Source organism: Oryzomonas sagensis (assembly GCF_008802355.1).
GTDB classification, from domain to species: domain Bacteria; phylum Desulfobacterota; class Desulfuromonadia; order Geobacterales; family Pseudopelobacteraceae; genus Oryzomonas; species Oryzomonas sagensis.
The window spans coordinates 1-42,696 of the sequence record NZ_VZRA01000008.1; the positions used below are offsets into that span (position 1 = coordinate 1).

The following is a 42,696-nucleotide window of genomic DNA, read 5'->3' on the forward strand; positions in this document are numbered from 1 at the left end:
CGCAGAGCAATGCTGGGCGCGACTACAAACCGAAGAGCCACCGGAGCGGCTGGCTGCAGATTCACCCGATCAAGGCTCAGGACAACCAGCAGCAATGCTATCGCTGCCATGACCAGAAATACTGCACGGCGTGCCACAGCAAACTTCCCCAGGCCGGCCTGAAATCGCTGGGCTTCAAATCCCACAACAGCCAGGCGGTGAACGGGAACAGATGGGGCATGGAGCATGCCACCGAAGCGCGGCGCAACCTGCAGGCATGCCAGACGTGCCATGCCGACGGCGACACCTGCAAGAAATGCCACAGCGCGACGACAGGCGGTGTGAACCCCCATCCGCGCGGCTTCAAGGGCGGCAACTACAAAGACAGAAGCGGCGGCAAGGTTTGCTTGCAGTGCCACCTGTCGGGAACCTTTTAGGTAATTACCAACCAGAGGGAGGAAAACTATGCAGATCAATAAGTTAAGCATGATGTTGCTGGGCGCGTTGTCTTGTGCCGTATTATTGAACGGCTGCGGCGCCAGCAGCAAAGAAGCGGGCGTGCTCCCAAGCGATGTGCCCAAGGTCGACGAAGCATTTTGTCTCGGGTGCCATAGCACCTGGATTGATAAAGTTGACGGTACGTCGATCGTTCAGGCGTATTTGGCTTCAAAGCATTTTGCAACCGGAGAGGTCGGTTGCCAGGATTGCCATGGCGGCGGTTCCCAGCATAACGGTGTCGGCCCCATGCCCTTTCCGAGTCCCGACTCCGCCGGAATATGCTATGCCTGCCACAACCAGCCAATTCCCGGCAATGCATTTAAAGATCCGTTTCTTTCCTTTGCCCCCGGCCATTTTTTCAATTATACCGCGGCGAACAACAGTTCTCCCACCACCACCAAGCAGGCTGAGTACGTAAGCAAAAACTACACGAATGCCTGCACAAGTTGCCATAAGCCGCACAATCCGGCACCCGGTGTGGAACACTTCGACTGGGCAGGGTCCGGTCATGGCGACGTTCAGGCTGAAGCGGCACGACACTATGATTTCAAAAATGTGTTTGCTGGTTGCGCCGTCCGCTGCCATACGGCAACCGGTTATATCAACTATGTAACGTCCTCAGACACAAACACCGCAATTTGGGCGGCTAGCGGCGACAAGACCCGTGAACCGGTCACGACCTGCAAATCATGTCACTCCAGCTACAATTTCAAAGGCAGTGTCCGCCAATTGAAGGCTTTTACTGCACCTTACACGGTTCCGGTGACATATCCGGACCACAACGCCTCCAACCTCTGCATGCGCTGCCATACGGGGACAACATCCGGCGCTTCGGTCGCGGCGCTGAGCAGCTACTCCGCAGCGGGCCAGACCTCGCACCATGCTCCGGCCGCCCAGGTCTTTTACGGCTTTGCCTTCCATTTCTATACTTCTCACGTTAAGTACAATACCGGTTACAACAGGGGCAAATCCTTTGGTAACTGGAATCATGGCCGGCTGGGGGTAACTAATCCGGCAACGGGTAGCAATTTTATTGCAACCGAGGGCGCAGTGGGTACTGCGACGGATTCTGGTTCGAACGGTCCTTGCGTTGCCTGCCATTATGGCAATGCAAGTGCAGTGGGCGCTTTCCCCAATAGAAGTTCTCATACCCTGGATCCTTTCGTAACAGCCAAATCGACGACGTTGACCAATGTCGGTTGTTACGGCTGCCATGGTGGTGATGGGAACCTGAGCGTACATGCTGATAATGAAAAGGCGAAGTTCGCTACCTACATGGATTTTGTCAACTTCACCCTGCAGCAGAACAATATCTTCGCAGACGTCAACAATCGCACCTTCTCGAGGGATGTCACCGTTAGCGGAACATTGCCGGTTACCCCTGCAAGCACCGGCTTCGGCAGCGGTACGCAGATCAAGTCATGGAATAGAGTCGGTCCTGTTTCAGGGACGCCATCGGCCAAATTCAACATGGGAGCGGCGTACAACTACTACCTGTTCGCCTCGGACGCTGGCCTGCATGTCCATAACCGCGGTTATGTGCGCACGGTTATGTTCGATATAGTCCAGTACCTGCAGACCGGCACCTTGAATCCAAATGTCGGCATCAGTTTTACCGCCTATTCGACAGCCCACCCTAATCCTTCGGTCACCGTCAACGGTGTTGCTTACCCGGTAAGTATTAGCTCGGTGAAGTCGGCACTGCAGTCGGGCGGTAAACGTCGGGTGCCAAGCGTAGATAATGTTAATGGTTTTTACTAAAATTGGATTTTAGTCCATGATGTAATCCGACCCCGCCTCGAAAGAGGCGGGGTTTTTCTTGTTTTAGCTGGTGTGGCGTTATCATTTTCCGCGGCATCGAGATGAGACGTCTGGTGGAACGATTTTGCACTGCCACGCCGGGAATGTTCCGTATACATTATGTGCAATTTGTCTGCATCGGATTATAGTATTTAGAGTGAGAAGAGGCGTATCGGGCGGGGAGGTGCTACATCATGCAGGTACTTGAGGAATACAGTACCGTCAGCATCGTACTCAAGTTCACGCATATCATTTCATCCTGCATCTGGTTTGGGACCGTCGTCTGTATCGGGGTTCTGCTCTATCTCAACCATGAATCCGGCAGCACCGCGGAGTTGAACGCCTTCAACCTGGGAATCCACTATCTGGACAACTATCTGATCGGTCCGTCGGTGATCATCAGTATATTGAGCGGAGTATTTCTCTGCTTCTGCAAAAAACTGCAATTATTTGCCTGCCGGTGGGTGATCAAAAAATGGCTGGGCAGCCTGATTGCCGTGGCATTCGGCCTGATATGGCTTGCCCCGTGGTTGCGGGAGTTGGAGATCATCTGTAAGATCAACCAGTTCATGGTCTTTACCATACCCGGCTACTATCGCACCTATTACCTGAACCATATCAGTCTCGTGGTCCAGGAAATCATGTTGCTCTACCTGATTCTCATCTCCCTCTTGAAACCATGTGCCGACCATAAGAATTGCATCCACTGCCGGGAGCGCTTCGGTTACAGAAAAGATGAGTGACAAGCCGCTTTCGGCGCCTCTGCCGTTCCCTGACCCGGTGGGTCAGGGGGCTGTAATGACCAGACGGAATCCCACGTCATAGGTATGCACCTCCGGCGCCAGAGAACTGCGCACCGAAGCCCTGACACTCTTGGGGAGCATGAACCAGCCGCCGCCACGGATGACGCGGTTCGAGCCGGTTGAAGGCCCCTGGGGATTGTCCTTGATGCTGGAAAATTTTTCGTCATACCAATCGCTGACCCATTCCCAGACATTGCCGCTCATGTCGTAGATGCCCAGACCGTTGGGCCGCTTCCTCGCCACACGTTGGGTGCGGTCGCCCGAGGTGCTGAAGTACCATGCCACGGCCTCCGCATCGTTGCCGCCGCAGAATTTTTCGCTCTTGCCGCCGCTACGGCAGGCGTACTCCCATTCTGCCTCGGTAGGCAGGCGGTACTCCTTACCGCTTAGTTTGTTAAGCTTGCTGATGAACTCCTGCACGTCATTCCAGCTTACGTTCTCCGCCGGGCAATCGTCGCCGCAGCTCTTGAAAAACGACGGATTGTTCCCCATCACCACTTTCCATTGGTTCTGGGTCGTTTCCTGCTTTGCCATGCTGAAGTCGGAGACGCAGACATCGTGAGGCGGTTTTTCGTTGCTGGCGCCGTCGCCAAAGGTGTCGCCCATCTTGAAACAGCCGCCGGTGACGCGGGCAAACCGGATGCCGGTAGTGGCATCGGTATAATCCTTGGCAGCCTCTCCAAAGGACGGCGCTGCTGCAAGCAGGGGCATGAACCCAATGCAGGCCGCAACAAACAACAATTTTTTCATGACAATGCCTCCCTCCATTTCTTCTCAGCATCGATAGCTGCTCACGGCCCCAAGGGCGCGAATGCCGCAGCCGTATCCAGGGGGATGCGCCGCCGATGCCGCGCAGTTTACAATATGCCTTATTTTTGTCCTTTTTACATTATCAAAACTAGGGTTGAAAGTGCTATGGGAAATTGATATAGTTTCTAGACAAATTATTACGATGACATTGTCATGGCATCATTTCCGGAGGCGCTTCATGGATATTTCAGTACTACCGTTGTCCGCTGATAAGATGAAGGCAAAATTCAAGGACGAATCGCATCTCGGCTTTGGCAAGATATTTACCGATCGGATGTTTCTGGCCGAATGGAGTGCCGGTAAAGGGTGGCACGATGCCCGCGTCAAACCTTACGAGCCGTTCGTGCTCGACCCGGCTTGCCTGGTGTTTCACTATGCCCAGGAAATTTTCGAAGGACTCAAGGCCTACAAGTGGGATGACGGCAGGGTTGCCCTGTTTCGCCCCGAGATGAACGCCCGGCGTTTTCAAACCTCGGCGGAACGTCTCTGCATGCCCGAGGTCCCCGAAGATCTCTTTTTGAACGGCATCGAGAAGCTGGTTTCGCTGGAGCGCGACTGGATTCCCACCGCCCCCGGAACCTCCCTCTATATCCGGCCCGCCATGATCGCCGTTGAGCCGGTATTGGGGGTGAAAACCTCCGATCATTACTATTTCTATGTCATCGCCTCACCGGTGGGCGCCTATTATGCCGCCGGATTCAATCCGGTCAGCATCCTGGTGGAAGACAAGTATGTGCGCGCCACGCCGGGCGGCACCGGCGAAGCCAAGACCGGCGGTAATTATGCCAGCTCGATGAAGGCCGGCCAGGATGCCAAGAAAAGGGGATTCGATCAAGTGCTCTGGCTGGACGGCCGTGAACGGCGCTACATCGAAGAGGTCGGGGCCATGAATATGTTCTTCGTCTACGGCAACCACATCGTCACCGCCCCCTTGGCCGGTTCGATCCTTGCCGGTGTTACCCGCGACTCGGTGCTCAAGCTGGCCACGACCCTGGGATGCACGGTGGAGGAACGCCCCATCGATGTCAACGAACTGATGGCCGACTTCAAGAGCGGCAAGGTCACCGAGGCCTTCGGCAGCGGTACGGCAGCGGTGATTACGCCGGTCGGCAAACTCTGCTACAAGGACGAGTGCGTCTCGGTGGGGCAAGGGGTGGGGCGCCTGACCCAACGGCTGTACGATACCCTGACCGGCATCCAGACCGGCAAGATCGCCGATACGTTCGACTGGGTGCGTTTTGTAGCCTGAAAATGACTGAATCGGGGGAGCGGCACGTCAACCGCTCCCCCGGCCTATGAGGGTAACCATGTCCCCCAGGAACAAGGAAATGAAGCAGGCCTCCCCCAACCGGTTGTGCGGTTCGTGTCGCCGCACGTGCAAACAGGCGGCAAATGCCGTCGTTGCCAAGTGCCCCCGTTACTACCCCTTCAGCCGTACCACCCAGAAACCTGAATTTACATGGAAACAGCTCGACCTGGGCCTCTTTTAGGCTCCTCTCCGTCGGTACCCCGCGTGGCCGTCGGTCGCTGCTCCGGTTGCGGCCGGTGCGTGGCCGCCTGTCTGCTGCATGTGGTAACGCTTGAACAACAGGGATACCGCAAGGCGGCCCGCATCGTGTCCGCGGAGCGCTGCACCCGCTGCGGCGCCTGTGTCGCGAGTTGCCCCATCGGCGCACTCATTACGGACACCCCCTAGAACTTCACCAGCGGCCACAGGCTGGCGTAGTCGTCCGTCCAGGGCCGGGCCGCCGCCGGCGGTAGCGGCGCGAGCCTGCCCCGCAGTGCGGCATCGTTCATGAATTCCGCGTTCTTGGTGAGCAGTATCCAGTCGGCCTTGAAGATACCGTTTGGGCTATCGGCCGGCGAACTGACGGACGCCACGCGAAAGCCTTCCCGTTCTCCCTCGGTTCTGATGAGGGGGGGGAGGTCGAGGAAACGGTTGGTGACATTGATGGCGATGATGCCGTCAGGGCGCAGATGGCGGCCGTACACGGCGAAACATTCCCTGGTCAGGAGGTGGATCGGGATGGCGTCGCTGCTGAAGGCATCCACCACCATGATGTCGAATTGCTGCGGCCGCCCCGCTGCAAGTTCCGCTTCCAGCAGCAAACGCGCGTCGCCGGTAGCCGTCTCGATCCGGGCGGCGGAATCGGCAAGGTAGGAAAAACGTTCCCGGGCAATGGCGATGACCGCCGGGTTGATCTCATAAAAGCGGAACAGATCGTCCGGATGTCCGTACACCGCGATGGAACCGGTCCCGAGACCGATAACGCCGACCCGTAACGGCAGGCGGAGCGCGCGGCGCGGGTGGAGGAGCAGGGCAAGCCCGGCGCCGCTCCGGGGGCCATAGTACGACGTGGCGAGGCGGCGTCTCCCCGGTTCCACGAACTGGATGCCGTGGGTGATGGCACCATGCATCAAGGTCCGCATTTCGCCGGAGTTTTCCTGGTGCTTTACCACCCGCAGGACCCCGTAAAAATTGCGGGTGACCGTGTCGGTATAGGGCGTATAACTCAGCAGCGGGCGTGCCGTAGTCATGACGAGCAGAGCGATGCCGCAGCCGGCAAGCGGCAATAGCCAGCGCGGGGCGCGGCTGAAGAAGCCGCTTCGGCGCCAAGCGGCAACAACGGTGAGACAGATGGCCCACCACGTGACCGGATACTCCCAGAAGTTGGTGAAAAGGGCCGGCGCGGCCAGCGCGACGAACATGCCGCCCAGCGCCCCGCCTGCCGCTAGCGCCAGGTAAAAGGTCGTCAGGCGGGTGGGGTGGGGGCGGGAGCGCACCAGTTCGCCGTGGCAGACCATGCAGCCGGCGAACAGTGCGGCGAGGTAGACGACGACCTGCAGCGGCAATGACACCCTGGCGCCCAAAGCGAAGGCCGAGCAGGCGGGGACCAGAAAGCCGGGCAGAAGGATGCCCCACAGAACCCGGTTATAACTCTGGTCGTTGCGGAAACAGATAACGAAGCTGAGCAGGTAGAGGGCGAGGGGGGCCACCCAGAGAAAAGGGATCACCGCCACCTCCTGGCAGAGCTGGTTCGTTGTCGCCAGCAGCAGGGCGGAACCGCATGCCGAGAGCAGCAGCCAGAATAACAGGTCTACGGCTGAGATCGCCGGCCCGGTCGCATCCTCTCTCCGTTCAGGTTGACCGCCATTTGTGGCTATGGCGCCGCGAAATGTGCCGGAGAGAACCGGCCGCAGGACGCAGGCGGCACAGGCCAAGCTGTAGAGGCCGAACCCCCAGCTCCAGACAATGGCCTGATGCCGGAGGGAGAGCAGGGGCTCGACGATGAACGGGTAGCTTGCAAGGGCCAACAGCGAGGCGACGTTGGAGAGGGAGTAGAGCCGGTAGGGCGAATGCTTCGGAAAATCGTGCTGGAACCAGTGTTGAACAAGGGGAGCTGAGGCGCAGAGCGTGAGGTACGGCAATCCGACGGTGGCCGCCAGGAGCGCAAGGATCGTCGGTGCGGGGGGGCTCCCCGAAGCGGGTTTCCAGATATCCGCGGCGGGAGCGACCGGCAACAGGATGAGGGACGCGATCAGGAGCACGCCATGGAGGCAGGCCTGCCGCGTCCGGCTCAGGGTCGAGACGCCATGGGCATAGGAGTAGCCGGCCAAAAGCCCGACCTGGAAGAAAACCATGCAGGTCGCCCAGACGGCAGGCCCGCCGCCGAACCAGGGAAGGATGGAACGGCCGACAAGCGGCTGGAGTTGGAACAGGAGGAACGAACCGAGGAAGATCGTGATGGTATGCAGGGGCATCGCTTCCTCCCGAGGCTGTACCTCTTTCTGGGGTTCCTCTATCTCGAGCCAAACGCACGGAACGTTAGCGCATGCCAAGTCTCGTGAGCAGGATGCCGAGGAATTTGTTGATGGGATTGTTGCGATGCAAAAATGACATGACCGGCGGTTTCCGCACGCCGACCACGGCAAGCAGCGCAGCAAGTTCCGGATCAGGGGCGTGCTGGATCCCCTCCCTGAGAACCTTGAGGGCATCCTCTTTGTTTGGCCCCAACAGGTGGATGCGGGCAAGGTTCAGATAATGAACCGGATTGCCCGGCTCCTGTGCCAACGCCTCGCGGCACAGGGCCACCCCCTTTGTGACATGGCCCCGCTCCTTTGCCATGCAATAGGCGTAATAGGAGGCGCAGAGGGGGGTTGGCCGGGCCTCCATGGATTTTTCGAAATGCCCCAATGCCCTCAGGATACTGCCGGCCTCAAACAGGATCAGGCCGTTATCGAACTCCTTGCGCGCATCATTAGCGGCCATGCATAACTCCCGGTGGATGTTTGATGAAGATGTGGTCCGACCTTCCGGTTCTCACCCCTTGAAAGCCCTCATCATCAATTCAAAATCCTCCAGAAGCGCCTGCAGGTCTTCCTCATGCTCGATTTCCTGCTGGAGGATCTGCAGCACCATGTTGTGGGTGATGGGGTCCTTGTCCTTGGTCACCTCCAGAAGCCGGCTATAGACGCCGATGGCGCACTGCTCTCCCTTGATGTTCTGGTCGATGATGACCTTGACAAACGGATCGTCCGGGGCGTCGTAGCCGCAGTTGGTCAATTTGTACCAATCTTCCGGCTTGGTGACCGGGGTCCCGCCGAGTTGGATGATCCGCAGGGCGACCATATCGGCGTGCAGCAACTCCTCGGTGGCATGCTGGAGCAGTTCGGCCCCGACCGCATCCTTCATGGGGCCTTTCACCAGCTTGGCGCCCAGCCAGTACTGATAATAGGCAAACCACTCATCGCAAAAGGCCCGTCGTAACAGATCGATGAGTTCATCCACATCCATGCCGATGATTTCACGTGCTCTTGACCCCATGATGTCCTCCCTGCCATTAAGTATGTTGCAACGAAGCAGCCGCTATGATTGAAACGTGATCGTGTAGGGCAAACCTCCGTTCCATTGTATTGGAATGGCAGGTGGTTACGACCGGAAACCTCGTGCCGCCGTTCAGGGGATGGCGTGCATCGTACCGGTAAAGCTGCTTTCATCCGGTACGATGGCTCTGCTCAGCGGGTGTACAACGGCGGGACCGGGCGGGCGAGCCGGGCCAGCAGCAGCGACAGGGCAACCAGTACCAGGTTCTGTCCCACCGTCATCCAGGAAAGGGGGCGGGCAAGGTAGGAGCCGAAACAGCCGCAGTTGAGAATCGGTACGTTGCGCAGGAGCATGAAGGCGGCAAAACAGGCATAGACGCTATGCAGCACCAACGAGGTCCAGGCCGCCTGCCGCAGATGGCGCCCCCAAAAAAGCCATGAACCGACCACCAGTTCGACCCCGCTGATCATGATCGCCGCCGGCCAGTGCAGCCCCTGGGGAAAGATGTGATACGAATGCAGTACCGCTACGAAGCCCGACATGTTGCTCAGTTTGGCGATTGAGGCCGCCAGCAGGATCAGTCCGAGCACTATGCGCAATGCTGTTTTCATGATGGCTCCTTTTGGGGGCTCATAACATATTGTAAAATGGACATGTAGCACGATTTTGCGCCAATGTAAATCCGCCATTCTGCGAACTGTCGCATGGCAGGGGGCGGGGGCCTGTTTGACAATGTCGTCCGCCATCCCTATACTGGCCCCACAAAAATGTGCAGGAGCAACCATGAACAAACAGATATATGTCATCGGGCACAAAAATCCCGATACCGACTCCATAGCGGCGGCCATCGGCTACGCGGAGTTGAAGAAGCAACTCGGCCATGCCAACGTCAAGGCTGCCATGGCGGGCTCGCCCAATCCCCAAACCCTGTATATCCTTGGCCGCCTCGGCATTGAGCTGCCGGTTTACCTGGCCGATATTCACCCCAAGGTGCGCGACGTCATCAAACGCCAACCGGTCACCGCCGGGGCGGAGATGCCGCTCAGGGAGGCCTTGGCGCTGTTCCATCGCCATAGCATCAGGGTGCTGCCGGTGGTGGATGGGGCGAATGCTCCCATCGGTATTGTCTCCCTTCTCAAGTTGTCGGAAAAATATCTGGTGGCGGGCTCCGACCGCAAACGGGGGGTGGACAGCTCGCTCTCCGCTCTGGCCGGCAGCCTGGATGCAACCTTTCTGTCCGGTGCCGCGTCGGACGAACTGGAACACCTCCACCTCTTCATCGGCGCCATGGAAGAGAAATCCTTCCTCTCCAGAATTGCCGGTTATGACCCGGCGACCATGCTGGTCATGACCGGGGATCGCCCCTCCATCCAGCAGGCGGCCATCGACAAAGGGGTGCGGATTTTGGTGGTGACCGGTGGTTTGGCGGTCGGGGACGATCTGGTCGCCAAGGGGAGGGAGGCCGGCGTCGCAATCCTTTCGACGCCCCACGACACCGCCACGGCCGCCTGGCTGGCCCGCCTCTCCACGCCTCTGGCCTGCTTCATCGAACCGGGATTTGAGCGGGTCGGCGTCGGCGAACCGCTGGAACACCTGCGCCTCAAGCTGCTCCACTCGGGCGAGCCTGCGGTGGTGGCCGTGGAAGAGGACGGTTCCATCGCCGGGGTCGCCACCAAGTCGTCGCTTCTCGCCTCTTGCCCCTATGCCCTGATCCTGGTGGATCACAACGAACTGGGACAGGCCGTGCCGGGGGCGGAGACGGTGGAGATTCTGGAGGTGATCGACCACCACAAGCTGGGCAATCCCCCCAGCAATCAACCGATTACGTTCATGACGGCCCCGGTGGGGAGCACCTGCACGGTGGTTGCGACCCTCTACCGGGAACGGGGACGGGAGCCGGAAAAACCGATCGCCGCCCTGCTCTTGGCCGGTATCATGTCCGACACAGTCATACTCAAGTCTCCCACCACCACCGAACGGGACCGGGAGATGGTGGCCTGGCTGGAAGAACGGGCCGGCCTGGACCACGTGGCTTTCGGCAGGGACATCTTTTCCTCGTGCAGCGGTTTCAAGGCCTATGGATCGTTGGAAAAGGCCGTACGCTCCGACTTCAAACACTTCACGGCCCACGATACCCTTTTCGGCGTCGGTCAGGTCGAGGTGGTCGGTTTCGACGAGTTCTACGAGATCAAGGACGATCTGCGCCAGGTGCTCAAACAGGTCAAGGAAGAGGAAGGGCTGCATATGGCGGGCCTGATGGTGACCGACATCTACACCGAAAGCACGCTTTTCCTGGTGGAGGGGAAAAACGAACTGGCCCATGTCATGGGGTATCCCCAGTTGGAACCCCGCCTGTATGAACTGAAAGGGGTCATGTCCCGCAAGAAACAGATGGTGCCCCACCTGTTGAAGGTGCTGGGGGCGCTCTGACCACCAGCCGTCGCGTAACAGAAACAGGCACTAAAATTACCTCTGGAGTTACCATAATGACGCAAAAGGCAATGCTCTGTCCCCGCTGCCGTCAACTGATCGGCAGCGAAGAATCCGTCTGTTCCTGGTGCGGGGCGCAACGTTCCAGTGCCTGGTGGCGTCCCACGGCCTGGGTGCAGGGCGGGGTCGATGGGGTCTGGCTGGTCAAGGCCATCGTCACCGTCAATATCATCATCTATGCATTCTCCATCATCCTCAGCATGGGGCGCGGAAATGCCGCCGGCCTGTTGAGCATGCTCAGCCCGGACCAGATGAGCCTTATGCTGCTGGGGGCGACCGGAACGGTGCCTATCGACGGGTACAGCGGATACTGGACGGTGATCACCGCCAACTACCTGCATGGCGGCATTCTGCACCTTATCTTCAACCTGATGGCGCTGCGCCAGATAGCCCCCTGGGTCACCCAGGAGTACGGGCCTGGCCGCATGTTCGTCATCTATACCCTGGGGGGCGTCTGCGGCTACCTTGTTTCTTACTTGGCGGGGGTTCCCTTTACCATCGGCGCCTCGGGGGCCATTTGCAGCCTCATCGGTTCGCTGCTCTACTATGGCCGCAGCCGTGGCGGCGTCTACGGGGCCACGGTCTTCCGGGAGGTTAGCGGCTGGGTGTTCGGCTTGGCGCTGTTCGGCTTCATCATGCCGGGCATCAACAACTGGGCCCATGGCGGCGGTATTATCGGCGGGATCGTACTGGGGCTGCTTTTGGGGTATGATGAGCGCAATAGGGAGAACGCCTTGCATAGGCTCCTGGCACTACTGTGTGCCGCTACCACGGTGGGGTTGCTTGGGTGGAGGATTTTGGTGCTCGTCGCCCTCGGGGGCGGTCATTGATGTTGGATGTTGGTGCATCGAGAGGGACAACAGAGAGGGAGTAGACCATGAAACGATTGCTGGTGGTCATGGCGCTGATGCTGGCATCCAGCGCCCAGGCCGATGTCTATAAGTGGATCGATGGGCGGGGGGTGGCCCACTATACCAACAAGGAGTACGAGATTCCCGCGCGTTACAAGGCCCGGGCAAAGCCTCTGCACATCGAGGCGGTCCAGGCCGGAGCACCGGCCACATCCCCGGCACCTCCCCAGCAGGCCGCGCCCGCGCAACCTCCGGCCCAACCACCGGACAAGCAACCGGTGTCCTCCCCCCCTGTCGCCCCGTCGTCCCCTGCGCCACAGCCGGTCGTCACCCCGGCCGGAACGCCGCCGGCGCAGAGCGTCCCGATCCAGCCGAGAGTGAGGCGCAGGATTCATTCAGGGGAGGAGTAACCCGGTTACTGGTGAGAAGATGTATGGATGGATGCGCCCGGACACACCAAAGGGTTAGCCTGACGGCTAACCCTTTGGTGTGTCCGGAGAGGGAATATATGGAAATTACTTGAGGTTGCCCAGATAGTCGACAATAGCCTTGAGGTCGTCGGCCGGCAGGTCGGCGAAGGACGGCATGGCGGTTGAGGGGTTTTGCTTTTTGGGATCCTTGATGAAATCCTGGAGGCCGGCAGCATCTTTCCGGGAGGCGATGGCTGTCAGATCGGGGCCGACCACGCCGCCCTGATCCTTGATCTTGTGGCATTGGGCGCATTTGGCTTTGAAAAGTTGTTCTCCGGTCAGTTTTTGTGCCGGGGCTGACGCCGTCTGTTCGGAGGGCTTTTCCACCGGTCTGTTGGCGTCATTCTTGGTACAGGCCGCGGTTGCGGTCAGAGCAAACAGTGCAGCGAGTAAAATAAGGGCATGGTTGCAGCGCATGGGGCATCTCCTTTTCTGCTGATAATACAGATTTTATACACTCTATTCCAAACCCGGGCCGGCGGCAAATGTGTATACCGCTGCCGCGGCCCATTCGCGGGGGCGTTTTTGCCCTTTGTTGTTCTAACACGATTTGACAAAGAGAACTTCACGGGTAGCATCTCCTGAGAGGAATTCATTTCATTCAAGGAGCAACAGCATGAAAATGTCCGTGGCAACTCTCACCCTGTTGGCCGTGTCGGTAAGTAGTGCAATGGCAGCCGTTTCACCCTCCCCCGAGCGGGGCAAGGAGCTGTTCAACAGCGCCGCCCTGGGGACGAACGGTAAAAGTTGCGCCAGTTGCCATCCTGGGGGCAGTGGGCTGGAAAAGGCCGCTGCCTCTGCCCCTAAAAAACTTGAAAAGGTTGTAAACCAGTGCATTGTGAAAGCGCTCAAGGGAAAGGCCCTCCCGGCCGGTTCTCCTGACCTGGCTTCACTCGTCTCCTACCTGAAGACACTCTCCCCCGCCAAGACGAAATAGCGGGAAGGGAGCCAGCGTTCCCCGCAGGCGGTTCGCGTGCGGGACGCCGGCATGGGTGCGGATGGCAGCAAAGGGTACAAAAAAAGGCGGCCGCTTTCCGAAAAAGCGGCCGCCCTTTTTTGTACGTCTTACGCGGATGCGGCTAAAGCATGATTACTCCCAGGCGAAGGCTCCCATGGAGATAACCCCGTAGGTGAAGGCCCGGTGCAGCACTTTGCCCGTGTCTCCGGCCCCCATGGCGACAAACAGCGGCAGGAAGTGCTCCGGCGTCGGATGGTTTGCCTGGGCATGGGGCCCCTGCTCCCGATAGGCCAGGAGCGAATCCCGGTCATTGGTCTCCACGGCCTGGCAGAGCCAATCATCAAATTCCTTGGCATACGCCTGGGGCGGCTCATTGATGGCGCGTCCGAAAAAATCCCTGAGGTTGTGGGTCGCCGAGCCGCTGGCCAGGATCAGCACCCCCTCCTCCCGCAAGGGGCGGAGGGCCGCTCCGATTGCCGCATGGTGGGCCGGGCTCAGGTGCGGTTGCACCGACAGTTGAACCACCGGGATATCCGCGTGGGGATACATCAGTTTGAGCGGCACCCAGGCCCCATGGTCGAGGCCTCGTGTCTCCTCCCGGCTCGCTTCGATGCCGCGATTCTCCAGGAGTTGGGCGATGCGTTCGGCAAGAGCCGGGTCGCCCGGAGCCGGGTAGGTCATGCGGTAAAGTTCATCGGGAAAGCCGCCGAAGTCGTAGATCAGGTCCGGCTGCGTCGTATGGGCCGCCGTGGGAACGCGGGTGGTCCAGTGGGCCGAAATGCAGACAATCGCCCGCGGCCGTTCCATGGTGGCACCCAGTGTGAGCAGGAAGTCGCGGGTCGGTACCGGGTCGATCAACAGGGTGGGGGCTCCGTGTGAGATGAAAAGTGTCGGCAGGATTGGTCTCATGGTATTTCACCTCGTGCCATCCCCCTGAGGGCCGGGAAGCCGAACCGGTTCTCCGGCCCTCAGGGGGATGGTGTTACCGTGCCGAGTCGCAAGACCCGACGCTATTTTTTCTGCAGCAATTCCACTTCCAGGGTGATGGTGACCTCTTCGCCGACCATCACGCCGCCCGATTCTATGGCTTTGTTCCAGGTCAGACCGAAGTCCTTGCGATTGACCTTGGTGGTCGCGGTTGCACCGCGTTTGGTGTTGCCCCAGGGGTCTTTGTAGGCCTTGGTGGGGCCTTCCACGTCAAGCACCACTTCCCTGGTTATGCCGTGCAGGGTAAGATCGCCGTAGACTTTCAGTTTGTTGTTGCCAGCCTTTTTGACCTTTTTGGAGACAAAGGTCATGGCCGGGTATTTGGCCACATCGAAGAAGTCGGGGCTCTTCAGATGATCGTCCCGCTTGGTGACCCCGGTGGTGATGGAGGGGGTCTCGATGTTGACGGAGACCTTTGACCTGGTCACGTCCCTGTCGTCAATCTCCAGCGTGCCGTTGAAGTTACGGAACTCGCCTTTAACGTTGCTGACCATCAGGTGCTTGACCTTGAAGCCGACATTGGAATGATCCTGATCGATCGTCCAACTGGATGCTGCCGCCAAGCCGGGCAGGGCGAGGGCGATGATCATGCTGATGGCTGTGATGATGCGTTTCATGGTGATTCTCCTTTCAATGCAAGTGGTTTAAAGTAGTGTGATTGAATATCAAACTATCTGAATAAATTTTTTCGTTATCTGCTTTATCCCCTCCCTTCCCGTAAACCGAGTTTTTTGCACAGGGTACCCAGGGCTCCCTGCTCGTCGTTGGTAAGTACCTTCATTTCCGCAACAATTGCCGCCTCAACCCGGGCAAAGACCTCGTGGATCAACTCCAGCCCCTGATCGGTGAGCTGGATGGTCAGGTAACGCCGATCTTCGTTGATCCGTTCGCGCCGTACCAAACCTCTCTTTTCCAGGTTGTCGATGACCAGGGTGATGTTGCCGGTGCTCTTGAGGATCTTGGCCGCGATGTCCCGTTGGCACAATGGACCCTTATGCAGCAGCGCCTCCAACACCCCAAACTGGCTGATGGTCAGGTCGGCAGCCGCCATGTTGCGTCCCACGCGGCTGGTCACCGATTCCGCCGCGCGCATCAGTTTGGTGTAGGTGTTTAAAGCGCGATAGGTTGTGGTGTCGGTCGGTTTCATGGGCTCTTCTCGAATAATTACTTAATGTCATATTGTTTAATATTAAACTATACGAATCGCATCACCCTGTCAACATGTTTTTGCACTGCCCTGTCGTCGCTCTGAAACCGGGTGAGACGCCGTGCGGAAGGGGTTCTTGCCCCACAAAAGAACGGGGCAAGGAAACGTCTCGGTCGTCGTTCCTCGCCCCGTCGCTCGTAACGGTTATGGTCGGCGCAACCTCTGACGCTACTTTTTGCTCTTTTTGGCCTTGGCAAGCAGCAGGTCGCCAAATGTCCCCATCCCCTTGGGTGCCTCGTCCGCCCGGCGGCGGAACTCGGACAGGGTGGCCTCCTCCTCTTCGGCGGCCCGGGCCGCACCGGCCAGGCTCAGGGAGATGCGTCGCTCGGTACGATCCACACTCTCGACCTTGACCTCGATGGTTTCCCCCTCCTTGAGCACCTCGCGCGGGTGGTTGATACGCTTGCCTCCTCCCAGCTTTGAGATGTGGATCAGCCCGTCGATCCCGTCGGCCAGGGTGATGAAGGCGCCGAAAGGGGCGAGGCGCGAAACAACGCCGGTATGGAAGGAACCCTCGGGATAGGTCTGTGCCGCCAGGTCCCACGGGTTGGCCAGGGTGTCCTTGAGACTCAGGGAGACACGCTCCTTCTCCCGGTCTATGGTTTTGATTACCACCTTTATCTGCTGGCCGACGCTCAGAACCTCGCTCACCTCCTTGACCCTGCTCCAGCCGATCTCGGAGATGGGGAGCAGCCCTTCCAGGCCGCCGATATCCACAAAGGCGCCATAGTCTTGCAGGGAAGTGACCGTGCCGCTGACTGTCATACCTTCGCTGATGCCGGCCTGGACCTCTTCCCTGAGACGACGCTGTTCCTCTTCCAGCAGGGCGCGGCGGGAGACCACGATGTTGCGTCCCTTTTCGTCGTAGGCGGTGATGCGGAACGGCAGGCGGGTGCCGATAAACGCGGCCGGGTTGTCGGTGCGGCGCAGCGACATCTGGGAAAATGGGCAGAAAGCGCGGGTCGTACCGGCCAGCTTGATCTCGTACCCTCCCTTGATCTCCTTCTCCACCATCCCTTCCACCGGAACGCCGCTCTGGAATGCCTCTTCCAATTGGGCATTGCCCGATGCGCCGCCGCCGATCCTGGTGGTGAAGCGCATCTCGCCGTGGCTCGACGAGAGGAAATAGGCGGCGATGCTGTCGCCGATTTTTGCGGTCACATGACCATCCAGGTCCATGAGCTCTTTCACATCGACGACACCTTCGCCCTTTTGGCCGGTATCGATGAAGATCCATTCCGTGCCGACTTTCAATACCCGCGCCGTGACTTTTTGCCCCGGCTCCAGCCACCGGGTATGCTGTTTCGCACTCTGCTCGAACATCTCGGCAAAGCTTTCGCCTTCAGACTCATCTTCGTTTGGTTGTTCCTGGTCGTCGTTGTCTAGCATGGTCTCCCCGTTCGTGTGAATGATATCTCCCGCCCGATCGTTGCGCCGCCGTAATGGCGGTCATCGTTTGATCGTACTTAAGTATATTGCCATGATCTGTTTGGGATGCAAATGTATTTTGTGCAGGCACGAAAACGCCCCGCTGCGGATGGCAACGGGGCGGGGGACCGGGAGGTATGAGCGGTTGTCGGGACTCCCTACAGGCTCAGTTCCGCATGGCCCTGGTACAACTCGTCCCGCTCCCGGATCACGTCCTCGTTCTCCAGATATTCGTCGAAGCCCATGACGCGGTCGATCACGCCGCCGGGGGTGATTTCGATGATCCGGTTGGCAATGGTGGCGACGAACTCGTGGTCGTGGGAAGCGAACAGCACCACCTCCGGGTAGGCGATGAGCCCGTCGTTCAGGGCGGTGATCGACTCCAGATCCAGGTGGTTGGTCGGCTCGTCCAGAATCAGCACGTTGGCGCCGGAGAGCATCATGCGGGACAACATGCAGCGTACCCGCTCGCCGCCGGAGAGGACCGAGGTCTTCTTCATCGCCTCATCGCCGGAGAAGAGCATCCTCCCCAGAAACCCCCGGGCAAAGGTTTCGCCCTCGGTGGGGGGCGAATACTGCCCCAGCCAGTCGATCAGGCTCAGGTCCTTCTCGAAATAGCTGCTGTTCTCCTTGGGGAAATAGGTGCTGGTAATGGTCACGCCCCAGCGGAACGAGCCGCTGTCCGGCTCCAGTTCGCCGGCCAGGATCTGGAACAGGGTGGTACGGGCCAGACCGTTGCCCCCGACAAAGGCGACCTTGTCGTTCTTGCGGATGATCAGGTCCAGGTTGTCCAACACCTTCACCCCGTCGATCTCCTTGGTGAGGCCTGATATCTCCAGGATGATGTCACCGCAGGGACGTTCCGCCTTGAACATGACGTGGGGGTACTTGCGCGACGACACCGGCATCTCCTCCAGGGTGAGCTTGTCCAGGAGCTTCTTGCGCGAGGTGGCCTGCTTGGCCTTGGAGGCGTTGGATGAGAAGCGCTGGATAAATGCCTTCAGCTCCTCGGCCTTCTCCGACACCTTGCGGTTCTCGTTCTGGCGCTGCTTCAGGTTCAACTGGCTGGCGTGGTACCAGAAGTCGTAGTTGCCCACGTAGACCTGGATGCGGCTGAAGTCGATGTCGGCGGTATGGGTGCAGACTTGGTTGAGGAAGTGGCGATCATGGGAGACCACGATCACCGTGTTGGTGAAGCGGAAGAGAAAATCCTCCAGCCAGGAGATGGACTTTAAGTCCAGGTTGTTGGTCGGCTCGTCCAGAAGCAGCACGTCCGGATTGCCGAACAGGGCCTGGGCCAGCAGCACGCGCACCTTGTCGCCCCCCTCCAACTCCTTCATCTTTTTCGTGCGGAGTTCCTCGGGGATGCCCAGGCCGTTCAGCAGCACCGCTGCCTCCGACTCGGCCTCGTAACCGTTCATCTCGGCAAAATCGGCCTCCAGCTCCGCCGAACGGACGCCGTCCTCCTCGCTGAAGTCGGCCTTGGAGTAGATCGCCTCCCGCGCGACCATGATCTTGTACAGCTCTTCATGCCCTCTGATAACCGTGTTGAAGACCGTCTCCTCGTCAAAGGCAAACTGGTCCTGACGCAGCACCGCCAGGCGCTCCCGGGGACCGAGGGCGATTTCCCCCTTGTCAGGAGTAATCTCCCCTGAAAGGATCTTGAGGAAGGTGGACTTGCCGGCGCCGTTGGCCCCGATCAGGCCATAGCAGTTGCCTGGCGTAAATTTGATGTTCACGTCCTTGAAGAGGATGCGTTTGCCGTAGGAAAGTGCAACATTTGAAGCGGTAATCATGTGTATCGGTTCCTTTCGAACAAATAAAAAACCACAGGGGCGATCCCTGTGGCTCAGGTCAATTAATATTTATATCATCATTGCCGCCTCAACAGCAATCGTTAATTCAGCGTTTCCTCCCCTTGGTCATTCGGGTCAGCAGGCTGTCCAGGGAGGAGGCAAAGCGCTGGCGGTCGGTCGCACCGAACTGGCCCGGCCCTCCCTGCACCACGCCCGCATCGCGCAGTTCCATCATCAGGTCGCGCATGGAGAGGCGCTCGCCTACATTTTCCTCGGTGTAGAACTCGCCCCGCGGGTCGAGCCCCACCGCACCCTTGGCTACGATCCGTGCCGCCAGCGGGATATCGGCGGTTATGACCACGTCTTCCGGGGTGGCTTGTTCGGCAATGTAGTCGTCGGCAACGTCAAAGCCCTCGCTCACCACCACCGAATCGATCAGGCGGGAATGATGCTTCGCCAAGCTGGTGTTGGCCACCAGGCAGACCGGAATCTCCAGACGTTCCGAGGCCCGGAAGACGATCTCCTTGATGACCCGCGGACAGGCGTCGGCGTCGATCCATATGCGCATGGGTGCTCCGTGGTGAAAATGGGATGAGGGGCAAGACTACCACAGATACGGCCCGATGTCCCATCTAAAGAGAATCATGGCACGGTGTTGGCCGGGGTCCTCGTGTTGTTCTTTCCACAACGGCCCACGGTTACATGTAATTTGAGTTACGCCGGTCGTGACCTCAGGCGATTGCTTGTCCGGAAACTTGTGATAGAATTACAAACAGTAACGAAGTCGTTTCAGCATGGTTGCCGTGCCGAGGCACGGGGGAGGCATATGCAACAGGGCGCATCTACCGGATTTACCCCCGGAAACCGCATGCAGCGCTTCGGTGCCGTCATTGCGGTATTCTGGACACTGCTCGTGGCGTACTCGCTGTACTGGGATCACCGGCAACATCGGGAGGACGTGCTGTTGCTCGGCAAGATGCAGAGCCAGGCCTTCTTCGAGAAGGATCTCCTCTACCGCCGCTGGGCATCCCGCCATGGCGGCGTGTACGTGCCGGTGACGGAATCCACCCAACCCAATCCCTACCTGTCCCGCATCCCCGAGCGGGATATCACCACCCCCTCCGGTAAACGGCTGACCCTGATGAATCCGGCCTACATGACGCGTCAGGTGTTTGAAATGGCCCAGGAGTACAGGGGGACCGGCCGCGGCCATATCACCAGCCTCAAACCGATCAGGGCCGAGAACGCCCCCGACCTCTGGGAAAGGGGGGCGCTGCAGGCGTTCGAACGGGGGGGTACGGAGGTCGGCGAGATAGAGCATATCGACGGCAAACCGTACTATCGCTACATGAAGTCGCTGTTGGCCGAGAAACCCTGCCTCAAGTGCCATGCCCCCCAGGGGTATCATGGGGGGGAGGTGCGGGGAGGCCTGAGCGTCTCCGTCCCCCTGGAACCAATCTATGCCATGATGGCCAGGGAGATGCGGGGGGTATATATCAACCACGCCTTCATCTGGTTGCTGGGTCTGGGGGGCATTGGGTTCGGGACCCGCAGACTGGGGCGCATAACCACGGAGCTTTATGAACAGACCGTGGCGCTGGAGCATGAGATAGAAGAGCGTGAGATGGCCCAGGAGACGCTCCAGGAACAGACGATCGTCCTGGAGGAGGAGATTGTCGAGCGGAGGCAGATCGAGGAAACGGTGCGCCTCAGCGAGGAAAAATTCTCCAAATCCTTCGACAACGCCCCCATCATCATGACGATCAGCACGGTTGAGGATGGCCGCTTTCTGGATGTGAACAAAAAATTCGTCGAGCTATCCGGCTTCAGCCGCCAGGAAGCCGTGGGCAGGACATCGCTCGAGCTTGGCTGGATCACGCCGGACCAGCGTCAGGTGCTAGTGGCCGAATTGGGGGAAAAGGGGCGCACCTCGGGCGTCGAGTTGCGGTTGCGCTCAAATGCCGAAAACTACATCACCTGCAGGTATTACGGCGAACTCATCACGGTTGACGGCCGCCAGTGCCTGCTTTCACTGGCCCATGACATGACCGAGCAGAGGGCCATGGAGGAGCAGCTCCGGCAGGCCCAGAAGATGGAGGCCATCGGCCAGCTTGCGGGCGGCGTGGCCCATGACTTCAACAATGTGCTCACGGTTATCATGGGGTATTGCAATCTGTTGCAGATGGACCCGAAGCTGGATACGCACCAGCGTGATGAGGTCGAGCAGATTATCGCCTCTTCCGAGAAGGCGGCCCAGTTGACCCGCGGGCTGCTTACCTTCAGCCGCAAAGAGGTCATGGATTTCAGGTCGGCCGACCTCAACGGTATCGTGCAGCATGTCCAGAAATTCCTCGCCCGGGTCATTGGCGAGGATATCCAGCTCAGAACCGTCTGCAACCGCCCTGAGATTGCCGTGCGCGTGGATAGCGCCCAGATCGAACAGGTCCTGATCAACCTGGCCACCAACGCTCGGGATGCCATGCAGATGGGGGGGCTGTTGAACATCGAAACGAACACCCTGGATGTTGACGACTCCTTTATCCATACCCATGGCTACGGTACGCCGGGCCGGTATGCCTGCATAGCGGTTTCCGATTCCGGCTGCGGCATGGACGAACAGACCCGCAAGAGGATCTTCGAGCCGTTTTTTACCACCAAGGAGCAAGGCAAGGGGACCGGCCTCGGCATGGCCATCGTCTACGGGATCGTCAAGCAGCATAACGGTTTTATCACTGTCTACAGCGAACCGGGACACGGCACCACCTTCAGGATATATCTGCCGCTGAGCGACGAAGGGCAGGGGGCGCGGGAAGAAACGGGGGAACCGGTCGCTCCCGACGGCGGGACCGAAACGATCCTTGTGGCCGAGGACGAAGCTGGGGTGCGCAGGCTTTTAGAAGACATCCTGACCCGGTACGGCTATCAGGTGATCCTGGCGGAGGACGGACAGGAGGCTGTCGAGAAATTCATGGCAAACCGTGGTAAGATTCACTTGGTCCTCACGGATATCATCATGCCCAGAAAGAGCGGTCAAGAGGCCGTTGCAGAGATCAGGCGGCTGCAGCCGGGCATAAAGGTGTGTTATGCCAGCGGATACACTGCGGATTTCATTCGGAATCGCGGCGTGGATGATGAGGGGATCGAGCTTATCATGAAGCCGGTCCAGTCGCAGGAACTCCTGTGGAAGGTGCGGGAGATATTGGACAGCTAAGGGGAAATGCGGCGCGGCTGTCCCGATGGCGGCACCGCGGCCAAGCGAGCCGCCCGAAACAGCCGGGCGCGGAGGAGGGGGCATGCAACTGGAGATTCATAACGTCAAGATCGACTATCCCGAAGGGTGCAACATCATCCTCGGCCAGACCCACTTTATCAAGACTGCCGAGGACTTGTACGAGGCCATCGCCACCACGGTGCCCCAGGCCCGTTTCGGCATTGCCTTCAGCGAGGCGTCCGGCCCCTGCCTGATCCGAACCGAGGGGAACGACGACGGGCTGATCAAGGGATGCGCCACCGTGCTGAAGGCCATCGGCGCCGGCCATGTCTTCTGCATCCTGCTGCGGGACGCCTATCCCATCAACATCCTCAACCAGGTAAAAAATTGCCCCGAAGTCTGCTGCGTCTATTGTGCCACGGCCAACCCGCTCCAGGTCGTCGTCGCCTCCACCATGCAGGGATGGGGCATCCTCGGGGTGATCGACGGTTGTGCCCCCAAGGGGGTGGAATCGGTTGAAGAGCGCCAGCAGCGGCACGGCCTGCTGCGCACGATCGGCTACAAGCTGTAATGACAGGACAGGGACGGAAGGTGGGGCGCGTGCTGGCGGCATTGCTGCTGGCGGCGCTCGGGGTCTTGCTGGGTGCGACCGCTCAGGGGAAGGGGGGACGCAGGATGGAAGCGTTGACCATTTCGAGTCCGGGCTTTAGCCATGGGGAGGCCATACCGTCCCGCCACACCTGCGATGGGAACGATACCAGTCCCGCCATCGTCATCGGCAGGGTGCCGCAGGCCACCCGGAGCCTGGCGTTGGTCATGGACGACCCGGATGCGCCCCTGGGGGACTGGGTGCACTGGGTGGTGTGGAACATCCCGCCCCAGACGCGGGAGATCCCCGAGCACGGCCTGCCGCCCCAGGCCAAACAGGGGAAGAACGACTGGCATCGGAACAGTTACGGCGGCCCCTGCCCGCCGTCCGGGACCCACCGCTATTTTTTCAGGGTCTATGCCCTGGACACTACGCTGCATCTCGGTGACTCCACCGCCAAGGGCGACCTGGAGCGGGCCATGCAGGGGCATGTCCTGGCCAAGGGGGAGTTGATGGGGACGTACAAGCGGCGGTGAGCGAGCGGGATTTTGCCGTTTATCGAAATTTTAGTGCACACGACAAATGGCCACAGTCCCCTGTGGCCATTTGCGTTGCCATCGTATCAGTTAATCTCTACAAACCAAGCTGTTTGAAGAAGTCGTTCCCCTTGTCGTCCACCAGGATGAACGCCGGGAAGTCCTCCACTTCGATCTTCCACACCGCTTCCATCCCCAGTTCCGGGAAGTCGATGCACTCGACCTTTTTGATGTTCTCCTCGGCCAGGACCGCGGCCGGGCCGCCGATGGAGCCGAGGTAAAATCCGCCGTACTTCTTGCAGGCGTCCGTAACCTGCTGGCTGCGGTTGCCCTTGGCGATCATGATCATCGCGCCGCCGTGGGATTGCAGTTCGTCCACATAGGAGTCCATGCGGCCGGCGGTGGTGGGGCCGAAGGAGCCGGAGGGCTTGCCCGCCGGGGTCTTGGCCGGGCCGGCGTAGTAGATCGGGTGCTTCAGCAGGTACTCGGGCAGTGCTTGGCCTTTATCCATGATCTCTTTGAACTTGGCGTGGGCGATGTCGCGGCCCACCACGATGGTGCCGGTGAGCAGGAGCGGGGTGGACACCGGGTGTTTGGTCAGTTCCGCCAGAATCTCCTTCATGGGGCGGTTCAGGTCGATCTTGACGCCGTGGCCGTGCTTGCCGCGGTACTGCTCGGGGATCAGGCGGCCGGGGTTGCGGTCCATCTCCTCCACGAACAGGCCGTGCTTGGTGATCTTGGCCTTGATGTTGCGGTCGGCCGAGCAGGATACCGCCATGCCCACCGGGCAGGACGCGCCGTGGCGCGGCAGGCGGATGACGCGCACGTCGTGGGCGAAGTACTTGCCGCCGAACTGGGCGCCGATGCCCAGCTTCTGCGCCGCCTCAAGGAGTTTCGCTTCCAGTTCCAGATCGCGGAAGGCCTGGCCGTGCTCGTTCCCCTGGGTGGGGAGGCCGTCCAGCTCCTTGGCGGTGGCCAGTTTGACGGTCTTCATGCAGGCGTCGGCGCTGGTGCCGCCGATGACGAAGGCGATGTGGTAGGGAGGGCAGGCGGCGGTGCCCAGGTACTTCATCTTTTCCACCAGGAATTTTTCCAGTTTGCCCGGGGTGAGCAGGGCCTTGGTCTCCTGGAAGAGCATGGTCTTGTTGGCCGAGCCGCCTCCCTTGGCCATGAACAGGAACTTGTAGTAGTCGCCGTCGGTGGCCGCGATGTCGATCTGGGCCGGGAGGTTGGTGCCGGTGTTGACTTCCTTGTACATGTCCAGGGCCACGGTCTGGGAGTAGCGCAGGTTCTCTTCGGTGTAGGTCTTGTAGACACCCTTGGAGATCCACTCTTCGTCCTTGACGCCGGTCCAGACCTGCTGGCCTTTCTTGGCGACGACCGTGGCGGTGCCGGTGTCCTGGCAGACCGGAAGTTCGAACTGGGCGGAGATCTCGGCGTTGCGCAGGAACGCCATGGCGACCCCTTTGTCGTTCTGGGAGGCTTCGGGATCGGAGAGGATCTTGGCCACCTGCTCGTTGTGCGCGGGGCGCAGCAGGAACGAAACGTCCCGCATGGCCTCATTGGCCAGAACGGTGAGCGCCTCGGGACAGACCCTGATGACCTGCTTGCCGGCAAACTCGGCCAATTCGACGTACTTTTCGCTTCCCTCGATCTTGCGGTACTTGGTTTCATCTGTGGCAAGGGGGAAGAGTTCCTGATAAACGAACGGTTTGGTGGACATGAATGTGGTTCTCCTTTCGTTGCCGGAAATTCGGCTTTGTTACGATTGATTGGATGCCGAGTGAAAAGTGTTTTGTATACAGGACGCAATGGGCGCATCTTAGTGAAAAGTACGCCCTTTGTCGAGAGCTAAGTTTACGACAAAACAGGTGATAAAAATTGACAGATTTAGTGGGCCTATGTTAATCCTGTACCACAATTTTCAACTGTTTGTACGGGAGTTTCACCATGTTCAAGAACCTGCGCGAGGATATCAACTCCGTCTTTGAACGCGATCCGGCCGCCCGCAATGCCATGGAGATCATCTTCTGCTATCCCGGCCTGCACGCCCTTTGGATATACCGTATTGCCCATTGGTTCTGGATCAACAAGCTATTTTTCCTGGGGCGTTTCATTTCCCATGTGGGCCGCTTCCTGACCGGCATCGAGATCCATCCGGGCGCCAAGATCGGCCGCAAGTTTTTCATCGACCACGGCATGGGGGTGGTGATCGGGGAAACGGCCGAAATCGGCGACAACGTGACCCTCTACCACGGCGTGACCCTGGGCGGGGTGACCTGGGACAAGGTCAAGCGTCACCCGACCCTGGGCGACAACGTGGTGATCGGATCGGGGGCCAAGGTGCTGGGACCGTTTACCGTCGGCAAGGGGGCCAAGATCGGCTCCAACTCGGTGGTGGTCAAGGAGGTCCCGGAAAACGCTACCGTGGTCGGCATCCCCGGTCGGGTGGTCATGGCCCAGGAAAAGAAGGAAGAGCTTCGCCCCGACCTGCAACACGACCAGCTGCCCGACCCGGAGGCCAAGGCGATTTCGTGTCTGTTCGACCAGATCCGCGAGTTGGAGAAGAAGTACGCCACCCTGGCCGAGGAACACGAGGCGCTGAAAAAGAAAATCAACGGCTGATCCGTCTCCCCTCCGTCAGACCGGAGGGGGAGCGGGGTGTGTGCCGCTGTGCAATAAAATTCGAGAAAGCTGCGCAATGATCAAACGACAAACCACCATCAATCGTATCTTCAAGATCACCGGCATCGGGCTGCATACCGGCCAACCGGTCAACCTGGAGTTCCTTCCCCGCCGCGAGTTCGGCATCGCCTTTGTCATCAACGGCCAGATGATCCCGGCCCGCTACGACATGGTGGCCGACACGCGCCTCTCGACCCTGATCGCCAGGGAGGGGGCATCGGTTTCCACCATCGAACACCTGATGGCGGCCTTTTACTTCTCCGGCATCACCAACTGCCTGGTGTACATCGACGGCCCCGAGGTCCCCATCATGGACGGCTCGGCCTGGGAGTTCTATCAGGGCATGTGGAAAGCCGGCGTCTACGAATTCCCGGAAAACGGCGTCTATCTGAAGGTGCTCCGCCCGGTGGAGGTCACCCGGGAAGACGCGTTTCTGCGGGTCAAGCCGCTCAATACCCTGGAAATCACCATGTCCATCGAGTTCCGGGCACCGGTCGGCAAGCAGAAGAAACGGGTCACGGACGTGGAAAACGCCTTCGCCATCATCAATTCCCGCACCTTCGGCTTCATCGAAGAACTGGAGGCGATCCGCCAGGCGGGTTTGGCCAAGGGGGCGACCCTGGACAATGCCGTGGCGATCGGCGAGGACAGCATCGTCAACCCCCACGGCCTGCGTTACAAGAAGGAGCTGGTCAATCACAAGATTCTCGATCTGATCGGCGATCTGTACACCAGCGGCTACCGCATCCTCGGCAAGGTCGAGGCCAACAAGACCGGCCATTACCTCAACAATCTGCTGCTGAAAGAGATCTTTTCAGACCCCGCCAATTACGCCATCTACTGAAACCCCGGATTGAGCGGGTTTCGCTTTGCTGCTCGACGCCTTTAAGGTTTTTGAAAATCGTAGCGAGGAGGCTGGTATGCAAGGCGCAAGCGAGCGAGAAGGCGAGGCGTACCCGTCGGTACGTTGAGCCTTTGAGCGAGTGGCAACGCCGCAGACCAGTCCCGCAGTAGATTTTCAAAAACCTGCTATTGTCCCAGTATGACCTCTCCCGTATCCGTGAACAGCTTCACCGGCAGTTCAAAGACCCGCTTGAAGATATTCAACGCTCCCCTGGCCATGGACTTGACCGGAATAGCGCTCACCTGTGGATCGGACCATTTGCCCTTGGCCTCGAAATAGGCCGTTACCACCGATTTGCCCTTGCCGGTCAGAAGCCAGCCTACCACCGGGATGCGGTTGACGATCTTGTCTACGGTCTGGAGCGGCTGGACGCCGATGGTGAAATTGAGTTCCTCCCTGACCATGTCCGCTCGGCCGATGACCGAGATGTTCATGGCGTCGCTGTTGATAAAGAGGTTTTGGGTCGAAATGCTGCCGTCGCTGAAGGCGAAGCTGCCATGGATGTCCTTATACGGCATACCGTCCGACACCATGTCCGGAAGTTGGAACTTGAGCAACTGGGATACGTTGAGGATCGAGAACATCTTGGAGAGCACGTTGAACTTCCGCAGAGTGCCTTTTTCCAGTCTCAGCTTCACATTGCCGAGCGCTGTCCTCTTGAGGTCCGCCAGGGTAGCCCCCCGGGCGGTCAGGTCGCCGGAGAGGTTCAGGGTCCCGGTGACCTCCTTGGTCACGTCCAGCGCTTGAAGGAGGCGCTCCGCATTGACCCGCGAAACACCGATATTCAGGTCATAGCGTCGCTCCTGGCCGTTGCCCGGCGCAATGCGCCCCTTTGCGGTCACCCTGCCGCCGAACATCTCGGCCCCCATGCCCTGGAGATAAAGAATGCCGTTTTCCTGGTGCAGGGTCGCGTTCAGCTTCGAGTAGGGAATCTTCTCGTATTTCCCGGATTCGGCGTTGAGCTTGAGATTCAGGTTCAGTCGCGATGATGCCCGATTGTCCGCGTTCCCCTGGTCGGAGAGCCTGGCCAGCAGGAGCAGGTCGTCCAGGTCGAGGTTGGATGAACTGAGCGCCAGGTTGGCCGTTGGGGCGGCCCCCGCGGTGTAATCGCCGTTGATGCTGAAATTGGACGTATTGAAGAGTCCGGACAAACGATTGATGGCATACCTGCCGTCCCTGACGGCCAGCACGGCATGCAGGCGGCGAATGCTGGCATTGGCCTTGGCCGGGGGCGGGGGAATGAGGTTTATGTCCCGCAGGAAGAACTGGGGCGACGACAGGGTGATCTCGGCTTCGGCGTTTTTCAGGCTTTTGACCCGGCCGCGCAGGTTGAGGAGCGAATCGCCGTAGCGGGCGCTCATGCCGGTAGTCTCCAGGCTGTTCCCGTGAAAGGTGATCGTGCTGCTGATGCCGCTCACCGGCTTCAGTTTGGGATCCGGCAGGAAGGAAAAAGTGTTCAGGGCAATGCTGCCGGAGTAATCCATGGCCGCGAAGTCTTCGGGGTTGCCGGTGCCGCGGATATGGGCCTGTACCCTCCCGCGCGGGCGGTGCTGTTGCCACATGGGCATGATGGGCAAGGTCTCGCTCAACCAAAACGGGTTGGTCTGCACCTCGAAACCGAGGTACGGCTTGTCGCCGTATCTCAGCAGGGCGTTTGCGGAGAGGGCGAGAGGCGGCAGGGTATAGGCCAGGCTGTTCAGCTTGATCTCGCCCGGCGGCAGGATCGAACTGAAGGCGAGGTGGTTCGCCATGCCAGCGGGTTTGCGCACAACGCCGGGAAAGGTGTAGGCGGCCTGCTTCAGTTCCCATTCGCCGTCCAGGCGGTAGGCGGAAAAATGGCCGTTGCCGGTGAGGACAAGGTTGGAGTTGCCGCTGAAATCGAGCTTGTGCGCCCCGACGATCCTGGCCAGCCAGGCGATTTCGGGGGAGCGTGGGGTGATCTCCATGCGGACCGGGTAGTCGGATTGCTTGTCGGTGTTGTATTCCGTGATCGACCCGTGCAATTTGAACGGCGACGTGCCGAAGGAGCCGGTCATGCCGATCAGGTTGAAGTTCTTACCCTTCAACTCGATGGTTCCCTTGATGTTGTTGAACATAGGCGCCTTGGGGCCGTAGCTGAGCACGGCCTTTTCCACCGGCCCCCGGATCAGGAGGGTGTTGTAATTGTCCCCCCGCTCCATGTGGGTGATCTGACTGACCCGTCCGTCCAGTACGCCGGTATCCAGCTTGAAGACCCCGGACTTGATCTTGTTCTCGATATAGTCGCTGGTGTCGGCGGGGATGATGCCGTAGGGAACGTAGGTCCTGACATCCTCATAGCGGAAGGTGCCCGGGGTGGCCGCCCTGGCGACGATGCGCGGATCCGGGCCGGCATAATCGTGCAGTTGGACGCTCCCCTTGATCCTGAAACCGTCGGTGCTCAGGTCGATGGCCTTGATATCCAGCAGTTTGCCGTTGAGTTTCAGGTCGTAGTCCGCCTGGAGGAAACGGGGCGCCACGGTTGCGTGGAATATGGTCGGCCAGGACACGGCGGCGTTGTTGATGCGGATTTTGCCCTTGGCGGCGAACTCACGGGGTTTGCCCTTGAAGCTGGTGGCGACGTCAAGGCGGCCGCCCGGGTTGGCGAAGGGGATGCGCCTGCCGAAGTAAGGCCAGAAACGGCCGATTTCGGCCTGTTTGATATCCGCATCGCCGTTTAGTTCCATTTCAAGCAGGGATTGCCCCTTTTCTGGGAGCTTGATCGTACCGTTCAGGGCGATTTTGGCGGGAGCCCCCGATAGGGCCGGGATGTCGCAGACGAGTTTGACGCTCCCTTTGCGGCCGCGGGCCACGTGATCCATGGTCAGGGCGATATTGGTGGCGGCAACAACCGGCAGCCCATCTTTGCCCACGGCCATGTCGTGCCACTGGATCGTACTGCGCTTGAGCTGCACCTTGCGGAACTGGATCTGCATGCCTTCCTTGCCCGGCGCCAACAGGTCGTCGATGTTCAACTTCCCGTCTTTGTTCCGTACCAGACGGATGTCAGCCCCTTCCAGGGCTACGTCGCGCAACACGACACGTTCCTCCAGCAGGGGCCAGAGGGCCAGCCGCACCGTGATGCGGTCGGCCTTGAGGAAGTCGGCGCTGTTGTCCGGCTCCTTGACCGTGATGCCGTCAAAATCGAAGGAAGGGCCGAAGTGCCATTTGAACTCGCCGTGGGTGAAGGTGACCTTGCGGTTGAGGGATTTTTGCAGGGAAGCGAGGATCTCGTCGCGATAGGAGTTGACATCCAGCAGGTAGGGCAGAAAAAAAGCCAGGCTGACCACGATGGTGCTGACGGCCAGCAGCAGGATGCCGGAAAGCTTTATATAGGAGCGTTTCATCATGGCTGTTCGGGGGGGAGGGGGGTGACGCGGACCTTCAGTACCGCGGTCTGGGTAACCTCCTCGCAGAGGAACCGGTAGCCGTGCCATTCGACGGTCTCGCCTTTCAGCGGGAAACGGCCCAGCTCCTGTAGGATCATGCCGGCCACGGTTTCAAAGGGAAGTTCCTCGTCCACCTTGATCTCCAGGGCGTCGGCCAGGTCGAAGACCGAAAGCAGGCCATCCACCATCAGGCTGCCGTCCTCCATATTCATTATGGTCGGTTGTTCCCCGACATCGTGTTCATCCTCGATCTCCCCCACCAACTCCTCTATCAGGTCTTCGGTGGTGACCAAGCCGCTCAGGCCGCCGTACTCGTCCACAACCAGCACCATCTGGTTGCGGTTGCGCTGCATTTCCTTGAGGAGTTCGTTGACCTTCTTGCCCTCCGGCACGAAGACCGGCGGCAGCATGATGGCCGCGAGGTCGAGCTGCTCGCCCGCCACCAGCCGTCCCAGGATGTCCTTGCCGTGCACCACCCCCGCAATCTCCTCGATGCTGCCGGTATAGACCGGGTAGCGGGAGTACATGCTTTCCATCAGCGTGGCCACCACCTGGTCGCGGGGCGCGGCAAGGTCGAGGGCTACCATGCGCGTACGCGGGACCATCACCTCGCGGACGCAGGTGTGGGAGAACTCGAAGACATTGCGGATGTACTCGTGTTCGGTCTCGCTGAAAACACCGCTCTCCTGCCCCTCGGCCACGATGTGCTGCACCTCTTCACGGGAGATGAAGGGTTCCCGGTTGGCTGGAATACGCAAGAGCCGCATCACCGCCTTGCTGGAGACGGTCAGGAGGCTGACCAGGACCGAGCCGACCCGGGCGAGCACGCTGATGGGCCGGGCGACCCGCAAGGCGATGGCGTCGGAGTATTGCAGCCCGATGGCCTTGGGCACCAGTTCGCCCAGGATGAGCAACAGGTAGGAGATGATAACCACCATGCCGGTGACCGCCACCGGTTCGGCGGCATGGGCCAGGAAGCCGATCCCCAGGTTCTGAAACCAGGGGCGGAGGTAGTCGACGGCGATAATGCCGCCCATGGTCGAGGCCGTGGCGCCGGTCACGGTGACGCCGACCTGCACCAGCGCCAGCAGGCGGTGGGGGTCGTGCTGAAGCACCTCGATGAGGCTTGCCCGCTTGTCGCCCTCGTCCACCAGTTGGGCGACACGGCTCTTGCGAATGGAAATGATGGCAAATTCGGAGCAGGCAAAAAAGCCGTTCAGAACAATCATCACTGCAATGACGAATATTTCAACGAGAACGGTATCCACAAAACCTCCATTAAAGCGACATTTTCACTCCTGATGTGGCTAATGTCAACCGTCACATGTGTCGGTATACGTTTTATTCGTGTAATGGTGCGAAAATGCCGGGAAAAGTTCCCGCCGCCGTGCGGCTGCCGGGCATTTAATTCAATTTTTTACCGCGGGGCATGTAACCTTTGGGGGCTTTGATCGTCTTATGCTTTATAAAACGTAAGGCCGCGCGTTGTTATGCACAACCGAAGACCGCTGGAGCGGTAACCAAACTCTTTGAAGGAAGGCGCGGCAGATGAGCGACAAGCTATGTTCAAGGGCCTGGATCCGCCCGGTAACAGCCGTCACATTCCCGGCCGTGGCCCTCAGCGGATTATTTCTGGCGCTGCACATCCAGATCGGCGAAAACGTCAAGGTGCTCCACGAGAGTACATAATGAGAAACGGAAGATCGCTTCCGTTTCTCATTTTGTTCCTGGCGGCAGTGCTGAAAGTATTTTGAGAACAGGGACCAGACTCCTTTTTATTTTTCTCGCAATAGTCTATATAGTGGGGCTGATTGGTAAGTGAATAAGTCGGCTTCATTCTTTTCATCGTTACCCAGTATCCAGGGCAGCAAGCACATAAGGCAGGAGGAAATCGTGACGTTACATGCAGCAGGCACTTTTGCACGCCTGAAGAAACCGGAAACAAGGGCGGTGCGGCAATGACCCTACAACCTCATCAGGAAGAGACAGGCAATGAACCATCCGAAAACGCCCCGACAGCCTCTCGGTCCCGGCTCTGGTGGCTGATCGTGCCGTTGATAGGGCTGTTGGCGGGTGGGGGGTACCTGTATTGGGGCGGGAAACCGGTCCCGGCCGCCAAGCAGGGTGGGGCGAAAAATGCCCCCCAGGTGGTCCCGGTGGTGGCACGGGCCGCGGGAAAGGCGGATGTGGGGGTGTATATCACGGGGCTCGGCAATGTGACCCCTCTCAACACGGTCACCGTCAAGTCCCGTATTGATGGGCAGCTCATGGAGGTCCGCTTCCGGGAGGGGCAGGTCGTCAAGCGGGGCGATCTCCTGGCCGTTATCGACCCGCGGCCGTACCAGGTGCAGTTGACCCAGGCCGAGGGGCAGATGGCCCACGACCAGGAACTGCTGCGGAATGCCCGCCTCGACCTGCAGCGCTATAAGCTCTTGTGGCAACAGGACTCCATTCCCAAACAGCAGTTGGACACTCAGGAGACCCTGGTGCGTCAGTATGAAGGGACCGTCAAGGTGGACAAGGGGCAGATCGACAGCGCAAAACTGCAACTGGTCTACAGCCGGATTACGGCGCCCATCAGCGGCCGGGTCGGCTTGCGTCAGGTCGACGCCGGCAACATCATTCATGCCAGCGATACTACCGGCCTGGTGATCATTACCCAACTCCAGCCTATCACGGTGGTCTTCCCGGTCCCCGAGGACAGCCTTCCCCAGGTACTCGGCAAATTCAGGTCGGGAGCCCATCTTGCCGTTGAAGCCTTTGACCGGGAGCAGAAACAGAAGCTTGCCACGGGGCAGCTTCTGACCATCGACAACCAGATCGACCCGGCCACCGGCACGGTCAAGTTCAAGGCGGTGTTTCCCAACAACGATAATGCCCTGTTTCCCAATCAGTTCGTCAATGCCCGACTGCTCGTGGAAACCAGGCATGATAGTGTCGTGGTCCCCTCCTCCGCCATCCAGCGCGGCTCCCAGGGGACCTTCGTGTATCTGGTGAAGGCCGATAAAACCGTTGCCATTCGTCCGGTCGTCATCGGCACCACCCAGGGGGATGATATCGCCATTACCTCGGGCCTCGAGGCGGGCGAGATGGTGGTGGTGGACGGCGCCGAACGTCTGCGGGACGGCAGCAGGGTGGAACTGAGGGAACCGGGTCGCCAGCGGGGCCAGGGCGGCCCGAATGGCGCAACTGCCCCCGGGAGTCCGAAAGGGCAGGGGGGGCAGCGGGGAGCGGCGAAGGGTGCAGGACAGAAACCTGGCGGGGCTCAACAGGGAACAAAACCCTGACGTGGAAAGTTTTCACCACGGAGGGCACCGAGGTACAGGGAGGAATAAAAAACACGGCAGGGCTTTTTATGCTCTAGAGGCTCTGCCGCTAAACCGTCATTACCTTCCCGATGCAGAAAAAGGGTTGTGAAGAAACATCCAACCTTTTCTCCGTGTCCTCCGTGGTAACCTGCTTTTGTGTTGATGTCATTTTGTTCAGTCGAAGGTGATTTTTAGGATATTCCATGAATCTTTCGCGCATTTTCATACTCCGTCCCGTGGCCACGACCCTGCTGATGATCGCCATCCTGCTGGCCGGTGCCGTGGCCTACAAGCAGTTGCCGGTTTCGGCTCTCCCCCAGGTGGATTATCCCACGATCCAGGTGCGCACCTTTTACCCCGGCGCCAGCCCGGATGTGGTCGCCACCTCCATCACGGCGCCGCTGGAACGCCAGTTCGGGCAGATGCCGGGCCTGACCCAGATGACCTCCACCAGCTCCAACGGCTGCTCGGTCATCACCATGCAATTCAGCCTGGAGTTGAGCCTGGATATTGCCGAGCAGCAGGTGCAGGCAGCCATCAATGCCGCTTCCACCTTTCTTCCCACCGGCCTTCCGAACCCGCCTGTCTACAGCAAGGTCAATCCGGCCGATACGCCGATCCTGACCCTGGCGCTCAGTTCCGATTCCCTGCCTCTCCCCAAGATAGAGGACCTGGCCGATACCCGCTTTGCCCAGAAGATCTCCCAGCTTCCCGGTGTGGGGTTGGTGAGTATCAGCGGCGGGCAGCGGCCGGCGGTGCGAGTCCATGCAAACCCGACGGCGCTGGCTTCCTACAGCTTGACCATGGAAGACCTGCGCTCCTCCATAGCCACCGCAAACGTCAACCAGGCCAAGGGCGGCTTTGACGGCCCCCGCCAGTCCTACATCATCGGCGCCAACGACCAGCTCTACAGCAGCAAGGACTTCCGCCCCCTGGTCGTCGCCTACAAAAACGGCGCGCCGGTACGGCTGTCCGATGTGGCCGATGTCGCGGACGATGCGGAGAACGTCAACCAGGCCGCCTGGATGAACGAAAAGCCGTCGGTGATCGTCAACATACAGCGCCAGCCGGGTGCCAACGTCATCGAGGTCGTGGACCGCATTAAAAAACTGATGCCCCAACTGCAGGGTTCGTTGCCCGCCTCGATCAAGGTGTCGGTGCTGACCGACCGCACCAACACCATCCGGGCCTCGGTGCGCGACGTGCAGCACGAGATGCTGCTTGCGGTAGTGCTGGTGGTGCTGGTCATCTTTCTCTTTCTGCGCAATTTTTCCGCCACCATCATCCCCAGCGTGGCGGTACCGCTCTCTCTGGTGGGGACCTTCGGGGTCATGTACCTCTTGGGGTTCAGTCTCAACAACCTGACACTGATGGCCCTGACCATCTCCACCGGTTTCGTGGTCGATGACGCCATCGTCATGATCGAGAACATCACCCGCTACATCGAGGAGGGGGAGAGCCCGCTCCAGGCTGCGCTCAAGGGCTCGCAACAGATCGGGTTCACCATCCTGTCGCTGACGGTCTCGCTGATTGCCGTGTTGATCCCACTGCTCTTCATGGGCGATGTCGTCGGCCGCCTGTTCCGCGAGTTTGCCGTCACCCTGGGGGTTACCATCCTCATCTCTGCGGTGGTCTCCCTGACCCTGACCCCCATGATGTGCGCCCGACTGCTCAAACATGTGCCCGAAGAACGGCAGGGACGGTTTTACCACGCCTCGCAGCTCTTCTTCGACCGGGTCATTGCCGCCTACGGCCGTTCGCTCAAGATCGTGCTGCGGCACCAGACTGCGACGCTGGTGATCGCGGTCGGCACGCTGGTGCTGACGGTCGTACTCTACGTGATGGTACCCAAGGGATTTTTCCCGGTACAGGATACCGGTGCCATCCAAGGGGTGACCGAGGCGGCCCAATCCATCTCGTTTCCCGCCATGGCCGAGCGCCAACAGGAGCTTGCCCGGGCGATCCTCAAAGATCCTGCCGTCGAGAGCCTCTCTTCCTTCATTGGGGTGGACGGCATCAACACCACACTCAACAGCGGCCGCATCATGATAAACCTGAAGCCGCTCGCCGAGCGCGACGCCAGCGCCAGCGAGGTCGTGCGCCGTTTGCAGGCGGACACATCGGGCGTCGCCGGCATAAAACTCTTCATGCAGCCGGTTCAGGACCTGACCGTCGACGCCAGGGTCAGCCGCACCCAGTTCCAGTACACCCTGGAAGACCCCAATACCGATGAACTGAAAGCGTTGGCGCCCAAGGTGATCGAGGCGATGAAAGCACGCCCCGAACTTCTTGATGTCAGCAGCGACCAGCAGGACCAGGGGGCGCGCGTCGTGCTGGATATCGACCGGAACACGGCGGCCCGTTTCGGCATCACCCCCCAGAACATCGACGACGCCCTCTACGACGCTTTTGGCCAGAGGCTTGTCTCGACCATATTTACCGAACTGAACCAATACCGGGTCGTACTGGCCGTCAAGCAGGATTTCCGCACGAGCCCCACCGGCCTGCAATCGGTCTATCTGCGCAGCGCCAGTGGCGGCATGATCCCCTTGAGTACCATTGCCCGGGCGACGGAGTCGGTCGGGCCGCTGGTCATCAACCGCCAGGGGCAATTTCCGGCGGTGACCACGTCGTTCAACCTGGCGCCGGGCATGTCGCTGGGGACTGCGGTGACGGCGGTGGAGGCGGCAACCGAGAAACTCGGGCTGCCGGCCAGTATCAAAGGCACGTTCCAGGGGACGGCCCAGGCCTTCAAATCATCTTTGTCCAACGAACCGCTGCTGATTCTGGCGGCCCTGATTACGGTCTACATCGTGTTGGGGGTGTTGTACGAAAGCTACATCCATCCGGTCACCATTCTCTCCACCCTTCCTTCCGCCGGCGTCGGAGCGGTGCTGTCGTTGATGATCTGTCGCACCGACTTGAGTGTCATTGCCATCATCGGCATCATCCTCCTGATCGGCATCGTCAAGAAGAATGGCATTATGATGGTGGACTTTGCCCTGGATGCGGAGCGCAAGGAAGGAAAACCACCGGAAGAAGCCATTTATCAGGCATGCCTGCTCCGCTTCAGGCCGATCATGATGACCACCATGGCGGCTCTTCTGGGGGCGTTGCCGCTGGCCATGGGGCATGGCGTCGGGTCGGAGTTGCGGCGGCCGCTGGGCATCTCCATCGTGGGGGGGCTGATTTTCAGCCAGATCCTGACGCTCTATACCACGCCGGTGATCTACCTGGCCTTTGACCGGCTGGCGCAGAGACGGGGAAAACGTCGGGGGGAAGAAAGAAAGATCAAGAGCCCCGACGTTACCACAGCATGAACATCTCCGCCCCTTTCATAAAACGTCCGGTCGCCACCACGCTGCTTACCTTGGGGCTCGTATTGGCCGGGGCGATCGCTTTCCGTCTCTTGCCGGTATCGCCGCTGCCCCAGGTGGATTTTCCGACTATTTCGGTTTCGGCGTCCCTGCCCGGCGCAGACCCGGAGACCATGTCCACCTCGGTGGCGGCGCCGCTGGAGCGCCAATTCGGCCGTATCGCCGGCGTGACCGAGATGACGTCCACCAGCAACCGCGGTTCCACCAGCATCACCATGCAGTTCGACCTGAACCGCGACATCGACGGCGCCGCGCGGGACGTGCAGGCGGCCATCAATGCCTCCCGGGGCGATCTGCCTTCCAACCTCCCCAGCAACCCCAGCTACCGCAAGGTCAATCCGGCCGATGCGCCGATCCTGATCCTGGCCCTGACCTCGGATACCATGAGCAAGCCGCAGATGTACGACGCCGCTTCGTCCATCATGCAGCAGAAGCTCTCCCAGGTGAAAGGGGTCGGCCAAGTGTTTGTCGGGGGGAGTTCTCTCCCGGCGGTGCGGGTGGAGCTGAATCCGCTTACGCTCAGCAAGTACGGCCTCAGCCTGGAAAACGTGCGCAGCATGCTGGCGGCTACCAATGTCAACCGGCCCAAAGGCCAGGTTTCCTCTGGCGATAAGACCTGGGAGATCCGTGCCAACGACCAGCTTCGCACGGCCAAGGAATATCTGCCGCTGGTGGTGAACTACAAGAGCGGCGCAGCACTCCGGCTGGCTGACGTGGCCAATGTGCAGGACTCGGTGGAAGACCTGCGCTCCGCCGGCCTGGTGAACGGCAAGCCGGCGGTCATGGTGATCATTTCCCGCCAGCCGGGCGCCAATATCATCGAGACGGTGGACAACGTGCGCGCCTTGCTGCCGCAGCTTCAGGCCGCCCTGCCGGGGGCCGTCAATCTGTCGGTCGTCCTTGATCGCACCCCTTCCATACGCGGCTCCCTGCGGGACGTGGAACGCTCGCTGCTGCTTTCCGCGCTGCTGGTGATCCTGGTGGTGTTCTGGTTCCTGCGCAATGCGCGCGCCACGCTTATCCCGGCTGTGGCCGTCGGGGTGTCGATCATCGGCACCTTTGCGGTGATGTACCTGTTCGACTACTCCCTGGATAATCTGTCGCTGATGGCCTTGACGATTGCCACCGGTTTTGTCGTGGACGACGCCATCGTGGTGCTGGAAAATATCACCCGCTACCGGGAACAGGGGCAATCGCCGCTCCAGGCGGCCCTGTCCGGTTCCAGAGAGATCGCCTTCACCGTCCTCTCCATGAGCGTTTCCCTGGTAGCGGTATTCATTCCCATCCTGCTGATGGGGGGGATCGTGGGGCGTTTGTTCCGCGAATTTGCCGTAACCCTCTCGGCGGCGATCATGGTTTCTTTGCTGGTGTCCCTGACCGCGACTCCCATGATGTGCGCCACGCTGCTCAAGCCTGAACGGAAACGGAAATACGGCATCATCTACCGGGCCAGCGAAGGGATGTTCACCCGGCTTCACAGCTTCTACAAGGTCACCCTCTCCTGGGCACTCGCCCATACCCGCATCATGCTGCTCATCATCGTGGCAACGGTGGTGGTCAATGTGGCGCTGTTCATACTCGTCCCCAAGGGGTTCTTCCCTGAACAGGATACCGGCCGTATCATGGGGAGAATCCAGGCTGCCCAGGATATCTCGTTCCAGGCCATGGAGCAGAAGCTGGCCCAGATCGTGGGCATCATCAAATCCGATCCGGACGTGGAGTATGTGACCGGATTCACGGGCGGTAACGGTGGCGGCGCAACCACCAATACCGGCCGGATGTTTATCTCCCTGAAACCGTTCGAAAAGAGGACCAGCAGCGCCAACGACGTCATCAAGAGGTTGCGCAGGAAGCTTATGGGCGTACCGGGTGCACCGGCCTTCCTGGCCCCGGTGCAGGATCTGCGCGTCGGCGGCAGGATCGGCAACGCCCTCTACCAATATACCCTCCAGGGGAGCGACCTGAACGAGCTCAACACCTGGTCCCAGAACGTGCTCCGGAAATTGCGCACGGTCCCCCAGGTGGTCGACCTCAGCAGCGACCTGCAGAACAAGGGGAGGGAGGCATCGTTGGTGATCGATCGCCCCACGGCGGCCCGTTTGGGCATCACCCCCCAGGTGATCGACAATACCCTGTACGACGCCTTCGGCCAACGCCAGGTGTCCATCTCCTACACCCTGCTGAACCAATACCATGTGATCATGGAGGTTGACCCCGTCTTCTGGCAGCGGCCCGATACGTTGCGGGACATTTACGTCCCCTCGACCAGCGGCAGCCAGGTGCCGCTTTCGAGTTTTACCCATTATGAACCTTCGGCCACGGCCTTGGCGGTGAATCACCAGGGGCAATTCCCGGCAATCACGTTGTCGTTCAACCTGGCTCCCGGCGTGGCCTTGGGCGATGCGGTCAAGGCGATCGAGGCCGCTACCCGGGAGATGGGTATGCCGCTCACCATTCGGGGCAGCTTCCAGGGGACGGCCCAGGCGTTTCAGGCTTCACTCAACAATCAGCCGCTCCTGATCCTGGCGGCCCTGGTGGCAGTTTACATCGTGCTCGGGGTGCTGTACGAGAGCTATATCCACCCCATCACCATCCTCTCCACCCTGCCGTCGGCAGGGGTAGGGGCGGTGGCCGCCCTGATGCTGTTCCGCACCGACTTGAGCCTGATCGCCATCATCGGCGTCATTCTGCTGATCGGCATCGTCAAGAAGAATGGTATCATGATGGTGGACTTCGCCATCGCCGCCGAGCGCAACGAGGGGAAAAGCCCTGAGGATGCGATCTACGAGGCCTGCCTGCTCCGCTTCCGGCCGATCATGATGACCACCATGGCCGCACTCCTGGGAGCGCTTCCCATGGCATTGGGGTTCGGTGTGGGATCGGAATTGCGGCGCCCCCTGGGCATCTCCATCGTCGGCGGCCTGATCTTCAGTCAGATGCTGACCCTGTACACCACCCCGGTGGTGTACCTCTATATGGACCGTTTCAGGCTGTGGGTAGCGAAGATCCGGGGACAGAGGAAGAAAGCATCCCGGGCTTAAACGTGGACACACCACGGATTGGCGGCAATGGTTTCTCGCGCCGCCCGGCCATGACGTTTTGAATTGGGAAAGGATACACCATGTTTATGATACCATCGCCCTGCCGCCGTTACCTCTTTCTTGCCGGAACGCTCATGTTCCTGGCCGGCTGTACGGTCGGCCCGAATTACGTTCGGCCGGAGGCTGTGCCGGTCATGCCGGCGGCCTACAAGGAAGTGAACGGCTGGAAAACGGCACAACCGCGGGATGAAGCCATCAAGGGGGCCTGGTGGCAGCTATTCAACGACCCGCAGTTGAATGCTCTGGAAGAACAGGTCGCCGTGTCGAATCAAAACGTGCTCACGGCCGAGGCCAGCTTTCGCCAGGCCCGCGCCCTGATCCAGTCCGCCAAGGCCGGTTACTACCCGACGGTCTCGGCCGGGGCCTCGGCCACCCGCGCCCATCAGTCATCGACCCTCGGCAGCGCTGCAAAATCCGATACCACCACCTATACGATTCCCGTGGATATCTCGTGGGAGGCCGACATCTGGGGCCGCGTACGGCGCAGCGTGGAAGCGAGCCGGGCCAGCGCCCAGGCCAGCGAGGCCGATCTGGCGGCGCTCCGCCTGAGCGCCCAAGCCCAGCTTGCCCAGGCTTACTTTCAACTGCGCACCCAGGATGCCCAGAAGGCATTCCTGGACGCCACCGTTGCCTACTACCGTAAATCCCTTGAATTGACGAAAAACCGCTACGCCGGCGGTGTGGCTGCAAAGGCGGATGTGCTTCAGGCTGAGACCCTGCTCAAGAGCACCCAGGCCCAGTCCATCGACCTCGATGTACAACGTGCCCAGTACGAGCATGCCATTGCCCTGCTGATCGGCAAACCGGCTTCCGATTTCAGCCTGCCCGCCGCTCCCCTCGAAGCGGAACCGCCGGCTATCCCTCTGGGGGTGCCGTCCCTGTTGTTGGAACGCAGGCCCGACATCGCCGCATCGGAGCGGCGGATGGCGGCGGCCAACGCCCAAATAGGCGTAGCCGAGGCGGCCTGGTATCCATCCCTTACCTTGAGCGCATCGGGCGGTCTGGAGACGACGAGCTTTTCCCGCTGGTTGAGTTGGCCGAGCCGTTTCTGGTCGGTGGGCCCCGCGGTTTCGGAGACCCTGTTCGACGGCGGGCTGCGCAGCGCACAGAGCGACCAGGCACGGGCCGCCTATGATGCCGAGGTGGCCGCCTATCGCCAGACCGTGCTGACCGGTTTTCAGGAGGTGGAGGATAATCTGGCGGCGTTGCGCATCCTGGAGGAAGAGTCCAAGGTTCAGGATGAGGCGGTTCAGGCCGCCCGCCAATCGGTAGCCGTTGCCGAAAATCAGTACAAGGCCGGCATCACCAGTTATTTGACCCTTCTGACCGCTCAGGCCGCCGAGCTTGCCAACGAACGGACGGCCATCACCATCCGCGGGAGCCGCATGACTGCCGGCGTGCTCCTGATCAAGGCCTTGGGGGGCGGGTGGGACGCCTCGGCCCTGCAGGATGAGAAACGCTGACCCCACGTCGTCAAGCTGCGGAAGGATGACAGCCGGAGGTTGATGGCGCGGCAAGGTGCAAAGCAAAACGGTTCCCGGCGCTATGGACGGAAACCGTTTTGCTGCAACTGCGTTATGAGGGGGCTTACGAGTTGTCTTCCGGGCCGCCGAGGTACTTGCTGACCTCGTTGGCAAGGGTCGAGTGATGCAGCAACCGGCTGGGGATCTTGTCGCCGCCGAACAGCTCCTGATGCCAGGGCTGCTTTTTCAGCCAGTCCATGAGCCTTTGCCACGCCGGCCAATTATCGAATTCACCGTCGATACCGGTAAGCTGGTTGAGGAATTTGTCGCGCGGACTTCGCATGTGGGAAGGAACGGCCATAGGCGGGGTACTCCGGGTAGCGGGAAATGCGGTTGTCGTCTTGTTTCCGGTTGCATCAGCAAAAGACGATGATTACAGTTGATGTCTTTGATATATCTACTATCTTTGGTATTAAATCAAGCGATAATCCCTGTCGGCCCTGCATTCGGTGCGGCAAAACGCATTTTTCTACGCACCCGCTGCCCTGGTGCTCACTGGGGGGCCGGCAGGAGCTGTTTTTTCTTGTCCGTCTTATGCCGCTTTTTCAACGCCGACTTCTTTGAGGCGCCGGTGGTGGTTGACTTCCCGGCGGTTTGCTTGACTACGGGAGATGCAGCATCCATCCGTCCCGCTTCCCGGCTCGGCTCGTTCCGGGCCGTGGCCTCCTGCTCGAGACGTTCCTGCTCCCGGGCACTCTTTTCAGCAGCCAACCGGGCTTCTTTCCCCTTCTCCCATTCTGCCCTGAATGTTGTAATCCGGTCCAGTTCTTCTTTGGTGAACTGTTCCTTCATCCGTGCCAACTGTTCCGAGGGCGACGGCTCCCGCGCCTTGCTGTCCTCCGGTGCAGCGGCAACGGGCTGTCCGGGCTTTTCCTGTGGGGCCGGCTGGGGCGGTGCTTCGGCTTGTTCCAGGCGTTTTTTCGCCAAAGCGGCTTTTACGGAGGCAAAGGTCGGTGCCGGTCCGGATTTGTCCGTGGTGCCGCCAAAGGGGATGGTCACGCCCAGGGTATACTCGAAGGCGCCGGCATTGGCCACGACGTGCCGCACATCCGCCCGCAGCGCCAGCCGGTCGTACAGGAAGTATTTCACACCGCCGCCATAGTCGATAAAGCCCATCGTCTTTCTCGAAACAAGGGCCGAGGGGCCCGACATG

At 60.0% G+C, this 42,696-nt stretch carries 35 protein-coding genes and 2 pseudogenes; 20 read left to right on the forward strand and 17 right to left on the reverse strand.

The window, feature by feature from the left end:
- From F6V30_RS16145 to F6V30_RS16155, 3 genes and pseudogenes are all read left to right on the forward strand, one after another.
- Positions 1-416, forward strand: a pseudogene (locus F6V30_RS16145) (cytochrome c3 family protein); the annotation flags it as partial.
- Between the two features lie 28 nt (positions 417-444).
- Positions 445-2,238: a multiheme c-type cytochrome gene (locus tag F6V30_RS16150; protein WP_151158155.1), complete on the forward strand. Its 1,794-nt coding sequence runs from the start codon at positions 445-447 to the stop codon at positions 2,236-2,238.
- Between the two features lie 233 nt (positions 2,239-2,471).
- A complete protein-coding gene (locus tag F6V30_RS16155) occupies positions 2,472-3,020 on the forward strand; it encodes a DUF2269 family protein (RefSeq protein ID WP_151158157.1) in 549 nt (182 codons plus the stop codon).
- A gap of 42 nt (positions 3,021-3,062) precedes the next feature.
- Here the strand turns inward: F6V30_RS16155 and F6V30_RS16160 are convergent, their stop codons facing one another.
- Positions 3,063-3,830: a formylglycine-generating enzyme family protein gene (locus F6V30_RS16160; protein ID WP_191965747.1), complete on the reverse strand. Its 768-nt coding sequence runs from the start codon at positions 3,828-3,830 to the stop codon at positions 3,063-3,065.
- Between the two features lie 238 nt (positions 3,831-4,068).
- Between F6V30_RS16160 and F6V30_RS16165 the strand changes: the two genes are divergently transcribed.
- From F6V30_RS16165 to F6V30_RS16175, 3 genes are all read left to right on the forward strand, one after another.
- Positions 4,069-5,139, forward strand: a complete 1,071-nt coding sequence (locus F6V30_RS16165) for a branched-chain amino acid aminotransferase (protein WP_151158161.1) — start codon at positions 4,069-4,071, stop codon at positions 5,137-5,139.
- Positions 5,140-5,218: 79 nt separating this feature from the next.
- Positions 5,219-5,380, forward strand: a complete 162-nt coding sequence (locus F6V30_RS16170; RefSeq protein WP_191965748.1) for a hypothetical protein — start codon at positions 5,219-5,221, stop codon at positions 5,378-5,380.
- A 23-nt stretch (positions 5,381-5,403) separates the two neighbouring features.
- The gene (locus F6V30_RS16175; RefSeq protein ID WP_246163583.1) at positions 5,404-5,586 is read left to right on the forward strand and encodes a 4Fe-4S dicluster domain-containing protein; all 183 of its coding nucleotides are present in this window, start codon (positions 5,404-5,406) and stop codon (positions 5,584-5,586) included.
- Here the strand turns inward: F6V30_RS16175 and F6V30_RS16180 are convergent.
- The 4 genes from F6V30_RS16180 to F6V30_RS17215 all read right to left on the reverse strand — a co-directional run bounded on the left by F6V30_RS16180 (position 5,583) and on the right by F6V30_RS17215 (position 9,326).
- Positions 5,583-7,652: a spermidine synthase gene (locus F6V30_RS16180; RefSeq protein WP_151158165.1), complete on the reverse strand. Its 2,070-nt coding sequence runs from the start codon at positions 7,650-7,652 to the stop codon at positions 5,583-5,585. The two genes, F6V30_RS16175 and F6V30_RS16180, sit on opposite strands and share 4 nt — an antisense overlap.
- A 64-nt stretch (positions 7,653-7,716) precedes the next feature.
- Positions 7,717-8,160 carry a tetratricopeptide repeat protein gene (locus F6V30_RS16185; RefSeq protein ID WP_151158167.1) on the reverse strand — a complete coding sequence of 148 codons (444 nt, stop codon included), beginning with the start codon at positions 8,158-8,160 and terminating at the stop codon, positions 7,717-7,719.
- Positions 8,161-8,211: 51 nt separating this feature from the next.
- Entirely contained in the window at positions 8,212-8,715 is a 504-nt protein-coding gene (locus F6V30_RS16190) for a ferritin-like domain-containing protein (RefSeq protein ID WP_151158169.1), read from the reverse strand.
- Positions 8,716-8,906: 191 nt separating this feature from the next.
- Positions 8,907-9,326, reverse strand: a complete 420-nt coding sequence (locus tag F6V30_RS17215; RefSeq protein WP_191965749.1) for a MauE/DoxX family redox-associated membrane protein — start codon at positions 9,324-9,326, stop codon at positions 8,907-8,909.
- 172 nt (positions 9,327-9,498) lie between these two features.
- On the opposite strand from F6V30_RS17215, the gene F6V30_RS16200 reads away from it, so the two are divergent.
- The 3 genes from F6V30_RS16200 to F6V30_RS16210 are packed head-to-tail and all read left to right on the forward strand — an operon-like array spanning position 9,499 to position 12,466.
- A complete protein-coding gene (locus F6V30_RS16200; RefSeq protein WP_151158173.1) occupies positions 9,499-11,145 on the forward strand; it encodes a putative manganese-dependent inorganic diphosphatase in 1,647 nt (548 codons plus the stop codon).
- Between the two features lie 56 nt (positions 11,146-11,201).
- Positions 11,202-12,035: a rhomboid family intramembrane serine protease gene (locus tag F6V30_RS16205; RefSeq protein ID WP_151158175.1), complete on the forward strand. Its 834-nt coding sequence runs from the start codon at positions 11,202-11,204 to the stop codon at positions 12,033-12,035.
- A 47-nt stretch (positions 12,036-12,082) separates the two neighbouring features.
- Positions 12,083-12,466 carry a DUF4124 domain-containing protein gene (locus tag F6V30_RS16210; RefSeq protein ID WP_151158177.1) on the forward strand — a complete coding sequence of 128 codons (384 nt, stop codon included), beginning with the start codon at positions 12,083-12,085 and terminating at the stop codon, positions 12,464-12,466.
- A gap of 105 nt (positions 12,467-12,571) precedes the next feature.
- On the opposite strand, the gene F6V30_RS16215 is transcribed toward F6V30_RS16210, so the two are convergent.
- Positions 12,572-12,943, reverse strand: coding sequence for a c-type cytochrome (locus tag F6V30_RS16215; protein WP_151158179.1), 372 nt, complete (start codon positions 12,941-12,943; stop codon positions 12,572-12,574).
- 199 nt (positions 12,944-13,142) lie between these two features.
- Here F6V30_RS16215 and F6V30_RS16220 point away from each other — a divergent pair, with 199 nt between their 5' ends.
- Positions 13,143-13,463, forward strand: a complete 321-nt coding sequence (locus F6V30_RS16220; protein WP_246163584.1) for a cytochrome C — start codon at positions 13,143-13,145, stop codon at positions 13,461-13,463.
- A gap of 153 nt (positions 13,464-13,616) precedes the next feature.
- Here F6V30_RS16220 and F6V30_RS16225 read toward each other — a convergent pair whose 3' ends face one another.
- The 6 genes from F6V30_RS16225 to F6V30_RS16250 form a co-directional block, all read right to left on the reverse strand.
- Positions 13,617-14,393 carry a DODA-type extradiol aromatic ring-opening family dioxygenase gene (locus F6V30_RS16225; protein ID WP_151158181.1) on the reverse strand — a complete coding sequence of 259 codons (777 nt, stop codon included), beginning with the start codon at positions 14,391-14,393 and terminating at the stop codon, positions 13,617-13,619.
- Positions 14,394-14,494: 101 nt separating this feature from the next.
- On the reverse strand, positions 14,495-15,088 hold the full coding sequence (locus F6V30_RS16230; RefSeq protein WP_151158183.1) for a YceI family protein: 594 nt from the start codon (positions 15,086-15,088) through the stop codon (positions 14,495-14,497).
- Positions 15,089-15,171: 83 nt separating this feature from the next.
- A complete protein-coding gene (locus F6V30_RS16235; RefSeq protein WP_246163586.1) occupies positions 15,172-15,618 on the reverse strand; it encodes a MarR family winged helix-turn-helix transcriptional regulator in 447 nt (148 codons plus the stop codon).
- A 228-nt stretch (positions 15,619-15,846) separates the two neighbouring features.
- Positions 15,847-17,067, reverse strand: coding sequence for a 30S ribosomal protein S1 (gene rpsA, locus F6V30_RS16240; protein WP_151158185.1), 1,221 nt, complete (start codon positions 17,065-17,067; stop codon positions 15,847-15,849).
- A gap of 197 nt (positions 17,068-17,264) precedes the next feature.
- Positions 17,265-18,902, reverse strand: coding sequence for an ABC-F family ATP-binding cassette domain-containing protein (locus tag F6V30_RS16245; RefSeq protein ID WP_151158187.1), 1,638 nt, complete (start codon positions 18,900-18,902; stop codon positions 17,265-17,267).
- 106 nt (positions 18,903-19,008) lie between these two features.
- A complete protein-coding gene (locus F6V30_RS16250; protein WP_151158189.1) occupies positions 19,009-19,470 on the reverse strand; it encodes a YaiI/YqxD family protein in 462 nt (153 codons plus the stop codon).
- Between the two features lie 300 nt (positions 19,471-19,770).
- Between F6V30_RS16250 and F6V30_RS16260 the strand changes: the two genes are divergently transcribed.
- From F6V30_RS16260 to F6V30_RS16270, 3 genes are all read left to right on the forward strand, one after another.
- Positions 19,771-22,113: an ATP-binding protein gene (locus F6V30_RS16260; protein ID WP_191965750.1), complete on the forward strand. Its 2,343-nt coding sequence runs from the start codon at positions 19,771-19,773 to the stop codon at positions 22,111-22,113.
- An 82-nt stretch (positions 22,114-22,195) separates the two neighbouring features.
- Positions 22,196-22,684: an adenosine-specific kinase gene (locus F6V30_RS16265; RefSeq protein ID WP_151158191.1), complete on the forward strand. Its 489-nt coding sequence runs from the start codon at positions 22,196-22,198 to the stop codon at positions 22,682-22,684.
- A 29-nt stretch (positions 22,685-22,713) separates the two neighbouring features.
- Positions 22,714-23,238, forward strand: a complete 525-nt coding sequence (locus tag F6V30_RS16270; protein WP_338042784.1) for a YbhB/YbcL family Raf kinase inhibitor-like protein — start codon at positions 22,714-22,716, stop codon at positions 23,236-23,238.
- 97 nt (positions 23,239-23,335) lie between these two features.
- Here F6V30_RS16270 and F6V30_RS16275 read toward each other — a convergent pair whose 3' ends face one another.
- The gene (locus F6V30_RS16275) at positions 23,336-24,961 is read right to left on the reverse strand and encodes a fumarate hydratase (RefSeq protein WP_151158193.1); all 1,626 of its coding nucleotides are present in this window, start codon (positions 24,959-24,961) and stop codon (positions 23,336-23,338) included.
- 227 nt (positions 24,962-25,188) lie between these two features.
- On the opposite strand from F6V30_RS16275, the gene cysE reads away from it, so the two are divergent.
- Together cysE and lpxC are read left to right on the forward strand one after the other, a co-directional pair.
- Positions 25,189-25,863 (forward strand): serine O-acetyltransferase, encoded by a 675-nt coding sequence (cysE, locus tag F6V30_RS16280; protein ID WP_151158195.1) that lies wholly within the window; start codon positions 25,189-25,191, stop codon positions 25,861-25,863.
- A gap of 76 nt (positions 25,864-25,939) precedes the next feature.
- Positions 25,940-26,767 (forward strand): UDP-3-O-acyl-N-acetylglucosamine deacetylase, encoded by an 828-nt coding sequence (lpxC, locus tag F6V30_RS16285; RefSeq protein WP_151158198.1) that lies wholly within the window; start codon positions 25,940-25,942, stop codon positions 26,765-26,767.
- A 185-nt stretch (positions 26,768-26,952) separates the two neighbouring features.
- Here the strand turns inward: lpxC and F6V30_RS16290 are convergent, their stop codons facing one another.
- Both F6V30_RS16290 and F6V30_RS16295 read right to left on the reverse strand, forming a co-directional pair.
- Positions 26,953-30,192, reverse strand: coding sequence for a DUF3971 domain-containing protein (locus tag F6V30_RS16290; RefSeq protein ID WP_191965751.1), 3,240 nt, complete (start codon positions 30,190-30,192; stop codon positions 26,953-26,955).
- Positions 30,192-31,502: a hemolysin family protein gene (locus tag F6V30_RS16295; RefSeq protein ID WP_151158202.1), complete on the reverse strand. Its 1,311-nt coding sequence runs from the start codon at positions 31,500-31,502 to the stop codon at positions 30,192-30,194. Before F6V30_RS16295 ends, F6V30_RS16290 begins: the two co-directional genes overlap by 1 nt.
- A 280-nt stretch (positions 31,503-31,782) precedes the next feature.
- Here F6V30_RS16295 and F6V30_RS17220 point away from each other — a divergent pair, with 280 nt between their 5' ends.
- The 5 genes from F6V30_RS17220 (at position 31,783) to F6V30_RS16315 (ending at position 41,483) form a co-directional block, all read left to right on the forward strand.
- Entirely contained in the window at positions 31,783-31,923 is a 141-nt protein-coding gene (locus F6V30_RS17220; RefSeq protein ID WP_191965752.1) for a hypothetical protein, read from the forward strand.
- 359 nt (positions 31,924-32,282) lie between these two features.
- Complete coding sequence (locus F6V30_RS16300) at positions 32,283-33,521, forward strand: MdtA/MuxA family multidrug efflux RND transporter periplasmic adaptor subunit (RefSeq protein WP_246163588.1); 1,239 nt, start codon at positions 32,283-32,285, stop codon at positions 33,519-33,521.
- Between the two features lie 224 nt (positions 33,522-33,745).
- Entirely contained in the window at positions 33,746-36,862 is a 3,117-nt protein-coding gene (locus F6V30_RS16305) for an MdtB/MuxB family multidrug efflux RND transporter permease subunit (protein ID WP_151158206.1), read from the forward strand.
- On the forward strand, positions 36,859-39,960 hold the full coding sequence (locus F6V30_RS16310) for a multidrug efflux RND transporter permease subunit (RefSeq protein ID WP_151158208.1): 3,102 nt from the start codon (positions 36,859-36,861) through the stop codon (positions 39,958-39,960). Before F6V30_RS16305 ends, F6V30_RS16310 begins: the two co-directional genes overlap by 4 nt.
- An 80-nt stretch (positions 39,961-40,040) precedes the next feature.
- On the forward strand, positions 40,041-41,483 hold the full coding sequence (locus F6V30_RS16315) for an efflux transporter outer membrane subunit (RefSeq protein WP_246163589.1): 1,443 nt from the start codon (positions 40,041-40,043) through the stop codon (positions 41,481-41,483).
- 124 nt (positions 41,484-41,607) lie between these two features.
- Here the strand turns inward: F6V30_RS16315 and F6V30_RS16320 are convergent, their stop codons facing one another.
- Together F6V30_RS16320 and F6V30_RS16325 are read right to left on the reverse strand one after the other, a co-directional pair.
- Positions 41,608-41,844, reverse strand: a complete 237-nt coding sequence (locus F6V30_RS16320) for a hypothetical protein (protein ID WP_246163591.1) — start codon at positions 41,842-41,844, stop codon at positions 41,608-41,610.
- 191 nt (positions 41,845-42,035) lie between these two features.
- A pseudogene (locus tag F6V30_RS16325) lies at positions 42,036-42,696 on the reverse strand (hypothetical protein); the annotation flags it as partial.

Bases quoted from the DNA above. Each gene is read 5' to 3' on its own strand.
- F6V30_RS16150 (WP_151158155.1), top strand. From the start codon at position 445: ATGCAGATCAATAAGTTAAGCATGATGTTGCTGGGCGCGTTGTCTTGT.
- F6V30_RS16155 (WP_151158157.1), top strand. From the start codon at position 2,472: ATGCAGGTACTTGAGGAATACAGTACCGTCAGCATCGTACTCAAGTTC.
- F6V30_RS16160 (WP_191965747.1), bottom strand. From the start codon at position 3,830: ATGAAAAAATTGTTGTTTGTTGCGGCCTGCATTGGGTTCATGCCCCTG.
- F6V30_RS16165 (WP_151158161.1), top strand. From the start codon at position 4,069: ATGGATATTTCAGTACTACCGTTGTCCGCTGATAAGATGAAGGCAAAA.
- F6V30_RS16170 (WP_191965748.1), top strand. From the start codon at position 5,219: ATGAAGCAGGCCTCCCCCAACCGGTTGTGCGGTTCGTGTCGCCGCACG.
- F6V30_RS16180 (WP_151158165.1), bottom strand. From the start codon at position 7,652: ATGCCCCTGCATACCATCACGATCTTCCTCGGTTCGTTCCTCCTGTTC.
- F6V30_RS16185 (WP_151158167.1), bottom strand. From the start codon at position 8,160: ATGGCCGCTAATGATGCGCGCAAGGAGTTCGATAACGGCCTGATCCTG.
- F6V30_RS16190 (WP_151158169.1), bottom strand. From the start codon at position 8,715: ATGGGGTCAAGAGCACGTGAAATCATCGGCATGGATGTGGATGAACTC.
- F6V30_RS17215 (WP_191965749.1), bottom strand. From the start codon at position 9,326: ATGAAAACAGCATTGCGCATAGTGCTCGGACTGATCCTGCTGGCGGCC.
- F6V30_RS16200 (WP_151158173.1), top strand. From the start codon at position 9,499: ATGAACAAACAGATATATGTCATCGGGCACAAAAATCCCGATACCGAC.
- F6V30_RS16205 (WP_151158175.1), top strand. From the start codon at position 11,202: ATGACGCAAAAGGCAATGCTCTGTCCCCGCTGCCGTCAACTGATCGGC.
- F6V30_RS16210 (WP_151158177.1), top strand. From the start codon at position 12,083: ATGAAACGATTGCTGGTGGTCATGGCGCTGATGCTGGCATCCAGCGCC.
- F6V30_RS16215 (WP_151158179.1), bottom strand. From the start codon at position 12,943: ATGCGCTGCAACCATGCCCTTATTTTACTCGCTGCACTGTTTGCTCTG.
- F6V30_RS16220 (WP_246163584.1), top strand. From the start codon at position 13,143: ATGAAAATGTCCGTGGCAACTCTCACCCTGTTGGCCGTGTCGGTAAGT.
- F6V30_RS16225 (WP_151158181.1), bottom strand. From the start codon at position 14,393: ATGAGACCAATCCTGCCGACACTTTTCATCTCACACGGAGCCCCCACC.
- F6V30_RS16230 (WP_151158183.1), bottom strand. From the start codon at position 15,088: ATGAAACGCATCATCACAGCCATCAGCATGATCATCGCCCTCGCCCTG.
- F6V30_RS16235 (WP_246163586.1), bottom strand. From the start codon at position 15,618: ATGAAACCGACCGACACCACAACCTATCGCGCTTTAAACACCTACACC.
- rpsA (WP_151158185.1), bottom strand. From the start codon at position 17,067: ATGCTAGACAACGACGACCAGGAACAACCAAACGAAGATGAGTCTGAA.
- F6V30_RS16245 (WP_151158187.1), bottom strand. From the start codon at position 18,902: ATGATTACCGCTTCAAATGTTGCACTTTCCTACGGCAAACGCATCCTC.
- F6V30_RS16250 (WP_151158189.1), bottom strand. From the start codon at position 19,470: ATGCGCATATGGATCGACGCCGACGCCTGTCCGCGGGTCATCAAGGAG.
- F6V30_RS16260 (WP_191965750.1), top strand. From the start codon at position 19,771: ATGCAGCGCTTCGGTGCCGTCATTGCGGTATTCTGGACACTGCTCGTG.
- F6V30_RS16265 (WP_151158191.1), top strand. From the start codon at position 22,196: ATGCAACTGGAGATTCATAACGTCAAGATCGACTATCCCGAAGGGTGC.
- F6V30_RS16275 (WP_151158193.1), bottom strand. From the start codon at position 24,961: ATGTCCACCAAACCGTTCGTTTATCAGGAACTCTTCCCCCTTGCCACA.
- cysE (WP_151158195.1), top strand. From the start codon at position 25,189: ATGTTCAAGAACCTGCGCGAGGATATCAACTCCGTCTTTGAACGCGAT.
- lpxC (WP_151158198.1), top strand. From the start codon at position 25,940: ATGATCAAACGACAAACCACCATCAATCGTATCTTCAAGATCACCGGC.
- F6V30_RS16290 (WP_191965751.1), bottom strand. From the start codon at position 30,192: ATGAAACGCTCCTATATAAAGCTTTCCGGCATCCTGCTGCTGGCCGTC.
- F6V30_RS17220 (WP_191965752.1), top strand. From the start codon at position 31,783: ATGAGCGACAAGCTATGTTCAAGGGCCTGGATCCGCCCGGTAACAGCC.
- F6V30_RS16305 (WP_151158206.1), top strand. From the start codon at position 33,746: ATGAATCTTTCGCGCATTTTCATACTCCGTCCCGTGGCCACGACCCTG.
- F6V30_RS16310 (WP_151158208.1), top strand. From the start codon at position 36,859: ATGAACATCTCCGCCCCTTTCATAAAACGTCCGGTCGCCACCACGCTG.
- F6V30_RS16315 (WP_246163589.1), top strand. From the start codon at position 40,041: ATGTTTATGATACCATCGCCCTGCCGCCGTTACCTCTTTCTTGCCGGA.
- F6V30_RS16320 (WP_246163591.1), bottom strand. From the start codon at position 41,844: ATGGCCGTTCCTTCCCACATGCGAAGTCCGCGCGACAAATTCCTCAAC.